General features: G+C 40.1%; 45 protein-coding genes (2 of these 45 running past the window's edge). 34 read left to right on the forward strand and 11 right to left on the reverse strand.

The window, feature by feature from the left end; translation table 11 throughout:
* Positions 1-623, reverse strand: partial view of a hypothetical protein gene (locus tag B4A24_RS02980; protein ID WP_293942508.1) — the start only. 634 nt of this gene lie to the left of the window's left edge; the window shows 623 of its 1,257 coding nt (coding positions 1-623); the start codon lies at positions 621-623; its stop codon lies off the left edge, out of view.
* Between the two features lie 383 nt (positions 624-1,006).
* On the opposite strand from B4A24_RS02980, the gene B4A24_RS02985 reads away from it, so the two are divergent.
* Both B4A24_RS02985 and B4A24_RS02990 read left to right on the forward strand, forming a co-directional pair.
* The gene (locus B4A24_RS02985) at positions 1,007-1,456 is read left to right on the forward strand and encodes a DoxX family protein (RefSeq protein WP_293942510.1); all 450 of its coding nucleotides are present in this window, start codon (positions 1,007-1,009) and stop codon (positions 1,454-1,456) included.
* 107 nt (positions 1,457-1,563) lie between these two features.
* On the forward strand, positions 1,564-2,274 hold the full coding sequence (locus B4A24_RS02990) for an HAD hydrolase-like protein (protein ID WP_293942512.1): 711 nt from the start codon (positions 1,564-1,566) through the stop codon (positions 2,272-2,274).
* 102 nt (positions 2,275-2,376) lie between these two features.
* Here the strand turns inward: B4A24_RS02990 and B4A24_RS02995 are convergent, their stop codons facing one another.
* The 3 genes from B4A24_RS02995 to B4A24_RS03005 all read right to left on the reverse strand — a co-directional run bounded on the left by B4A24_RS02995 (position 2,377) and on the right by B4A24_RS03005 (position 6,788).
* Positions 2,377-4,908, reverse strand: coding sequence for a TonB-dependent receptor domain-containing protein (locus tag B4A24_RS02995; protein ID WP_293942514.1), 2,532 nt, complete (start codon positions 4,906-4,908; stop codon positions 2,377-2,379).
* Between the two features lie 127 nt (positions 4,909-5,035).
* Complete coding sequence (locus B4A24_RS03000) at positions 5,036-5,758, reverse strand: LytR/AlgR family response regulator transcription factor (RefSeq protein WP_293942516.1); 723 nt, start codon at positions 5,756-5,758, stop codon at positions 5,036-5,038.
* Positions 5,748-6,788: a sensor histidine kinase gene (locus B4A24_RS03005; protein WP_172394720.1), complete on the reverse strand. Its 1,041-nt coding sequence runs from the start codon at positions 6,786-6,788 to the stop codon at positions 5,748-5,750. Before B4A24_RS03005 ends, B4A24_RS03000 begins: the two co-directional genes overlap by 11 nt.
* A 235-nt stretch (positions 6,789-7,023) precedes the next feature.
* On the opposite strand from B4A24_RS03005, the gene B4A24_RS03010 reads away from it, so the two are divergent.
* The 6 genes from B4A24_RS03010 (at position 7,024) to B4A24_RS03035 (ending at position 12,804) form a co-directional block, all read left to right on the forward strand.
* Positions 7,024-7,983: an aldo/keto reductase gene (locus B4A24_RS03010; protein ID WP_293942654.1), complete on the forward strand. Its 960-nt coding sequence runs from the start codon at positions 7,024-7,026 to the stop codon at positions 7,981-7,983.
* Positions 7,984-8,010: 27 nt separating this feature from the next.
* Positions 8,011-8,496 (forward strand): YdeI/OmpD-associated family protein, encoded by a 486-nt coding sequence (locus B4A24_RS03015; RefSeq protein ID WP_293942519.1) that lies wholly within the window; start codon positions 8,011-8,013, stop codon positions 8,494-8,496.
* Between the two features lie 37 nt (positions 8,497-8,533).
* Positions 8,534-8,947, forward strand: a complete 414-nt coding sequence (locus B4A24_RS03020) for a Gfo/Idh/MocA family protein (RefSeq protein WP_293942521.1) — start codon at positions 8,534-8,536, stop codon at positions 8,945-8,947.
* Positions 8,948-8,954: 7 nt separating this feature from the next.
* Entirely contained in the window at positions 8,955-9,518 is a 564-nt protein-coding gene (locus tag B4A24_RS03025) for a Gfo/Idh/MocA family protein (protein ID WP_293942523.1), read from the forward strand.
* Positions 9,519-9,685: 167 nt separating this feature from the next.
* A complete protein-coding gene (locus B4A24_RS03030) occupies positions 9,686-11,362 on the forward strand; it encodes an FAD-binding dehydrogenase (protein WP_293942525.1) in 1,677 nt (558 codons plus the stop codon).
* A 158-nt stretch (positions 11,363-11,520) separates the two neighbouring features.
* Positions 11,521-12,804: a Gfo/Idh/MocA family protein gene (locus B4A24_RS03035; protein ID WP_293942527.1), complete on the forward strand. Its 1,284-nt coding sequence runs from the start codon at positions 11,521-11,523 to the stop codon at positions 12,802-12,804.
* Between the two features lie 209 nt (positions 12,805-13,013).
* On the opposite strand, the gene B4A24_RS03040 is transcribed toward B4A24_RS03035, so the two are convergent.
* A complete protein-coding gene (locus B4A24_RS03040) occupies positions 13,014-13,487 on the reverse strand; it encodes a hypothetical protein (RefSeq protein ID WP_293942529.1) in 474 nt (157 codons plus the stop codon).
* A 208-nt stretch (positions 13,488-13,695) separates the two neighbouring features.
* Complete coding sequence (locus B4A24_RS03045) at positions 13,696-14,538, reverse strand: cold-shock protein (RefSeq protein WP_293942531.1); 843 nt, start codon at positions 14,536-14,538, stop codon at positions 13,696-13,698.
* A 627-nt stretch (positions 14,539-15,165) separates the two neighbouring features.
* On the opposite strand from B4A24_RS03045, the gene B4A24_RS03050 reads away from it, so the two are divergent.
* The 8 genes from B4A24_RS03050 to B4A24_RS03085 all read left to right on the forward strand — a co-directional run bounded on the left by B4A24_RS03050 (position 15,166) and on the right by B4A24_RS03085 (position 22,263).
* The gene (locus tag B4A24_RS03050) at positions 15,166-16,407 is read left to right on the forward strand and encodes a quaternary amine ABC transporter ATP-binding protein (RefSeq protein ID WP_293942533.1); all 1,242 of its coding nucleotides are present in this window, start codon (positions 15,166-15,168) and stop codon (positions 16,405-16,407) included.
* Positions 16,408-16,409: 2 nt separating this feature from the next.
* Complete coding sequence (locus B4A24_RS03055) at positions 16,410-17,234, forward strand: ABC transporter permease (protein WP_293942535.1); 825 nt, start codon at positions 16,410-16,412, stop codon at positions 17,232-17,234.
* Positions 17,235-17,238: 4 nt separating this feature from the next.
* Positions 17,239-18,075 (forward strand): glycine betaine ABC transporter substrate-binding protein, encoded by an 837-nt coding sequence (locus B4A24_RS03060; protein ID WP_293942537.1) that lies wholly within the window; start codon positions 17,239-17,241, stop codon positions 18,073-18,075.
* Positions 18,076-18,285: 210 nt separating this feature from the next.
* Complete coding sequence (locus B4A24_RS03065) at positions 18,286-19,011, forward strand: response regulator transcription factor (protein ID WP_293942539.1); 726 nt, start codon at positions 18,286-18,288, stop codon at positions 19,009-19,011.
* Between the two features lie 23 nt (positions 19,012-19,034).
* Positions 19,035-20,393, forward strand: a complete 1,359-nt coding sequence (locus B4A24_RS03070) for a HAMP domain-containing sensor histidine kinase (protein ID WP_293942541.1) — start codon at positions 19,035-19,037, stop codon at positions 20,391-20,393.
* 131 nt (positions 20,394-20,524) lie between these two features.
* Positions 20,525-21,043, forward strand: coding sequence for a hypothetical protein (locus B4A24_RS03075; protein ID WP_293942542.1), 519 nt, complete (start codon positions 20,525-20,527; stop codon positions 21,041-21,043).
* Positions 21,030-21,530 (forward strand): hypothetical protein, encoded by a 501-nt coding sequence (locus B4A24_RS03080; RefSeq protein WP_293942543.1) that lies wholly within the window; start codon positions 21,030-21,032, stop codon positions 21,528-21,530. The genes B4A24_RS03075 and B4A24_RS03080 overlap by 14 nt, the downstream gene beginning before the upstream one ends.
* A complete protein-coding gene (locus tag B4A24_RS03085) occupies positions 21,514-22,263 on the forward strand; it encodes a YoaK family protein (RefSeq protein ID WP_293942545.1) in 750 nt (249 codons plus the stop codon). The genes B4A24_RS03080 and B4A24_RS03085 overlap by 17 nt, the downstream gene beginning before the upstream one ends.
* Before the next feature lie 61 nt (positions 22,264-22,324).
* On the opposite strand, the gene B4A24_RS03090 is transcribed toward B4A24_RS03085, so the two are convergent.
* On the reverse strand, positions 22,325-24,847 hold the full coding sequence (locus B4A24_RS03090; RefSeq protein ID WP_293942547.1) for a hypothetical protein: 2,523 nt from the start codon (positions 24,845-24,847) through the stop codon (positions 22,325-22,327).
* A 360-nt stretch (positions 24,848-25,207) separates the two neighbouring features.
* Between B4A24_RS03090 and B4A24_RS03095 the strand changes: the two genes are divergently transcribed.
* The 5 genes from B4A24_RS03095 (at position 25,208) to B4A24_RS03115 (ending at position 35,362) form a co-directional block, all read left to right on the forward strand.
* On the forward strand, positions 25,208-26,662 hold the full coding sequence (locus tag B4A24_RS03095) for a glycoside hydrolase family 76 protein (RefSeq protein ID WP_293942549.1): 1,455 nt from the start codon (positions 25,208-25,210) through the stop codon (positions 26,660-26,662).
* 125 nt (positions 26,663-26,787) lie between these two features.
* On the forward strand, positions 26,788-29,967 hold the full coding sequence (locus tag B4A24_RS03100) for a SusC/RagA family TonB-linked outer membrane protein (protein ID WP_293942551.1): 3,180 nt from the start codon (positions 26,788-26,790) through the stop codon (positions 29,965-29,967).
* 19 nt (positions 29,968-29,986) lie between these two features.
* Complete coding sequence (locus B4A24_RS03105) at positions 29,987-32,047, forward strand: RagB/SusD family nutrient uptake outer membrane protein (protein WP_293942553.1); 2,061 nt, start codon at positions 29,987-29,989, stop codon at positions 32,045-32,047.
* Between the two features lie 152 nt (positions 32,048-32,199).
* Complete coding sequence (locus B4A24_RS03110; RefSeq protein WP_293942555.1) at positions 32,200-33,012, forward strand: DUF3823 domain-containing protein; 813 nt, start codon at positions 32,200-32,202, stop codon at positions 33,010-33,012.
* Positions 33,013-33,184: 172 nt separating this feature from the next.
* Positions 33,185-35,362 carry a hypothetical protein gene (locus B4A24_RS03115; RefSeq protein ID WP_293942557.1) on the forward strand — a complete coding sequence of 726 codons (2,178 nt, stop codon included), beginning with the start codon at positions 33,185-33,187 and terminating at the stop codon, positions 35,360-35,362.
* 269 nt (positions 35,363-35,631) lie between these two features.
* Here the strand turns inward: B4A24_RS03115 and B4A24_RS03120 are convergent, their stop codons facing one another.
* Both B4A24_RS03120 and B4A24_RS03125 read right to left on the reverse strand, forming a co-directional pair.
* Positions 35,632-36,411, reverse strand: a complete 780-nt coding sequence (locus tag B4A24_RS03120; RefSeq protein ID WP_293942559.1) for a response regulator transcription factor — start codon at positions 36,409-36,411, stop codon at positions 35,632-35,634.
* 2 nt (positions 36,412-36,413) lie between these two features.
* Positions 36,414-39,569: a ligand-binding sensor domain-containing protein gene (locus B4A24_RS03125; protein ID WP_293942561.1), complete on the reverse strand. Its 3,156-nt coding sequence runs from the start codon at positions 39,567-39,569 to the stop codon at positions 36,414-36,416.
* Between the two features lie 173 nt (positions 39,570-39,742).
* Between B4A24_RS03125 and B4A24_RS03130 the strand changes: the two genes are divergently transcribed.
* From B4A24_RS03130 to B4A24_RS03145, 4 genes are all read left to right on the forward strand, one after another.
* Entirely contained in the window at positions 39,743-40,906 is a 1,164-nt protein-coding gene (locus B4A24_RS03130) for an aldose epimerase family protein (RefSeq protein WP_293942563.1), read from the forward strand.
* Between the two features lie 159 nt (positions 40,907-41,065).
* Complete coding sequence (locus B4A24_RS03135) at positions 41,066-43,111, forward strand: beta-L-arabinofuranosidase domain-containing protein (protein WP_293942565.1); 2,046 nt, start codon at positions 41,066-41,068, stop codon at positions 43,109-43,111.
* 31 nt (positions 43,112-43,142) lie between these two features.
* Positions 43,143-44,987, forward strand: a complete 1,845-nt coding sequence (locus tag B4A24_RS03140) for a glycoside hydrolase family 2 protein (protein ID WP_293942566.1) — start codon at positions 43,143-43,145, stop codon at positions 44,985-44,987.
* A 21-nt stretch (positions 44,988-45,008) separates the two neighbouring features.
* Positions 45,009-46,103: a family 43 glycosylhydrolase gene (locus B4A24_RS03145; protein ID WP_293942568.1), complete on the forward strand. Its 1,095-nt coding sequence runs from the start codon at positions 45,009-45,011 to the stop codon at positions 46,101-46,103.
* Positions 46,104-46,174: 71 nt separating this feature from the next.
* Here B4A24_RS03145 and B4A24_RS03150 read toward each other — a convergent pair whose 3' ends face one another.
* The gene (locus tag B4A24_RS03150; RefSeq protein ID WP_293942570.1) at positions 46,175-47,122 is read right to left on the reverse strand and encodes an alpha/beta fold hydrolase; all 948 of its coding nucleotides are present in this window, start codon (positions 47,120-47,122) and stop codon (positions 46,175-46,177) included.
* 308 nt (positions 47,123-47,430) lie between these two features.
* Between B4A24_RS03150 and B4A24_RS03155 the strand changes: the two genes are divergently transcribed.
* The 8 genes from B4A24_RS03155 to B4A24_RS03190 all read left to right on the forward strand — a co-directional run bounded on the left by B4A24_RS03155 (position 47,431) and on the right by B4A24_RS03190 (position 54,771).
* Positions 47,431-48,942, forward strand: coding sequence for an ankyrin repeat domain-containing protein (locus B4A24_RS03155; RefSeq protein ID WP_293942572.1), 1,512 nt, complete (start codon positions 47,431-47,433; stop codon positions 48,940-48,942).
* 4 nt (positions 48,943-48,946) lie between these two features.
* The gene (locus tag B4A24_RS03160; RefSeq protein WP_293942574.1) at positions 48,947-49,432 is read left to right on the forward strand and encodes a DUF2271 domain-containing protein; all 486 of its coding nucleotides are present in this window, start codon (positions 48,947-48,949) and stop codon (positions 49,430-49,432) included.
* A 5-nt stretch (positions 49,433-49,437) separates the two neighbouring features.
* The gene (locus B4A24_RS03165) at positions 49,438-51,636 is read left to right on the forward strand and encodes a PepSY domain-containing protein (RefSeq protein ID WP_293942576.1); all 2,199 of its coding nucleotides are present in this window, start codon (positions 49,438-49,440) and stop codon (positions 51,634-51,636) included.
* Between the two features lie 41 nt (positions 51,637-51,677).
* Positions 51,678-52,667 (forward strand): FAD:protein FMN transferase, encoded by a 990-nt coding sequence (locus B4A24_RS03170; protein WP_293942577.1) that lies wholly within the window; start codon positions 51,678-51,680, stop codon positions 52,665-52,667.
* Positions 52,668-52,756: 89 nt separating this feature from the next.
* Positions 52,757-53,314: an RNA polymerase sigma factor gene (locus tag B4A24_RS03175; RefSeq protein WP_293942578.1), complete on the forward strand. Its 558-nt coding sequence runs from the start codon at positions 52,757-52,759 to the stop codon at positions 53,312-53,314.
* Between the two features lie 10 nt (positions 53,315-53,324).
* On the forward strand, positions 53,325-53,663 hold the full coding sequence (locus B4A24_RS03180; RefSeq protein WP_259182621.1) for a hypothetical protein: 339 nt from the start codon (positions 53,325-53,327) through the stop codon (positions 53,661-53,663).
* Positions 53,664-53,917: 254 nt separating this feature from the next.
* On the forward strand, positions 53,918-54,211 hold the full coding sequence (locus tag B4A24_RS03185; protein ID WP_293942579.1) for a hypothetical protein: 294 nt from the start codon (positions 53,918-53,920) through the stop codon (positions 54,209-54,211).
* Positions 54,212-54,318: 107 nt separating this feature from the next.
* Entirely contained in the window at positions 54,319-54,771 is a 453-nt protein-coding gene (locus tag B4A24_RS03190) for an Hsp20/alpha crystallin family protein (RefSeq protein ID WP_293942580.1), read from the forward strand.
* A 65-nt stretch (positions 54,772-54,836) separates the two neighbouring features.
* On the opposite strand, the gene B4A24_RS03195 is transcribed toward B4A24_RS03190, so the two are convergent.
* On the reverse strand, positions 54,837-55,418 hold the full coding sequence (locus B4A24_RS03195; RefSeq protein ID WP_293942581.1) for a DUF4126 domain-containing protein: 582 nt from the start codon (positions 55,416-55,418) through the stop codon (positions 54,837-54,839).
* A gap of 260 nt (positions 55,419-55,678) precedes the next feature.
* Here B4A24_RS03195 and katG point away from each other — a divergent pair, with 260 nt between their 5' ends.
* Positions 55,679-57,671 carry the 5' portion of a catalase/peroxidase HPI gene (katG, locus tag B4A24_RS03200; protein ID WP_293942582.1) on the forward strand. Its footprint extends 287 nt past the window's final position, so the window shows 1,993 of its 2,280 coding nt (coding positions 1-1,993); it begins with the start codon at positions 55,679-55,681; the stop codon falls past the right edge of the window.

Consider the following 57,671-nt stretch of genomic DNA (forward strand, 5'->3'; position numbering starts at 1 on the left):
TTGATGCTAGTGACAATAGTAACCAAAGCTCCCAATACAACCGTTTTTCTGAATAAAAGTAATCCTGACGATATTTCGGCTATGCCAATGAGGATATTGTAGCCTTTAGAGAAGCCAATAAATGTCCAGGCCAATCCCATTGGCGAATATTCGCCCAAAGGCTGCATGAGCTGTGTCAGCGATGGCGGTCGCATCTGCAAATGCATTACTTTGATTACACCATAGTTTATCAACATGAGTGCAATATAGTAACGTATCGCTGTGGTCAGCCAATAATATAAAGTTTCATAGTTTGGGCGCTTTGAATCCAATAGAGACCAGATAATTGCAACCGCTGAAGCTATGATCACCAGGAGGAGTAACGATATCCAGCCATAGGAAGTGTCTCCACTGCCATTAATAAAAATCGCATAATCGTATTGATACCGTAAAACGGTTTTCGCAAACCAGGGAGTGAGCCAATGCATAAAGTCGGTTAGCGGTCTGCTGATGTACCCGAAAATAGGAAAAGCACCATTATTGAATACAAATAGGAATGAAAAGATGAAAATAAATGAAAATCGGAAGATGAATTTCTTTGGCGGAGACCATATTTTGATACTGTTTTCGGTACTAAAAGTCATAATGAGAGTTTATAACAGGTAATTTAATATTTATTCGTTGAATTAAGTACTTAAATAATTAAATAGGTAATAAGATATGTTTTTCCTTGTTTCACGGAAGTTATTATCTTGTTTTGGAATATCAATAGCATGGATAAGATCAAAGATTATTCTATTTGAAAAAAATGAAACGTGAATTTACCTTACTTGAGGATTCGGCGAAGACCAGGTATGTCAATCTGATACAGGAACAGCCTGAGCTGATTAAAAATATTCCTTTAAAATACCTTGCATCATATATATAGGAATCAGGCCTCAGTCGCTGAGTAGGATAAGGAAGGAAATTTCTTGACAATTGTTCATTGATAGGGAAGAAGAGGGGCATTAACTTTGAAAAAAAGATTATGAAACCACTTTTTGGTTTATTCATTGTATTTGCTATTGGCAGCTTGGCTATATCACAATACAAAGGTCACATGGATTATGATCTGGCGAGAAAAATCGCACTCGCTGCGACATTATTGTTCACTTCTCTCGGACACATCATCTATACCAAAGGAATGATGCTGATGCTACCTGATTTTATTCCGTTAAAAAAAGAAATGATCTATTTGACTGGGGTATTGGAAATTTTAGCTGCTTTCGGTGTGTTTGTACCATCTTTAAGCCGTCTTACGGGTATACTTTTGATTGTCTTTTTTATCCTTATACTGCCGGCAAATATTCGTGCCTGTATAAGACATCTAAATTATGAGACTGCAACATACGACGGGAAAGGTATAGAATATTTGTGGTTTCGAATCCCATTTCAATTATTGCTAATCTGCTGGACTTACTATTTTGTATTGTATTAACTTAACGTGTTTTCTTTTTAACCTAAATATAGCAATAAGTTAACATTGAAAATGTTTAGTTTTATTTAACAATATTTTATTTTTGCTAAACATTTAATGGTGAATAGATGAAAGAAGCGATCAAGATGGTGGTGTTTGATATGGCAGGTACTACTATAAATGAGAATAATATAGTTTATAAGACACTTCAGCATGTGATTAATGACATCGGTGGTTATAAACTCACATTGGCAGAGATATTAGAGCATGGAGCTGGAAAAGAAAAATTTCAGGCCATTCAGACGGTATTAAAAAAATGTGTGAATGTGGAAGACGAGCAATTGGCAGAGAAAATATTTCAGTCATTTTTACAAGCACTTGAAAATGCTTATGAAATAGAGAGTATTTATCCGAATTCAAATGCGAATGAACTTTTCACAATCTTAAATGACATGAATATCCTCCGGGTATTAAATACAGGATATGACCGGAAAACAGCAGAATCTCTTTTAAAAAAACTTAATTGGGTCGTAGGACGGGATATTGACGCATTGGTCACCGCGTCTGATGTACCTAAAAACCGACCTTACCCGGATATGATTGATTTTGCGAGAACAAAATTTGCTATTACAGATCCGGCACTCGTTGTGAAAATAGGGGATTCAATCATTGATATACAGGAAGGTCAAAATGCGGGTTGTGCATTAAGCATTGGCATTACGACCGGGGCTCATCGTTCTGATCAGCTAAAATCAGCTAATCCGGATTATATTATCGATGATCTATTGGAAATTGTTCCGATTATTGAGGAATATCATACCCCAAGTCAGGTGGTTTAATGAAATGACGATCATCTATGATATAGAAATGCAAATGATATAAAACAGAAAGAGACCGATAGGACGGTCTCTTTCTGTTTTAATATAAGTTTAATCACTAATCTATTGCATTTGTATACCTTCCATCGAATTTTGGTTTTTATTTTTCTTGAACATATTCATGTCCATTTTACCAAAACGATAAGATAGATTCAACTTGACCAGCTGTGGATTGGACAGACGATAGTAGTTTTGGAAGAAACCATCACCCGAAGACACAATGGTATTGCCACGGGTTCTAAAAATATCGTTTACAGCCAACGTCACGGAAGCTGCCTGGTTTTTCAAGAAACTTTTCTTGATGGCAAAATCGATCCCATAAAAAGGCTTAATGTATCCCTGAGACGAGCTTTGTGCCTGATTCATCGGTGGACCAAAGGTTTGATTTTGTGTGACAGGCATATTTGTTTTTCCTTGGTATTCAAAAGCGAGCTGTAGGTTCCAGTTCTTTTTCAGATTGAATGTATTATTCAGTTTTCCAAAAACTGTCCACATACCTTCTGCTGGTGTATTATCATCTATTTCAATTTTTGAATTATAGAAATTGAGGTCTGCCGTCAGATCCCACCATTTTTTTAAGTTATTGGTGTAAGTAAACTCAGCTCCATAGTTCTTGCTTGAATTCGCATTGATATAGGTGTTGATAAAATCCATTTTATCAGTAATGGGATTGAGTTCTTGTGTCAGGTAACGGGTAATCAGGTTGGTGGTATATTTGTAATAAACCGAAGCCAAGAAAGTACCTTTACCATGCGTCCGGCTATAGGATAGTTCACCCGAGGTCGTAAACTCCGGAACGAGGTCGGGATTACCACGTGTAATATTTAAGCTGTCTGTATAGTCAACGAATGGAATTAACTGAAAGAAGTTAGGGCGATTGACACGACGGGTGACACTCATCTGTAGCTGATCTTTCTCTGTTAGTTTCTTGCTCAAGAATAGCGAAGGAAAGAGACTAACCGGATAGCTGTTGTGGAATTTTTGGTTTGTGTTGATTAGCTCACCGTCATAAGTGGAATTTTCTACACGTAAACCGACTTTATAAGATACCCAATCTTTGAGGTTGCCACCCAGCGAAGCATAAGCAGCATAGACCGTATTCTTATTGTCATAATTCGCAGATGCCGCAGTGATATCTTTAAATACATCTTCACCTAAGGCTTTGAGGGAATTCGTATTCAGGTTTTTGAGTTTGTTGATCTGTGCGCGAAGTCCAGTCTCCAATTTCATTCCATTTTTGAATGGTTTAACATAATCTGCCTGTACAGTCATAAATTTGTTGTCACCGGATCCGATATTTTTTTGAATCTGTGAGCCGATGATATTTTCTGTACTTTCTAAATAATTGGTGGTGTAAAGTCCATTGGATTTGTTTGTGCCGCCAAAATAATTGAAGTCTACCGTCAATTCTTCACCCTCGGTTTTGAATTTCTGAACAAGACCTGCCTGTAAACCTCTTGGTTTGAAACTACGTTCGGATTCGGAAATTCTATTGCTATTGCCTTGTGATTTCGTCGTTATCATTGTATTTTCATTGGGACGAAATTTACCTTCGACCAGGATGCCAGCAACAGATAGGGTCGTGCGTGGACTAAGGTCATAGTCTAATCCCAGTCTTCCAAAGGTGATCATTCCTTTCGTTTTCCCTTCGATATCCTGATTAACTTCAGAACTAATGTCATTAATTATGCTGTTCCGATAGCTATCACCTTCGGTATTTGTCCGCATACGCATATTCATTCCTGTGAGGGATATGTTGAATTTGTTTTGACGGAGATTAAGGCTTCCCATAAAATTGGTTCCGCCGAAACGATCGGCTCCAAGGGTAACCATACCATTGTAACCTGTTTTCTTGTTCTTCTTCAGAATAATATTTAGAATACCAGCCATACTTCCCGAGGCATCATATTTAGCAGAGGGATTGGTGATGATTTCGATCTTTTCGATTACGTCAGCAGGTATTTGGTCTGGTGTTAGTGTCGTTGGCTTTCCGTCTACAAAAATGGTGGGTGCGGCATTCCGGAGTTTGACATTCCCATCGATATCGACTTGTACAGAAGGCATATTGCGCATGACGTCAATTGCTGTACCACCAGTAGCTACAATATTCTTTTCTACATTATATACTTTTTTGTCGATGTCCATTTCAAGTAAGGCTTTACGTCCAGTGACTGTCACCTCATCTAGCTTTCGATTATCATTTTCCAATGTGATATGACCGAGGTCTTTATCCAAAATTTTGCTGTCGGATCCAAAGTCGACTGGGATATCTTTCGCGGTATAACCTACAGAGCTTATTTTTAATTTCCATTTGTCTCTAGTGGAGAGCGCGGTAAAGCTGAATTTTCCATTTTCGAGTGAACTTGTGCTTTTGAATAAGATTTCTCGTTCTTTGCCCGTGGTGGACTGCTCATTAATTACCCGTAGCAGATTGACAGAAGCTTGTGCTATTGGTTTGCCTTGAGGATCTACGAGTTGACCTGTGAGTTTTCCTTCGGCGATGGCGAAACTACTTGGACGGCCAGCCGGCGGTGTTTGCGCATGTGATGTGGCAACAGCGGTTGACATTAGGAGTACTGCTATGATTTTCTTCATTTTTTTTACTGTAATTATCGCTTAGCCCATATCAGGCCAATAGATATCAAGCAAATTTGGAAATCATTTTTGTACTATACAATCATCTGTAGACGGAAGGGTTGAATGTGTAGACGAATGTATGTTGTCAGATCATGTTATCTTTATTCGATGTTATTTTTGTATGGAGTTGTTCGATATTTTTGACATATTTTTTGCCCACCGGCAGAGCAACTTCACGCAATGTAAGTTTTGTAAGTGTGCAATGTTCGATTCTGGTCTTGTTGACAATAAAGGAATTGTGTATCCGTACAAAATCGTTTGCCGGTAGTAATTTTTCCATACCACGTAAATTGCTACGGGTTAGCAACGGAACTTGTCGGTCAACCAAATAGATTTTTACGTAATCTTTTAGACCTTCGATATAACTGATTTCGTTGAGAAAAATCTTGGTTTTTTTATATTCTACATGGACAACAATATGATCTTTCTCGTTGAAGTGTTTGGTTTGTCGCGCAACGATGTCCTCTACTTTACGGATTGCAGTGGTGAGGCGTTCTTTTGAGATAGGTTTTAAAAGATAATCTACTGCATTTAATTCGAATCCCTCAACAGCATATTGATGGTATGCTGTCGTAAATATAACTAAAGGCGGATCTTGAAGTTCACGGATAAATTGCGTTCCTAGCTGCCCAGGCATTTGAATGTCCAGAAAAATCAAGTCTACAGGATGTTTTTTTAGATAGTCAACGACTTCGATGGGAGAATTGAATTTTTGTAGAATTTCAATTTGCGTGAAATTCAGCAGGTCGTCTTCCAGCAAATTAAGTGCGAATGGTTCGTCGTCAATTAGTATACATTTAATCTTCATCTGTCATTAGTCTGAGGGTCACTTCAAAATATCCATCCGTTGTTCTTTGGATGGAAAGATCATGTCGATTGGGATAGAGTAACTGTAATCGTCGTTTTACATTTGTCAGCCCGATACCTTCATTTAATCGAGACTCTGTATATAGCAATATCTTATTCACCGATTTAAAAGCGATCCCACCGGGAATATCCACAAACTGAAACTGTATGTATGGTATGTTTTTACTATCGACTCCATATTTAAAGGCATTTTCTACAAAATGAATAAATAATAATGGTGGGATCATTCTATTCTTGACTGCACGATCGATTTTAAGGTCGACATGTCCTTCAATTGGGAGCCTTAATGTCTGTAAAGCGATGAAATTGCGCATGTGGTCGATTTCTTTAAAAAGTTCGACTTTCGGACCATCAACTTCATATAGAATATAACGCAGTATTTCGGATAGTTTGACTATTGTACCTTCGGAATCCGGAGATTGTTTACGAATCAGCCAACGAATATTGTTGAGCGTGTTGAATAAAAAATGTGGACTGATCTGAAGCTTTAAAATTGTCAATTCTGCAGTTGTCTTTTCAAGTGCGATCTGTTTATTAAGCTCTTTTTGTCGGGCCTGTTCGTCATAAAGGAAGATCATGGATGAGGTAATCATGCAGAGTGAATAGATAATTCCTGGTCCGATCACCAATCGCACAAAAAGTACATTTTCCTTTTTAAGGTGAGCTAATTCACCATCGGGATTAAAATACACGATAGCGTAATTGAGTAGCACATAAGCAAAAAAGCCGAACGCGATCAGTGCGATGAAAATCTTTCGACGGCCAAAGAAGTATCTAGGCGCGACGACGTAACAATGTAGATAAAAACTGCTCGCCAGAAATATGATATTGCCAAGATGCGATAATGCCGAATAGATTTTGAAATCAGCGATTTTATCCGGTTGATAAAGATAGGTGATGAAGGGAAGGAAAAGAAGAATGATCCATATCACAATATGTAAATAGAATTTTTTAAAGAATCTACTGATCATGGGGACGTTCTTAATGTTACTGCTCTTTTTGGACTCTCCTCAAAAATATAAAAATATTTGTGATACACGCATGTTATCTGTTGTATAGAAGACATAAGTTTTGGTTCAAATCGTTGCGTATCGAAATATTTTCTGAATAATGACGGTTGCAACCGCATAGACTCTTCAAAATAGTTTTGTATTTTGCATTAATAAACTTGATTACGTGACATTCAATCCGAACCGATATCATACAATGCCTTACAGGCGATGTGGAAAAAGCGGCATCCAGCTTCCGGTTATTTCCCTTGGGCTATGGCAAAATTTTGGTGATATTGATCAGAAGGAAGTGTTTAGGCAGGCCCTATATACAGCTTTTGACAATGGCATTACACATTTTGACCTAGCGAATAATTATGGTCCACCGCCCGGTAGTGCGGAGGGAAATTTGGGGGCAATATTGGCTACAGATTTTGTTGCACACCGGGATGAACTTTTGTTGTCTACAAAAGCCGGGTACACCATGTGGGATGGGCCCTATGGCGATTGGGGAAGCCGTAAATATTTGATGGCAAGCCTGCATCAGAGCCTAAAGCGTTTAAAATTGGACTATATCGATATTTTTTATCATCATAGACCGGATCCCCATACACCATTAGAAGAAACGATGGCTGCGCTAAGTGATATCGTACGACAGGGGAAGGCACTTTATGTAGGCCTATCCAATTATCCTGCAGATCTGGCGAAGAAGGCTGTTGCTATATTGAACGATCTTAGATGCCCTTGTTTGATTCATCAACCAAAGTACTCCATGTTGGTGCGCACCCCAGAAGATGCCCTGTTGGATGTGTTGGATGAAGCGGGAGTCGGCATTATCGCTTTTTCACCTTTGGCACAGGGCTTACTGACTAATAAATACCTACAAGGTAGTATTCCAACAGATTCCCGGGCTTCGAAAGAACATTTTTTAAAGAGTGCTGCAATTACACCCGAGCTTATTACAAAATTGTCTGATTTGAATGAACTTGCATTGCAGCGTGGACAATCGCTGGCACAAATGGCGATTGCATGGTTATTGAAGGATGAACGCCTGACTTCGGTCTTGGTCGGGGCAAGAAATAGTACACAATTGACTGATTCGTTAAAGGCGCTTGAAAATTTGAGTTTTGGTAAAGAAGAACTCAATCGGATAGCGGATATTCTTTCCTTATGTTAATGTCGATACACAATAAATGCAATGCCTATGTCTGTCTTTAAAGCCACATTGGAGATTATAGGAATCAATCCCTTTGTTTTTGTACCTGAAGATATTTTGCATAATCTCTTTAAGGAAGCCGGAATCAACAAGGGATATATCCCTATTAGAGGCAAGGTAAATGGTAAAGATTACAAACAGACCTTGTTGCGCTATAAAGGTGAGTGGAGGTTGTACATTAATACGGAGATGCTGACAAATTCACCCAAACGAATTGGTGAAACATTGGAATTATCTGTTGTTTTTGATCCAGCTGATCGAAGTTTAGTTCCGCACCCCCAACTTGAGCAGGCATTGGCAGAAAATGAAGAGGCAAAAGCTGTCTTTGAACGTTTGGCGCCATCCAAAAGAAAAGAGATTATTCGTTATATTTCTTTTTTAAAGACGGATGAAAGTCGACGTAAAAATATCGAAAAGGCAGTGGTTTTTTTGCTTGGTAAAAATCGGTTTATTGGCCGCGAAAAACCTGAATAAAAAGCGAGAATGGAAGGTTAGATCAAAAAAATAAGAAATGGAAAACGCGAAGATAAGATGGGGAATCATAGGTTGTGGTGATGTTACAGAGAAAAAGAGCGGTCCTGCATTTAACAAGGTTGAAGGTAGTAAATTGTTAGCTGTAATGAGGAGAGATGCCATTAAAGCTGCAGATTATGCTGAGAGACATCACGTACCGAATTGGTATTCAACGGTGGAGGAGCTGTTGGATAATCCGGCATTGAATGCCATCTACATTGCAACGCCGCCATCTTCACATTTTGAATATGCTTTGAAAGCACTTGAAGCGGGGAAAGATGTCTATGTGGAGAAGCCGGTTACATTGAACGCGCATGAAGCGAGGTTGCTTTTGGACGCAGTGACAAGGAAAAATGGTAAGCTAGTTTGTTGCGCATTATCGAAGGCAACTACCTCTATTTCTAAAAGTTAGAGAATTATTGAAAGCGGGACAAATCGGAGCTATTCGGACAGTTCAGCTCCGGCTATGGCAGAGTCGGTCGCCAGAATTGGTGACTAAGGGGGCTGCAGAGTGGCGTACAGATCCAACAATATCGGGTGGTGGATATTTTTTCGATCTTGCACCACATCAATTGGATCTGATGCTGTATTTTTTTGGTAAACCCATTTCTTACGAGGGATTTAGTCAGATCCAAGATCCAGTAAGTACTGTTGCTGATCATACAACTGGAACGATATTGTTTGAAAATCACGTAATCTTTAATGGAAGCTGGTGTTTTAATGTCAGGTCAGAAGATAATATAGATCGTTGTGAGATTATTGGTAGTCAGGGAAAGATTACCTTTTCGATATTTGGTAATTCTGTAACAGTTGAATATGGTCGCCAGAAAAAAGAATATGTATTTGAGCATCCCGAGCATATACAATTTCCGATGATAGCTAGTACTGTGGCATTTTTTCAAGGGAACGGCCCAAATCCTGCTTCCATGGAGGAGGCTTCGACACTAATGGAAATCATTGACTGTTTTGCTATGGTAAAATAAATAAAGGACCGTCATACGAGCGATTTTTCAATTTCTGAAATTTTAAATTTTCGACCTGGGAATATTAATGAGCAATTGTTTATGATAAGCCAGCAAATTTATAAGAGGCTCGTGATCAATGAAAAAGCGATCGGATAATTTTGCAAGTAAATGAAAACTAAAGAGGTATGCAAACAACAGTGCGATTTAGGCCTGATGCCATTATTATAGGTGCTGGTTTGGCAGGATTAACTGCAGCAATGGAAATTACCAGAGTAGGAAAGAAGGTGCTTCTACTAGATCAGGAAACAGAAAAAAATATTGGGGGACAGGCATTTTGGTCTTTTGGGGGGCTATTTCTTATCAATTCACCACAACAGCGGCGTATGGGAATAAAAGATTCCCTAGAGCTCGCACGGCAAGACTGGCTGGGTACAGCGGGATTTGACCGGACTGAAGACTACTGGCCTCGTCAATGGGCAGAAGCCTACCTGAAATTTGCTGCTGGGCCGAAATATAAGTATATAACTCAGCTAGGTATTAAATTCATGTTTATGGTTGGTTGGGCCGAGCGTGGAGATGGCAGTGCTTCGGGTCACGGAAATTCAGTTCCTAGATTTCACGTAAGTTGGGGAACGGGAACAGGAGTCGTCAAACCATTTATCGAAAAAGCTTATACTGCCCAAAAAAACGGATTATTGCAATTTAAATTTAGGCATCGGGTTACGAAGCTGATTACTGAAAACGGTGCTGTGAAAGGGGTATTCGGTGAAATTTTAGAAGATGATAATAAAGAAAGAGGTGCCGCTACGAATAGAAACGTAATCGATATGTTTGAATACCATGCTCCTCATGTTATCATTGCATCGGGAGGAATTGGCGCTAATCACGAATTGGTACGAAAAAATTGGCCAGAACGATTGGGTAAAGCACCATCTACTATGATCTCGGGAGTTCCGGCATATGTCGATGGAAAAATGATTGGTATAGCCGAAGAAGTGGGAGCGCATATGATCAATAAGGATCGAATGTGGCATTATACAGAAGGTATCCATAATTGGGATCCAATTTGGCCCAATCACGGTATTCGAATTCTGTCGGGGCCATCTTCACTTTGGTTTGATGCAAGAGGTAATAGGCTTCCTGCTCCATTCTTACCTGGATTTGATACCTTGGGGACGCTAAAGCATATACAAGACAGCGGGTACTCTTATTCCTGGCTCATTTTGACACAAAAAATCATCAAAAAAGAATTTGCTCTTTCCGGCTCTGAACAAAATCCAGATATCACTAATAAGGATTATAAGCTGTTTGTCAAACGAATTTTCGGTAAAAAAGCCCCCGGGCCAGTTGAAGCATTTAAAGAGAAAGGAATAGATTTTATTGTTTCGGATACATTATCAGACTTAGTGCATCAAATGAACCTGTTGTCTGGAGAGCCTCTGCTAACGTATGAATCTATTGAATCACAGGTCGTAGCAAGAGATCGCGAGCTGGATAATAAATTTTCAAAGGATACGCAGATCAATTACATCCGTAGTACACGGAAATATATTGGAGATAGGCTTGGGCGGGTTTCATCTCCACATAAAATTTTGGATTCAAAGAATGGACCACTGATTGCTGTACGTTTACATGTACTAACACGTAAGACATTGGGAGGTCTTAAGACGAATCTTGACGCACAAGTCTTGACAATAAACGGTGATCCTATCGAAGGATTGTATGCTGTTGGCGAGGTAGCGGGTTTTGGTGGTGGTGGCATGCATGGATATAGAGCATTGGAAGGGACATTTTTGGGTGGTTGCATTTTTTCGGGTATGAAAGCAGGAGTGCACATTGCTGGAAAACCTGCGTCTACTTGATAATAAATTGCAAATCATTCCAGTGGAAGGAGTGATTCCTCTATTTTTTTTCCTGATACTCAAGATAAAATGTTATATTAGTTATTTTTAGAGAAGCTGTGAATTAATCGGCTTACTAAAAATATTTTAGAAATAATCAAAATAAACCAAACTAAGCAATGAAAAGAAAAGATTTTATCCGTAATACGGGAATACTGACGGCCGCAACGCTATTTGCCAATACAAACGCTTTCGGTTTTCAAACACAAACTGTACGTGTTGGATTGATCGGAGTAAATGGAATGGGGTGGTCCAACCTAAATGCAATATTGAAGGTGCCTGGTGTCCAATGCACAGCACTTTGTGATGTAGATGAAAACGTACTTAACAAGCGGGTTGAGGAATTAAAAAAACGAAATATTACGGTCAAAACTTACATAGAATATAAAGAACTGCTCAAAGCAAATGACGTAGATGTTGTGATTGTGGCCACACCCGACCATTGGCATTGTTTACATATGGTAGACGCTGTTGCAGCAGGAAAGGATGTATATGTTGAAAAGCCTATTGGAAATTCCATTCGGGAATGCGAACTGATGGTTGCAGCAGCAAAAAAGTATAAGCGTGTTGTGCAGGTCGGGCAATGGCAGCGCAGCCAACAGCATTTTAGAGATGCAATGGCGTTTGTTCATGGCGGAAAACTAGGCAAAATCCGTTTGGTTAAAGCTTGGGCTTATCAAGGCTGGATGAAAAGTATTCCTGTGCTGGCTGATGCTCCGGTGCCGGCAGGTGTACACTATGATAAGTGGCTGGGGCCTGCTCCAAAGCGAGCTTTCAACGCTAATCGTTTTCATTTCAATTTTAGGTGGTACTGGGATTACGCTGGTGGCTTAATGACAGATTGGGGAGTACATATGTTGGATTACGCTTTGATCGGAATGAAGGTTGCTGATCCGGTATCAATTATGGCCGCCGGAGGAAAATTTGCTTATCCGGATGATGCAGCTGAAACACCGGATAGCTTAACGACAGTGTACGAGTTTGATGGATTCAATGTTCAATGGGAGCAAGCAACGGGAATAGATCTTGGCCCTTATCAAAAAACACATGGTGTCGCTTTTATTGGCAATAACGGGACACTGGTCGTCAATCGTGAAGGCTGGGAGGTTATTCCTGAAAAGGGCCGTATGGAAGCTGTTGCTTTTCAGCCCTCAAAAGATAATGGGCTAGATAAACATATGGTCAACTTTATAGAAGCTGTTCGGAATAAATCCAGTGAAGTACTTCATGCACCAATAGAAGCAGGAGCACATATTGCCATTTTCGCTCAGATGGGAAATATAGCTTATCGAAGCAAGAAGAAATTATTTTGGGATAAAAATAAACGCACTTTTAATGATAAAGATGCAGACCGTTATTTGGCTAAAAGTTATCAGAATGGATATAGTATGCCTATGATATAATGGCGTATTTCGATAGACCAAAAGTTTCTATCGATGAGCATTAAAACGATTGTATTAGGTTTAGCAATCGATACGCTAGCACGCACCGTACCCTTGCGCAGCGAATGGAAGAGATGGGGATGGTGCCGCTGGCAAAAACTGTGTTTCGCGAAATAAAGGGCAATTATTCGTGAAGGAAAATATGTGCCATTTATTCAGGTAGATAAGAATTATGCGCGGTATTTATTTATCAAAAATCTGACAAGGCCAGTCATGGCCTTGAAGGCAAGCAATCCTAAACCAGTACCTAGAATAATTCCCAGTGCGATGCCAATTAGAATAGCCATGTTGTTGCTATGCCATTGATAGACTGTATTAAGGAAAATACAAAATATAACAGAAACAATACTACTGCCCACAATCGCTGAGGAAAGAAATAAGGCCTTAAAACCTTTGGTTATGGATCGCTGTTGTAATCCGACGATAACTGAGGTTGAGATAATACCTGCACTAATGAGCAGAATGATTGTTACGATAAAGAGCATACCAAGAAGAATACTTATCACTGTAAGTGCGAGAAATACGAATGATCCCATCAGGAGCAAGACTGCCAGAAAATCATCATCGTTCCGGAAAGTGTCTATTAGATAGAAATGACCGGATAGGTGTCGAAATGCTAATGTATATAACAATTCTTGCAACATATTGGCTTAGTTAATCTTTTGGTTTTATTATTTTAATAATTACTTTGGTGCAACCCAGTCACTTTTTTATCTTAATATAAGAAAGGTTGTTATTTTATTCTGTTTAATTCTGCGGTAGATCTTTACAGCGTTTTTCTGTCATCAAATTTGCTCGTAAATAGGTGTACTAGTGCCGATTGATAAGGAAATTTCCTGCCGCAGGTTTGTCTTATTGCATGATCAGATTGATTTTCTCAATAGCATCTTCGTTTTCAAGGAAATCAATATAGGGGATCAAGGGTTCGATATCTTGCTTATCCATTGTTTCTAAATCGTCAAATAATGCCTCTACGAAATCATTACAGAAAGCTTTACCAAAGCTATAGGTTCTGATCCGTGTTAAATCATCATAATTTATCTCTGTTGCATTTAGGTTAAGTACCTCTTCTGGTATCTCATAGTCGCCGTCGGCCGGATAGCCAATGAATCTGAACATTCTTTCTTTCCATACCTGAAAAAGAATCTGATGAGAAACATGGTTGCCAAAATATTTAAAAATCTGAGAAAGAAGTTCAGAGGCGGTTTCTTTTTCGAAAATACCTGAAATGCTTTTGTCAATTAATTCAGCATACGCCAAGAAAATAGTACTGTTGAAACGGGCGTCAAAATGGGAAGTCAACATGGCGACCGCGTTGTCTTTACCTTGAGTTCGTAGTAATTGTCTTGCTGCTAAGGAGGTGAGATTGTGCTTCTGCTCATGGCCGTGGTTATCGGGGATAAGTACGATATGATCCTTTTCAAAGAGAGCGATAACGAATTTCCAGTCTTCTGGCCTTTTGAGGATTTTACAATTGTGGGCTAAGAAACCATTCCGCTTGGGATCGGGCTTCTTGTCTCCGACTATTACCTCAGCAGGCTGGATAATATGCTCTGGAGGAATTTTAAACCTGCGTATATGCACAAAGAGTTCTTCTCCGGAAGGTAACGCAAGGGTACCAAATCCTTTGTTATTGTCGAACCATTTGACAGCGCCGATAAACATGGCTGGTGTTGAGTTTTGTTTCAATGCCATAAAGGTAATGAATTAAAATATTTATTATGCATTGAAAATTAAATATTTGCGATTGATCTTTGAATAAAGTGTTTTTTTGAGTGATTTTAAGATGCAAACTGAATATTTGGGTGCTGAGGGTAAACTTTTCACTTCAGCTTTGAACAGCTAGTCAAATGCTGTAAGTAATGAATTTCTAAGTTATAGCTACTATGGATTGTAGTTCTCATTTTTTTTAGTGTGTTATTGTAATAAATTGATAATTAAGGATTTGTATTTGAAAAAAGTCATTTAATTTATTTTTTGTAACTTTGTACCGTCAAAAGACAGAATGGCGTGAGTTTATTCCGCTATGATTGGACGCCTTTTTGAGCGCAGTCTATGTTGTTCGTTGTACTTGTTGAAGTATATTTTGGAGTTGTGTATGACATAACTCATCTTTAAAAGATTTTTTCTTTTTCATCGTTGCTCTTATCGAACCGAGAGTAAAGCGTGTTAGTTAATAAGTAGATTGAATTGGAGTTTAAAATTTCGATCAAACGAATTCAACTGTAGGAATATTTTATATAAATGAAAACTACGTAGGTCTACAACCTTAGTGGCTTGCTCATGCTATTTTGTTTTATTTATGTTTAAAAAAATTAAAGAATGGATAAAACCAGAAAGGTAAAAGTAAAAGTTGAAGATTTGACCATTGTTTTTGGTAAACAAAAAAAGCAGGCTTTAAGATTATTGGACGAGGGTTTCTCGAAGAAAGAAATATTGGAGAAGACCGAATGTACGATAGGGATTAATAAAGCAAATTTTGAAATTTATGAAGGTGAGTTTTTTGTGATAATGGGACTTTCTGGCAGCGGAAAATCTACCTTACTCCGTTGCCTGAATAGATTGAATGAGCCGACATCAGGAAAGGTGTTTGTCAACAATGAAGATATTACCGGAAAAAACAATAAAGAGCTTTTGGAGGTGCGTAGGACAGAAATGAGTATGGTCTTTCAAAAATTTGGTTTACTTCCGCACCATACCGTTCTGAGCAATGCTGCGTTTGGGCTGGAAATCAGAGGCGAAAATAAAGAATCCCGTGAGGCGAAAGCACAAAAGGCGCTCGATATCGTTGGATTGAATGGCTTCGAACAACAATTGCCTGCCCAGCTCTCCGGAGGGATGCAGCAACGGGTCGGGTTGGCCCGTGCGTTGGCCAATGATCCAGAAGTGTTACTTATGGATGAAGCTTTCTCGGCACTGGATCCGCTAATCAAAACAGAAATGCAAGATCAGCTGCTTGAGTTGCAGGATACCCTACAGAAAACAATTGTATTTATTACGCATGATCTTGATGAAGCCATTAAACTGGGCGATCGTATTGTGATTATGAAAGATGGAGTGATTGAACAGATCGGTACTGCTGAGGATATCCTAACTAACCCCGCAAGTGACTATGTAAAAGCTTTTGTCGAAAAAGTGGATCGGAAAGCAATTATTACCGCAGGCTCTTTGATGTTTGAAAAACCAACTGTGGTGAGGTTCAAAAAAGATGGTCCCGAGGGGGCCCTTCGCAAAATGCGCGCAACAGGCATCGATATTCTGCCTGTAGTAGATGTACACGATCATTTTTTTGGTTTTGTACATATCAATGAAGTGATTCTGTCAGCCAAACGCAAAGAACCTACGGTTGAGGCAATCATCCACACCAACGTTTCCACGGTGTCAAAAGAGGTGACCGTTGAGGAAATGTTACCCTTGATTTCGGAAGTGAGATCACCCATTGCCGTAGTTAATGAGCATAACCGCCTGTTGGGTATCGTCACCCAAACCTCGTTAATTATTGAGGCGACCAAGTACAATGAGGAGGAGATTATCGAATTAAAAGAACAAGCAAATAATCAATAGATATGAATAAAGTAATCGACATAGGACAATATATAGCAATAGGGGTGAACTGGTTAACGGAACATCTAAAACCATTTTTTGACCTGATAAAAAATATCGGAAACACCTCTATTCTTGGTCTTGAATGGATATTGATCGCGACACCATATTTCGTAATGATCGCACTTTTTACAGCATTAGCCTGGTGGAAATCTGGGAAAGGAGTTGCGTTGACTACATTTCTGGGTTTGACGCTGATTTATCTCATGGGCTTCTGGACCGAGACAATGGAAACTTTGGCCTTGGTTCTGGTTGCTACGGTGACCGCTTTACTTATTTCGGTGCCCCTTGGGATATGGGCTGCGAAAAATAAATTGGCAGCAAAGGTTATCCGCCCTTTATTGGATTTAATGCAGACCATGCCAGCTTTTGTTTATTTAATTCCGGCTGTACTGTTTTTTAGTATCGGAAAAGTGCCGGGAGCGTTTGCTACCATAATTTTTGCAATGCCTCCGGCAGTCCGTCTGACAACATTGGGTATTGATGCGGTACCCAAGGATATTGTGGAGGCCGCCCGTTCATTTGGAGCCACGAATAGACAGATTTTATTTAAGGTAGAATTGCCTCTGGCGACAAAAACAATTCTTGCAGGGATCAATCAGACAATATTATTATCGCTGTCCATGGTTGTGATTGCAGGAATGATTGCCGCTGGAGGCTTGGGCGAACGGGTCCTAGAGGGTATCAATAACCTGGATATTGGCCTTGGGTTTGAAAGTGGTCTGTCCGTTGTGATTTTAGCAATCATTCTGGACCGGATAACGCAGGGATTTGTAAATAAGAAATAAGCCAATGATGAAAATTAAAATAATAGGACTCTGTATGCTAGCCTTTCTGTTTTCGGCTTGCGATAGTGGTAGGAACAAGAATATCATTCATATTGGAATGGTCGATGGCTGGGCCGAGGGTGTTGCAATGACCTATGTTGCCAAAGCGGTCATGGAGGAGAAAGGATATCATGTAGTGATACAGCGCGCTACCCCAGATATGATACTTGCGTCAATGAATAATGGTGACACAGATCTATATATGGATGTCTGGTTGCCTTTGACACATGGAGCGAAGGTAGCTAAGTTTCCGAATCTGCAAGAGATAGGTACTAGCTATGCATCTGCCCGAAACGGCCTTGTCGTACCCGATTATGTTCCAATTGATGATATAGAACAATTGAACGAACATCAGATGAAGTTCGATAATCAAATTATTGGTATCGAAAAAGGTGCTGGAATTACAAGGGCTATCGACCAGGTTATTAAAGACTATAAGCTGAACTATAAACATATAAATTCATCTACAGTTGCGATGATTACTGAACTTCAAAATGCGATAAAGGAACATCGTTGGATTGTTGTTGCGGGGTGGAAACCTCATTGGATGTTTGGCAAAATGAAGCTGAAATTTTTGAACGATCCTAAAAAAACATTGGGGAGTATGGAGGAAATTAAAATATATGCTCGTAAAGGCTTTAGCAAAGATCAACCAGAATTGGCGAGCCTTTTTTCACGGATCTATTTTGATGATACAATGATGGCCGACCTCCTGGCACAAATGGAAGAAACAAGGAATAAAGCTGCTACTGCAAGGAAGTGGCTGACGGAGCATCGTTCTGAGATAAAAATCCCGAATTAATATGTGACACTGTCATGCCCCTATTTGCTATCGGGGTTTGCGATTCAAAGAAACTAAGACAAAACCAGCCTCGGCCAAACAGCTCTCTGGCCGGTAATTGTATTCTTTTGTGATTCATTTTACCCCGCAGCATGCAAGGGATTTGTGTCTGTAATAACAAAACAGTATTTTTATGGTTTGGAGGATGAGCGATAATAGGACAGATACATTATGATGAATATTGAGGAGCAAAAAATTATTCTCGTTGAAGATGAGCAGGATGTTGCAGATTTAATCATACAAGGATTAGGCGAAGAAGGTTATAAGGTCATTCATCTGAGCCGCTCAGAAGGACTTGAGCAATTACTGGCCAAACAGGATGTTTCTCTCGTGCTTTTGGATATACTTTTGCCTGGTACCAATGGACTTGATATCTGCAAACAGATTCGTCAATGGGGCTATACCGATCTGCCGGTTATGATGCTAACGGCACTCGGAACACCTGAAAACGTTGTTCTTGGCCTCGATAATGGTGCTGATGACTATCTTTCTAAACCATTTAAATTAATCGAACTCAAAGCGAGAATTCGTTCGTTGATTCGTAGACAGCAATCTATTCTTCAAGCGACACAACGCGAAGCACAAGCTCCAAAAGACACATTCAATTATGGGTTTCTAACGATTGATGATTACAAAAAAGTTGCCTATTGTGACGGTCAGGAACTTAGCCTGACGAGTACGGAGTATCGCTTACTTTTACTATTTATACAGAGTCCCAAGAAAGTCTTCGAGCGCAGCGAGCTGCTGGATAAAATATGGGGAATTAATTTTGACATAGGATCCAATGTCGTTGACGTATATGTTAATTACCTGCGAAAGAAGATTGAGCGGGTAACAAGCAAAAAAGCTATCCATACTGTTATTGGAATGGGCTATGTGTTAAAAGTTGAAGACTAAGTAGGAAAACTGAATAGGTTAAAATGAATAATTATAATAGGAAACTCATTTATCTAATAGCGATATTAGTCATATATGTTAGCTGTTTCGTAGGCTTTATTTTTTATTCCATTACTAATTTTGCTTTTACAGATTTCTATAAACGCCTGGATCTGCGGAGAAATATTGCGGCAGAAAAATTCCTCAATGGTAAATCTGTATCACAAACGGATCAGTGGAGTTTGGATTTTATAGAAAATCTAAATAATCAACATGAATTTTTTGTTGAATTTGATAAGAATGGGGAGATTTTGAGAAGTCAGGGCTTTCATTCGGAGTTGTGGGAGAAAATTAATAAGGCCGGAACATCAAATTTCAAAGCCGGACATCAATTCTATTCGACAAAGTACTTTTCAAAAAATAATAAAAATTATATTATCGGTGCATCGGCTGAAAATTACTTTTATACACATCACTTGGCCTACCTGCGTAATTTGCTCATTATTAGTTTGATTTTGGGTATCCTCTTTATCTCGCTGGTTTCAGTGTTCATGAAACGTTCATTTTTGAAGCCTATCCTTACAATGATGAAAGAAGTCCAGCAGATTGGCTCTGAGAATCTTGATAAACGGCTTGATGAAGAGAAATATAAGGGTGAGCTTCATGATCTGGCATTTACATTCAACAACATGTTGACGCGTTTGGAAACTTCATTTGAAACCCAGAAAAACTTTATCAGTAATGCTTCACACGAGTTAAATACGCCGCTGACCTCAATTATCGGACAAGCTGATTTGGCGCTCTCGAAAGAAAGAACCATTGAGGAATATCAACGTACGTTATGTAAAATTATTGAATCAGCTGAACATTTAGAAAAAAAGACCAAAGCACTTTTGTTGTTAGCCCGTACAGGTTTTGTAAGTAACTCAACAACGTTCAATCCTGTTCGTATAGACCAGATTGTTATGGATGCCGAGTTGACGGTTAAAGCCATCAACGACAAATTTAAAATTACGACCGATTTTAGTCTGTTACCTGATGATAGTATGCGGCTTAAAGTCAATGGAAATGCGGTTTTGCTCCAACTGGCATTATCCAACATCATTAGCAATGCCTGTAAGTATTCTTCTAACAGAACAGCTTATATTGCTTTGGGGGCGTTGGATAATAAGGTGTTTATTCTGATAAAAGATAAGGGAATCGGGATTCCTTCAAAAGAATTAGAATATATTTATGATCCCTATTTTAGGGCTTCCAATACGAGTGGAATCGATGGATATGGTATCGGTCTTCCATTGGCAAGAAATATAATAAAGCTACACGGTGGAACATTGAAGGTTAATTCTGTAGTTGGAGAAGGTACAACCGTAGAGATTGAATTGCCAACATACATTCGGTTTTAATCTCATTTTAATTTGTGCTGTATTTTTAATCTCATTTTAATAAGTCTGTTAAAATTCTAATGAAAAGCTAATTCTAGCTTCATGCCATTGCCATGCACGCCAATTAACTTTGTTAAAAAAAATAATTGGGTATGGCAAAAACAACGCGTGTATTGATTCCAAGTGATTTTACAATTGATTCACTTTTTTTTGTAATCCATAGCATCGAGCAGTCTCAGGCCGAACAGCTGGATATTATTTTGGTTTACGGAAATAAGAGCAGCACTTCAATCAGTGAGTTATTAGGAATCACACTAGAGGACCGGCTCAATGATCTTCAATCTGAAGACTTTTTAAAGGCCTGTCAGATGATTTGCCATCGATATGAAAACCGCAAACTTAATATCTACGCAGATATTATCGGTACAGACAATCCCAATTATTTACATCATTATCTGACTGGAGCGCGAATTGACGAGGTCAAGATTCCTACAGATTATCAATTTGAAAAAAGAACAAGACATTTCTTTGATGTTGGACAGGCATTGCTGCATTTGAACAAGACTAAGCATAAGCACGTGAACATTGTCGAAAAACCGGCAACGAACAAAACGGGAAGAAGTGTCTTAGCGGATTTATTTTTTAATAAAAAATGGGATGTTAACTACTAAAAGAAAAATACTGGCAAGATTCAACTTTGTCTTTTTGGCATTGTTGCTTTTCGGGGCGTCGTCAATGGTTATGCTTTATGAAAATCCCGAGAGGCTTTTGGAAGGAGAGTGGGAAGAGCAGGGTTGGTACTTTGAAAAGGTGGAAAAATCACCAACATTCAAAAAACAAGCGATTATCCATGAGGAGATTAAAGATGCTGCCATCGCACATCTGCCACCACTACAGGACGGCCTATGGCATTTTGAAAGGATGGGTGAGAAGAATTTTGTTGCCCATCACAAGGATAAACAATATAACTGGTTTCTAAAAGGAAGGGGACATATCCTTGAGCTGCGTAAAAATAATGAGCTTGTGGAAAGCTTTATTATTCAGAAACTGAATAAAAACCAGCTCGTCTTACATCTCAACCTGGATATGCAAACTAAAGGAATAGCACGTATCGTGCTGAAAAAAGGAGGAAAGGAAAAATATGCTAAGGAAATATAGCAATCACCGGACGATTCAAGACAATATTAAGCTGGGTGGACTAACGGCATTTTCGGCTGGGATGGTAAATGTCGCCTCTGTTATTGTATTTTTTTCCTTTACATCTAATGTAACAGGATATTATGCCGTTTTTGCACAGGAAATAGCGAAAGGAAACTGGTATCAAGGTGCTGTCGTGTTGTTTTGGATATTATTATTTTTAATTGGAAGCATGCTTTCAAATTTGATTATCATCCATGGTAAAGGTAAATTCAGCGCTTACCTAACGCATTCTATACCGTTGGTACTCGAGATATTAAGTATATTGTTCGTAGGAATATATCTTGAAATCTTCTATGAAGACTCTTTAAAGGAAACCGAGATACTAGTAGGTGCCTTACTATTTGCAATGGGTTTGCAAAATGGGCTAACGGCGAGCATATCGAATTCCGTCGTGAAAACAACCCATTTAACCGGACTGACGACTGATTTGGCGATATTGATATCCATGTTCACAAAAGAATCGAATAGAAGCAACAAAGATTTAGTGAATAAATTTCACTTGTTACTGACCATTGTTTCAGCCTACGTAGCGGGAGGCCTGCTCAGTGGAATTTCTTTTAATTACTTGTCCTATAAAACATTTTATGTCGTTTGTTTCGTTTTGTTGATCATAGGCTTGTATGATCATTATAAACTATATCTGCTCAAAAAGCAATTTGTAAAACGTCATCAGGAGGTATTAGTCTCTTAATTTTTTGATACCAAAAAATGTTAGTAAAGCCAGTCATGCAATAAGGTATGACTGGCTTTATTTATATGATTTTATCAAGGTGATAGGGGAAGTCCTCATTCATCGACTGTCTGTAGGCAAGACAAAATTGCTGAAATTTAATATGCGCTTCATGCTTTTGGTTCAAAGCATACATTGCTTTTATTTCAGAAAACAATGCCTGTTCGTTTAGGGGATCCAATAAGAATATTGTATGAGCTAGCTCAATGCTTTTTTTATGCTGGTGCCCGAGGTCCGCCTGCTGAAGCTCTGCTAGTAAAATGGGCAGTAAATTTTGTTCAACTCCCGCTTTTAATGTGTCAAATAAGGGCTGATCCAATCCATGTAAAAATTTCCCTCTTTGAATAATCTGGATTAATCTACCTTCGTAAATATTGGGGAACTTTGCCATTAATCGAATATATTCGACATAATCGCAATAAAAATCGTCTGTTTGTTCGATTATGAAGCGGCCATGTTTATATACAAGTTCTATTCCGGTAAATTCATTCAGAACTTTTCTTAAATGGTTAATCGTAACGCCCCTTGAGTTTTTTACCTTATCTTCTGATTTATCAGGCCACATAATTTGACTGAAATATTGTGAACTAATACCAGCGCTATGAGATAAGATGATACAAAATGCCTGTTTTAACTTTGTACTGAATAAATAGGAGATATCTCGCTTATTGCGGTCAAATGCACGGAACTCGCCAAATAAAAAAATTGCGTTTGGTCTGGGAATCTCATCTTTTTGTATCGGTTGAAAGGCTACTGTTGCTGATACTGGAGTGCTTGTAACGGCTATTTCTTTAGTCAAACTTAAATTTGTTATTTTTCCTCTCCTTTGACTTTGTCTCCAAATAAAATAAGTGCCAACGCCACATGTACCAAATAATAAGAACAACAAGAATATTTTGCGGCTTGAGCCAGATGATGGAAAGCTATTTAATTCTGTAAAGGTTATTGGTGTCATATTTAAAGAATATACCTTCAATGTAGATTGTATATCATCTTTTGATTCTTGAACCAATGTTAAGAGTCTACCTAATTGCTGATCATAGTAAAGCTGGGCATGCGTACTTATTTTGTCTGAATAGATTGGAACAGAGTCCCCCAAAACTTCAAAATTTCCATTTTGGACAGAAAAACGGTATAATTGAATATTCGATTTAGTTAGATATTCTGGATAACATAGGGCATAAAAATGGTTACTGTCAGGAAAGATCACACCGCGGGCTGGTACAATATGCTTGTCTTTCCAAACTAAGTCCCATTTTTTTGTGATTTTTTTGCTGTCCAAATCTATCTGATAGAAATCGTAAAGATATTTTCTTCCAACAATGTGTTCCCCCGATTCGTTTCCCATACCCCCGAATATATAAGCAGCCCGATTATTAGCTGCTTGTCCGGCCGAAAGGAAATAACGTGGAAAAATTTTGTCACCAGCCCATCCATCAACGGTTTGCCATTTACTGGAATCTAAATCATATCTGTTAAATTGACCATTATAGGCCATGTTTCCGTATCCTCCAAAAATATAAAACTGCCGTTGTCGTTCATCGTAGAAAGATCCATGATGGTTTAGTTCCTTTTTCATCAGATCATAACTCTCAACCTTCCATTCAAAATTTTCCAGATTGAGGCTAGCTACCGTAGGGCCCTGGTAAGGCTTGGTATAGAAAAGCTCATAGACATACAATGTATTTGTCGTAGTATCAATGAAATTGTTTCCTAAAACCAGTTTGACAGGGCAGGGCTTCCGAAAAGCCAGTTTCTTTGTCTGATTGTTTTTTACATTGTATATGGTAATAGAATCCTGATTAAAATAATAAATCTCTTTGGTTCGCTGATTGTAACCAGAACCAGCCTGTGATGGCGAACTGCTCGCAAAAATATTTTTCCATCTGTAAGAATCCACAATCAACCATGTTGGGTTGGACACACGTCCATAAGCGTTTCCGTCTTCATCGTGGACAATATGACCTGTATTTTCCTTTAGCGGAAAGAAATATTCATTAGTTGTATTTCCAATATGTACATTTTTGATGGACATCATTGGCACATCGATCAAATAGTCACTTTTTCCAAAAATAACCTGGGGGCTATATCGCTTGGGCAGTTTCACCTTTGGAGACTCAAAAGCCTGATCCTGGATTTTGAGCTTAAATAGTTGCTCTTCAAGATCAAAGGTCAATTGGATATTGATCCATTCCTCTTTGAATAGTCGCTGTTGGCTTATTTTCGCTATGATCAGACTACTTTTCCCTTCTTCGTTCAGACGGAAGATGCAACTGCCTGCCTCTTCGTCGTAGAACAGATTGTAAATTGTGTTATTATCTTTATTCTTGATACGGAAAATATTACCTAATGAGTTTGACGAATAAATAGATAGTTGGAATGCTAGTGTAAACTGTTTTTCAAAAGAAAGATCCTTTTTGTCAAATAGTTCATAGGAAGTTCGTTTATCGATAGGTTCATGTCCGGCTCTAAACTTGAGCCCCTGAGATCGGGAAAGTAGCGGAATTAAAAGTAAAAAAACAATATATAATATACAGCGTCGCATAGCGCAATCAAAAAACTTAAACCAATAGTCGTCGACAATGAGCTGTTCAAATATTACAATTTGTCCCCAGTCGGCGCTTTATGACATAGTAAGGGTTAGGATACCCCTTATCAATATCTAACAGGATTAAAAGTATGCAAAAAAATGCGCTCAATAAAATAAAAGCTATGTTACAATCACTATAGGCATTCGTATCTCAATATTATTATAAAAAGAAATAGCTGCTAGGGTTATCGTTTTATTTTTAGGTTTTAACCCAATTTTAACCCAAAAATTAATCATCGGACTTTACCTTGCGTTAGAATTCCTGCAGATATTTCCAGTAGGAACTCAAACTAATTATAAATCGAAATCTTACTTATGAAAGTCTTTAAAAAGCTGCAATTTATTTTTGTTGCTTCCGTATCAATGGTGATGGTCACGCACGTTCATGCTGAACACCCAGTTTCTTTTTCTATGCATACGAAAGACCGTCAGGCGCTTCAAGAGCAAAACTTAACACGTGCGATAGAACTTGTTGATCGCTCAATGGAGGTTTATTTCTCCACAGACAGGCAAGCCATGCACCGATTCTATAATCCAGATACAAAGGTGCGCCTGGAAGAAAAAGCAAGCATATGGATGTATTCAGCTTCAATAGAAGCAGTCAACGCGATCTTAAGTGGCCTCAGATTGCAGAAAGAAAAGGGGAATCACAGCCTATTTGACAAAAATTATAAGCGTTATGTTGATCTATTGGCTCAGCTCCATGACAATGCAGCTTATTATTTAGGATCCTTTAACCTTATTTCCTTTACTCAGGCGCAGGATTGGACCGTGTACGCAGTAGATCGTGCCCGGGAAAAAGGCGCAGCCAAGGCGACAGGGGTGTTAAATGTTTATGACGATCAAATGTGGATGATACGCGAGCTGATAGAAGCCTACCATCTGACTGGAAAGGAAACGTATTTGAAGGAAGCAGAATATCTAACTGCTTACGTTCTGGATGGATGGGACTGCACGCTCAATGATCAAGGGAATGAAAATGGTGGAATTCCCTGGGGGCCAGGTTATGTGACCAAACACGCTTGTAGTAATGCGCCAATGGTTAGTCCTTTGGTTTGGCTACATGAAATCTATAAGAAAAAGAAAGATCAGATAATATACAAGTATATTGATGCAAAAGACAAACAATCACGTCGTTCAAAAAGCTTGCGGAAAAGTGATTTTTATTTGGATTTTGCTAAAAGGATTTATGCATGGCAAAAGGATCATTTACTAAATAATAAAGGTGTCTATGATGATATGATGGGCGACTGTTATCCAGATTGTAGCATTGCCTATGAAATCGTTGATGGTGTAAAATACCGCAAAAATACCCAATTAAGGAAAGCTGTTGGAACCTCCTTTTCCTATAACAGTGGTACAATGATTTCTGGAGCTGCCGATCTGTACCGGGCGACCAGAACTAAGATCTATTTGGAAGATGGAGAAAAATTAACCAATGCCAGTTTTCAGTACTTTACCAAGCTAGGATCGCAGGTTCCAGCGCACTATACCTATCCTTCGGACGGATTTAACAACTGGTTTAATGGCGTATTACTTCGGGGATTCCTTCAAATTTCTCCGGTTTTTGAAAAAGCAGGGATTTACATGGACTCCTTTCAGCAGAATTTGGACTATGGGTATGCCCATTTTTTGCGCTCCGGTTTATTACCACCGGACCTTCTTGGAGGATGGCATGCGGACAAAGACAAAAATAACCTGGAAGGGATGTTCATGTTTGCTTATGCGGCACAGTATGCGATGCTGTCTCAATATGAGGCCGGCAAATAGTGAAATATACAAAAAAGATCAGCATAACAATGAAGATTGTAAAAATGAATACCAATAAAACCGAGCTCGCGGGCTCATGAAATAGATCAGATAGCATAATCAATATTTAAAACCAATTTATTAAGATGAAAAAGGATATAGGGAAATCAAAGCGGCGACTCAGCACACTGCTCGTACTGCTGGCGCTGGGTATTCCGTCTATTGGATGGGCGCAACAGAAAAATGTCACAGGGAAAGTTCTTGATCGTGACAATAAACCTATTGCAGGGGTAACGATCTCGGTTCAAAATGCCGGTACGCGCATCGAAACAACGACTAATGCTGACGGTAGTTATACAATCGTTGTTCCGGAAGGGAAGAAGCTTTTATTTAAATCGCTTGGCTTTACTGCAAAGGAGGAACTCACAGACGGAAAATCCACGATTAATGTTGTGTTGGAAAATGATGATACACAGTTGGAAACGGTTGTTGTTGTCGGTTATGGTACGCAGCGGAAGCAATCGCTTACTGGCGCTATCGCGTCGGTAAAGGGGACGGAAATGAGGCAGACGAAAAATGAAAATCCGCAGAATATGCTGACTGGTCGTGTGGCCGGCGTACGTGTGTGGCAGAGAAGCGCAGAGCCGGGTGCCTACAGTGCCAATTTCGATATTCGTGGGCTTGGTGCCCCACTGGTCGTGATCGACGGGGTCCCTCGTACGAGCGAAGACTTTCAACGCCTGAATCCAAGTGATATTGAAGATGTTTCGGTATTAAAGGATGCATCGGCAGCAATTTATGGGGTGCGTTCGGCAAATGGTGTTGTATTGGTTACAACCAAAAAAGGAAAGGAAGGGAAGACCACAGTGAATTATAATGGATCTTATACCTTCCAAAGGCCTTCGGGTCTGCCTGTATTGGCCGATGCGATCAGTGCAATGACGATCTATAATGAGAAGTCCATGAACAGCATCGATAATCCAAAACTTATATACACCGAACAACAAATTGAGGCGTATAGGAATGGGACGAATCGCCCCGCTGATTGGACATCGTTAATTTTTTCTAAATATGCACCGCAGACGCAGCACGATATTAGCTTTTCTGGCGGTAGTAATAAAGTTCAGTATTATATTGGCGGGGGCTATTCCTATCAGCAAGGATTCTTTAAATCAGGTGATCTGAATTATAATAAATACAACCTACGTTCGAATATTTCGGCAGAATTGGCCAAGGGATTGAAATTAGATTTGAATATCAGCGGTATGGCCGATCAGCAAAATAATCCCTTTAACAGTTCTGTTGATATTATCCGGAATTATTGGCGTCAAGGTGTATTGTTTCCCGCGTATGCGGATCCCGAAAATACCTTGTTAAATTATGAGGGACTGGATTTGCAACAAAATACGGTCGCGATGATGGATGCGGATATTTCCGGGTATCGCAAACTCAAAAAGAAGACCTTTCAATCCTCCGCTGCGCTGAATTATGATCTGAGTAATTTATCTCCCGCTCTTCAAGGGTTTTCCGCAAAAGCATTGATTGGTTATGATTACCGTGCGGATAATAATGCTTTTTTCAGAAAAGAATATTATCAATACGCATTTAATGCAACCTCCAATACCTATGAACAAAGACTCTATACGCCAAGTGGTCCAAGTCAGATGAAAAGGGAATTTTTTGACAAACAGCAGTTATTGGGACAATTTATGGTGAATTATGATCGAACTTTTGGTAGTCAACATAAAGTTTCAGGGGTTATAGGTTGGGAATCACAAAAAAATGACGGCGATAATTTCTATGCTTTAAAAAATCTAGCATTTGGTTCGGATAGACTATCAGCTGGTGTGGAGGACGGTCAGATGAGTTCGATGTATCCTGGGATTGCAGATTACTATAACGAAGCGAAATCCGCTTTATTTGGGCGGGTGAATTATGATTTTGCAGGCCGATACATCGCTGAATTCCAGTTTCGGTACGATGGATCGTCGCGTTTCGCAAAAGGGCATCAATGGGGATTTTTTCCATCAGCTTCAGTAGGCTGGCGTATCTCTGAAGAACCGTTTTTCAAGTCTAATGATGCACTTTCTTTTGTCAATCAATTAAAATTGAGAGCAAGTTATGGCGCATTGGGTGATGATCAGTTCAAAGACTGGGATTTTGGTTGGCTTCCGGGTTATATCTATCCCGCAACCAGTGGTAATGCCGAAAATGGCTATAACAATCAGTATGCACCAGGTTATATTTTTGGTGGGAAATACGTCACTGGAGTTACGCGTAAACCTATTGCAAACGAGTTGATAACATGGTATACCGCAAAGACATTTAATGCCGGTATAGACTTTGAAGGCTGGAATGGTTTGTTTGGTTTTACTTTAGATTATTTCGAACGGACACGGACAGGGATATTTAAGCGTCCTGAAAGCGAATTTCCTACAGTAATCGGCGCTGTTCCGCCTTTGCAAAATGCGGATAGTGATCGTCATATGGGACTAGAACTGGAATTGAAACATCGCAATAGAATCAATGATTTCTCCTATAATATTCGTGCGATCGCCACGGTGACAAGGAATAAATATTTGGTTTCCGTTGAAAATGGTCCTTATAGCAATTCCTATGATCGCTGGCGCAATGATAACCTGAACAATAGATATCAAGGGATAGAGTTTGGTTACGAGTCTGCCGGTAGATACCAAAATTGGGCAGATATCTGGAGTTACCCGATTTATAAGGAACGTGATGTATTGCCCGGAGATTATAAATACCTGGATTGGAATGGCGACGGTGAAATCAATGGTCAAGATGAGCATCCTTTTGCTTTTAATCAGACACCTTGGGTTAACTATAGTATGAACCTTGAGACTTCCTACAAAAATTTTGATATGAACTTATTATTGCAAGGGTCTGCTCTCGGTTCCATGCAGTATAAAGAACCTCTCTACGCAATCTGGGGATCAAATGGCGGCGGAACGCTGGAACAATATCTTGATCGCTGGCATCCCGTAGATCCTTCCGCTGATCCCTATGATCCGACAACAGATTGGGTGAAAGGATATTATGCCTTTACGGGAAGATATCCAAAGGAAAACTCTGAATTCAATCGCGTCAGTACAGCTTACCTGAGATTGAAGAGTGTGGAACTAGGATATACTTTCTCAAATCTAAAGCCTTCGTCGACGATGCGGTTACGCGTGTACGCGAATGCTTATAATTTATTTACAATAACAGGCGTACGATTTGTGGATCCAGAACATCCGGATGATGACTTAGGTCGGATGTATCCATTGAATAAGACCTACTCATTAGGCTTATCGCTTACTTTTTAGCACGCAAAAAAATATTCCAATGAAAAAACTACTCATTATATTATCATTAGCTGGCTCAATCGGATTTACAGGTTGTGCCGATCTCGATATTACGCCCAAAAATGTGGTTACAGATCAAGATCTGTTGAACAGTCCCGCTGGCATGGATATTTACATGGCCAGGATGTATAGCCTAATGCCTTTTGAAGATTTCAAATATATGGCCCAATGGGGAATAGAATTCAATGGCTGGTTGGCTGCCATCGGCATTGAAGGAACTGGGGAAGCTGTGACCAGGGATGGCATTAGTACTTCCTTTACGGGTGAAAGGACAGCCTATTGGGAAAGAGCATTCGAATTACTTCGGGATGCAAACCATTTGATCGAGAATTTACCCAATTACAAAGACAAGTTTTCTGAAGATCTTTACAACCATTATTTAGGTGAAGGATATTATGTTCGGGCAACGGTATTTTACGCGATGGCCCGGCGGTTTGGAGGGATTCCATTAGTGACGAAGGTTTTGCAGTATCCAAACACTTCGGAAAACTTAGAAGTCCCCCGTGCATCGGAAGAAGATACCTGGAACCAGATCCTGAAGGATTATGATGAAGCAATCAAATTAATGCTTCCAAAAGGTCCTAAAACTGGTTATTCTAATAAATTTGTCGCCCTTTCTTTTAAATCCGAAGCCATGCTCTATGCGGGAAGTGTGGCCAAATACAATGAAACTGTTTCCGGTCGTTTGACAGGACTCGGAAGGAAAACTGGTGTACGGGTTATCGGTTTTGACGCCAGTAGAGCAAAAACAGCTTCACAAAAGTACTTTGCAGAAGCCTATGCTGCTGCCCGACAAGTAATAACGGCGGGAGGCTATTCTCTGTATAAAAAGAAATGGGCAGCGAACGATAAAGATGCGCAATATCAAAATATGGTGGATATGTTTAGTGACCTCAGTAGCCCGGAAAATATCTACGTCAAAGAATATGTTTATCCGACGTTGACACATAGTTTTGATGCATTTAGTTCGCCTTTCACCTTTCGGTCACCACTTTCTGCCGGCACCTGTCCTACGGTGGATTTTATGGAGTTGTTTGATGGATTTGACAAGTACCCTGACGGAACAGTCAAAGTGACTACCGGACAAAGCAACAAGGAGGGTGAGTATAAACTGTACGACAAACCAATGGACTTCTTTAAAAACGCGGAACCCCGCTTGCGTGCTTATGTTATTTTTCCTGACGATATCTTCAATGAAAGAAAAATGGATATACGGGCAGGGGTTTATACCGGTCAGACTCCTATAAAACCGTTGTTCTCAGATTATTCTTATGCTACAGCAGATACGCGTTATCAACAGCTGGGGGCATATACAGGTTCACCAAAGACCTTGTATCTGAGTCCGAGAGATGGCAATGGGCAGCAAACAGTGGATTATAACGGGCAAAAAATGAATGCTGCAGGAAATGAAGGGCCATTCTTTGATAATGGAGAAGCTACACTAACAGGGTTCTACGTGCGCAAATGGCTCAATACAAATCCAGCAAAAGAAGTTGGAGAAGGAAAATCTGATCAGCCCTTTATTTTGATGCGTTATGCGGAAGTTTTGTTAAATGCCGCTGAAGCAGCTGTTGAATTAAAAATACTGGGTGCGAATTCTGCTGATGGAAGCGACCTGTTACAGACAGCGACTAGCGCTGTCAATGAGATTCGCTCGCGAGCGGGAGCAGATCTATTGACAGGTACGATCACCGGTGATAATACAGGAAGGGACATTGTTCGAAGAGAACGTCGTAAAGAACTTGCATTTGAACATAAGGCGAAATGGGACTTACGTCGCTGGCGGGTACTGCATTTTGAAGGTCGGGATGGTTTCTGGGGCACACAAAAGGATAAAAATCTATACAGCAATAACGAGAACTTTAGGTTTAGAGGATTGTATCCATTTTTTTCCACGGCAACAGGTAAATACTTCTTTGATGCACGATTCCAATGGGTAAGTACCAAAACGTTTCGGTACACACCCGTAGACTATTATTTTGAAATTCCCGGTGGAGAAGTGGCGAAAAGTCCAGTGATCGACCAGCAACCCAACCGATAGATAAGTATACTGTGCTGCGAACGTAATTGAGCTGGGCAGTTTTAATTGGAGGAGTGAATTTCTACTATTAAAGTATAATGAATTACTGGTGGAATGGAGGACCCGAGCATAGCGAAGGCAATTATTCCAAATCATCACTAAACGTATAACAGATGAAAAATAGCATTTTTGGCGCGATAGGTATAGTATGTATGCTGAGTTCGTGTAGCCTCTTTGAGGCAGATAATTATGAAGCCCCTTCTGTGGGATTAAAAGGAGTTGTCGTTGATGCACAGACAGGTGAGCCGGTATTGACCGATCAGGGGAGTGAAGGTATCCGTGTCCGATTGACAGAGCTTAGTTGGGGAGATAATGTGGAGCACAACCCTGACTTTTATTGCATGCCAGATGGAACTTTTCAGAATACCAAATTATTCAAAGGTAATTATCATATCACGGTAGACGGGCCTTTTATCCCATTGGTGCGTACAGATGTCGATGGTAAAGTATTGTCAGACGATAGTAAAACGATGGAGCTGAATGGTTCGCATGAAATAAAAATGGAGGTGCACCCTTTTCTTAAAGTGGAATGGGTTGGCGACCCCATTGTCGAAAACGGCAAGATAAAAGCTAAGGTAAAGGTCACCCGTGCGGTAAGCGAACAGTTTTTTCGCGAAAAAATAGAACCGATGGGAAATTATAACGGAGACTTTTTGAATGTTACCGATATACAGTTTTTTGTTAGCTATTCCTCCACTGTAGGATATAGGGCACGGGATGAACGTTGGTCCAGCAAAATCGAGTACGGTGGTGACAGCTTTAATACAAAATTGGGACAGGTTATTGAGCTCGAATCTATCGGTGAAATCCCAAAAGGCCGTACGGTCTTCGTACGTGCAGCATCGCGAATTAATTACGATACTCCCCGCGGAACGGGTACCCGTAGGTGGAATTACAATGATGCCAAAAGAGTAGATATCCCATAAGGGAATCCGCCACCGGCTGAAACCAGTCTGTTTAAAATATCAATGTTGCAGTTGGATTTTGAATAAGACTGGTTTCAGCTGGTTGACCAAATAAACTGGTTAATCATATTGGATAGTATGAAAAATGTAGGAGTAAACCATGAGTAATAGCAACGGAAATAGACAATAGATTATGATAAAAACGAATATACTCGCTTTATTGATGCTGACGACGCTTACTGCGGTCGCTCAAAAAAAAGATCCCGTAAAGACGACATTTCAGAGTTCCAGAGAATGGCGCCCGACAATAGATAACCGAGCGGACGCGGTAATGATCTATGGAACAGGAGGGAATCCATCCGACAAGTCTCGAAAGATTCCATTTGAAGAGCGCGTGAAATCCTGGCGTGATAAGGGATATATTACCCATTTTATGACCGGGATTGCCTGGGGCGAGTATCAGGATTACTTTACAGGAAAATGGGATGGAAAGATGCATTTGGATGAGGGACAGGTTGACGTAAAAGGGGATACCATCTGGCATGGTCATATGGTTCCCTATATTGTTCCTACTGAAAATTATTTAAAATACATCAAAGAGATGCATGTCAAGCGGGTAATTGATGCCGGGATTGACGCCATATTTATGGAGGAACCCGAATTCTGGGCACGTGCGGGTTATAGTGAATCATTTAAGAAAGAATGGAAAAAATACTATGGTTTTGATTGGCGACCACAGCATGAATCGCCTGAGAACACTTACTTATCCAATAAATTAAAGTACGCTTTATACCTCAATGCACTGAATGAGGTCTTTACGTACGCGAAGTCTTATGGAAAAAGCAAAGGGATGGACGTAAAATGTTATGTGCCCACGCATTCCTTGATCAACTATTCACAATGGATGATCGTGAGTCCTGAAGCGAGTTTGGCTTCGCTTCCTTGTGTGGATGGGTATATCGCGCAGGTATGGACAGGAACTTCGCGTGAACCTAATTATTTTAATGGTGTAGCGAAAGAACGTGTTTTCGAAACTGCATTCTTGGAGTATGGTGCAATGGAATCTATGACAGCTCCCACTGGACGAAAGATGTTTTTTCTGACGGATCCGATCGAAGATTGGCCCCGGGACTGGGCGGACTATAAGAAAAATTATCAGGCCACTTTCACCGCACAACTTTTGTATCCCAATATTGCTGACTATGAGGTGATGCCCTGGCCTGAACGTATTTATGAGGGACTGTATAAGACAAGCCCCAATAGTGATCAAAAGGAAAAAATACCACGGCATTATTCAACGCAGATGCAGGTGATGATCAATAGCCTGAATAGTATGCCAAAAACGGCCAGCAAAGTTTCTGGATCGACAGGAATAAGTGTCCTACTGGCAAATTCGTTGATGTTTCAACGTTTTCCGACGCATGCCGGATATGACGATCCACAACTAGCGAACTTTTACGGTCTCGCTCTTCCTTTCCTAAAACGTGGGGTTCCTGTTAAAACAGTTCATTTGGAGAATCTAGCGGTTAAGAATGCCTTAGCGGAGACAAAAATACTCCTAATGTCCTATTCCAATATGAAGCCCCTGGCAGCTGAGGCACATCAATACCTTGCCGATTGGGTAAAGAATGGTGGCATCCTAATTTATTGTGGTACAGATCTCGATCCCTTTCAATCGGTACAGGAATGGTGGAACACGAACGGCAAAAATTACCAACGGCCATCGGATCATCTATTTGAGAAAATGGGGCTGAAGGACGGTATGACAAAGGAGGGGAAATATACGTATGGGAAAGGTACTTTTTATGTGTTAAGATCGGATCCCAAAGAATTTGTGGTCAAACCGGATAACAGTCAGAAACTGCTGGACGTGACGAAAAATCTTTATGAAAACAACGGCAAATCTGAAAAGCTACAATTTAAAAATTATTTTACGTTGACGCGCGGTAATTACGATCTGATCGCCGTATTGGATGAGAGTGTGAGTAATCAGCCATATCATGTTAAAGGAAATCTAATTGATCTTTATGATCCGACTTTGCCCATTGTTACTTCTAAAAATATCCAACCGAATGAGCAATGTTTGTTTGTGAATTTAGATCATATAAAAAACAAACAACAACCGCAAGTGTTAGCTTCCGCAAGCCGTATCTACAACGAAACATCGGCTAATCATCACTATTCATTTACGGCAAAAAGCCCGATTAATACAACAAATATTTCGCGGATATTATTACCTAATAGACCAAAGAGCGTGCTAGTGGATAAAAAAGAGGTCTTTTCGGAGGAAAATTGGGATACCAGAACAAAAACCTATTTGTTGGGATTTGAAAATAGCCCTGATGGTGTGAACGTAGATGTTAAATGGTAGTAGGGCAGAACACTTGATCTTCAAATGAAGGATCGGATAGCAATCCTGTTTTTGTAAACTTGAGCGGAATATGTGCCAGTTGCCATATCCGAATAATAAAAGAACCAAATTCTTAGCGAATTTGGTTCTTTTTATTGATAATCGAATTATGATAAATAACTCAATTTAATTCGGGCCAAATTTTTTTGATTTTACCTAATAAGACGCTGACAATGATTTGCTTTAAATTTTCGAGGTCAAACTTAATCTATCTCAAATGGAGCTCGTTGCTAGAACAACGTCTTATTCGATTGTGAGTCCTGGAATTCCGTAGGGCTGAGTCCAAATTGTTTTTGAAAATTTCGCGAAAAATGTGTTGCTGAACTGTAGCCCAATAAATTTGAAATTTCATAGACCTTGTACTGTCGTAAACTAAGCAATTCAGCAGCTTTTCGAAGTCGGGTCAGGTTGATGAGCTCATTCGGTGAGAGGCTTGACACCAGATTTATTTTTCGATACAGTGTGGGCCTACTCATACAGAGTATGTCTGCCATCCGGTCCACATTAAATTGAGGGTCATCCAAATGTTCCATAATGATTTCTTCAATTTTGAGCAGAAAGTCCTGATCGCTTTGATTCTGACCGATTTGCTGTATTTGGGACATCGGATTTTTGATGAAAAATTCCTTGACTTTAGTCCTGTTTTTTAACAGACTAACAATTTGAGCTTTTAAAAATGCGGGCGAAAAAGGTTTTTCAATATATGCATCAGCACCATATTCCAAACCTTGGATCTTCGACTCTATGCTATTTTTTGCAGTCAATAAGATGATGGGAATATGTGCATAAGCGATATCTTCTTTAATTTTTTGACAAAGTTCATAGCCATCCATTTCGGGCATCATCACGTCACTAATGATGAGGTCAAAATACTCCGATGCCAGTAAATTCAGCGCCTCATTTCCATTGGTGCTGGTGGTGATATGGTAATCTTCATTAAGGTCATCCGCAATAAATTCAAGTAATTCAGCATGATCATCTACTACTAATAAATTGGCTTTTGCATTCATAATCATTGGTTTGAACTGTGGTTTAGTGGTAAAGTCAGACGGAATATATTCCACCGTGAATTTTCAATATCATATACTAGGCTGCCCTGATGTTTTAGTGCCAAGGATCTTGTCAATGCTAAACCTAAACCACTTCCAGGAACGTTCTTATTTTGTTTTAATCGATTGAATGGTTCAAAAATTCTTTCCCTTTCTTCTGAAGGAATTAAAGCACCGTCGTTTTTCACGGTCAATATAGCAATATTTTTCTGTTTATCCTCCGCTAAATTCACTTCAATATCCTGTGATGAGTATTTTAAGGCATTATTGAACAAGTTATAACAGATTTTATCAAAAGCATCTATATCAATGTACCCCATGATATCAGGAGCGATAGTCACTGTCATGTTCCTCCTCATGGCTTGAACGGTGACACTGAAATCATTGCTTATTTTTTGTGCTGCCTGACTAATGTTTTCCAGCTCAAAGTGTAATTTAAAACCTTCCGTTTCGACCTGTCGAAAATCCAGCAACTGATTACTGAGCGCAATCAATTTTTCGGTATTGTTCTGCATGGTCGTCAATAGTTTATCCGTTATTGGATTGTGTTCGACCTTGTCCATGAGCTTTTCCAGCGGCGCTTTAATTAATGTCAGTGGTGTGCGTATTTCATGGACTACATCTGTGTAAAAATTGATTTTTGAGCGGTAGAGCTCTTGTTCACGAAGATTTTGCACGGTCAATAAATGTTGACGATTACGTTGTTTTATCTTTTCATTAAAGTGATAAATAATAAATGTAATGAGTGCAATAAGAATTATTGCATAAACGATATAAGCAGGTATGCTTGCCCAAATAGGAGGAAGAATTACAATTTTAAGACTTGCAGCGGTAGGGATGGTATTTCCATTGGGGTCTTCCGCTTTAACTGTAAAAACATAAGTTCCCGGTGCAAGCTTCGTGAAATAAGCCCGTTGATTACTGGTAATATCTACCCAATTATTATCAAGACCTTCCATTTTGTAACTGTAATGGATAGAATGGGGGGCTTGATAATGGAGTGCAGCAAAATCAAGGCTAAATGATGATTCATCGTGTTTCAATTGAATCTTATCCGTAAAGAGGATGGATCTGGAAAGTATACTGCTGTCTGTGTACTGATTAATCGCTTTGTTATTGATATAGAGGTTTGTGATATAGATCGGAATTCGCGTATTATAATTGACCTGATTGAGTCTTTTTGGATCAAAACGGATTAAACCATTGATCGTGCCAAAGTAAAAATTCCCCTGACCATCTTCAAATGAGGAATTGTAATTGAACTGAACGGAAGGTAGTCCAGATTCTAGGTTAAAAACTCGTTTTTTTCCATTCAATAGATGATAACGCACCAATCCTTTAGATGTACTCACCCAAAGATTATTTTGCTGATCCTCAAGAAAGGCCAGGATCACATTGCTGGGCATACCTTCATGTATACCAATTTTTTCAAAACCATTACCTGTAGCCTGTTTTTTTGCCATACCACCTTCCGTTGCAACCCAAATCTGTTTCTGCGAATCTTCAAATAAACTATTAATTCGATTGTTTGGTAGCGAAGTTAGATCATCCTTTTTATGCGTATAATGTTTAAAGGCTCTAGTGGTAGGATTATAGCAAAATAAGCCATCTCTCCAGGTGCCTAACCAGATATTCCCCTGTTTGTCCTCAAGCACAGTCGTATAAAACATATATTCAGGAACGTTTCGAACTATGTGAAAAGATTTATTGGCGAAATCAAAGCGATATAAACCACGAGTGGAGGCAGCTAAAATGTCCCCTTTCTTTGTTTTATACAGATAAAAGAGGAAATTACTTTGTAGATCGGAGTTGGAATAACTATTTCGGTCGATATGGTAAATAACCTTTTCCTGTTTAGGGTCAAAGATATCCAGCCCGTTAACAAAAGTGCCAACCAATAATTTATTGTCAAAGGGAAGAATTCCATGAATATTGTTGTTTGCCAGATTTCCCTGTTTTTCGGAGAAATTTTTGATTTTTCCGGAAATTGGATCTAGCTTGGACAAACCACCATTTTCGGTTCCAATCCAGATCTTGCCTGTCTCATCCTTGGTAATGATACGTACGGCTGATCCTTTTAAGTTACCGGGTTTATCTTGTGGTAAAAATTTTTCGATAATGCTGTTGTTCTTATGATAGTAGTTGACGCCACCAAAATAAGTGCCTATCCAAATTCCCTGATCCTTGTCTTGTAGAATGTTATAAGCGGCATTGTCAGAAATACCCCATGGATTTTCCTGTTCTTTTTGAATATTGATAAAGCTTTGATCGGCAATTTGATAAATAAAGAGCCCTGATTCGGTCGCAAACCAATACTCGGTATCATTTGGTTGCAGGATATCTCGGACATAGAGAAATTGCTTTAACCGATCTGGGCCTAACATGGATTTTAAGGTAGCTGCCTTTAAATCGTAAACATACACACCAGATTTGGAGGTGCCAATCAATAATTCCCCTTTACGGTTCTCCGTTATTTTTTCGATACTGAACCAATCTTTCGCACCATATTTTAGTTGAAAGTCCAGTAGGAGGACTGGTTTGTCAGTGTTATTGATTTGGAAAATTTTTCCTTCTGGAGTACCAAAGAAAATAGTTCCATTTTTTGTACAACTGACTGCCGTGATATAAAGATCTGATCTGGTGATTTGTTTGATTTCCTTGTTGACCAGATGATAGTAATAAAGTAGGCCATTCGATATAAACCAGATTCTTTTCTTCTGATCTGTAATGATAACAGGTACATCCGAATTTTCGAACTGTTTACTTAATAATCTAAACTGTTCATCGATGGGGTTGTAACAGTAAATTCCTTGATCAGTGCCAATCCAGATCCTTTTTTTGAAATCTTCTTTCAGGGAGATAATATTATTACCTCCCAAGCTATTTTTCTCGGAAGCTGAGGCGTCAAAATGTTTGAAGCTATTTCCGTCGAATCGGTTGAGACCATCTTTAGTGCCGAACCAGAGAAATCCGTAGCTATCTTGCATACTACAGATCACCGCATTGTTTGAAAGCCCCTCATTTATTTGATAATGGTTAAAATAATAGGGTTGTGCGTGGATAAGCAAAGGAGACAGCAGCAAGAAAAATAAAAAATGTAGCGGCTTAAGGTTGATCATGATCATTTGGTTATTGATACAAAATAGCTTAAAATTGAAACAATTTAACCCCAAAAAAATAAAAAAAAGTAGGATTTTAGTATTTGTATTGTAACCGATAAAATTATAAAAAATATAGCTAACAAAGTAAGTTATCATCCAATAAAGATTATAAACCATTTAAATCATAACAAATGAAAGGAAAATTGATGTTGCTGAGTATTTCTGGAATATTTACCTATTGTTGTCTGTCCTGTCAGCAAACAAATCATTCAAAAAGTACTCAAAACGACACGGTAGCAGCCTTAATGGACACTTCATCATTTAGTACTACAATTGATGCTAAAAAAATCTATTTATATAAATTGACGAATAAAAATGGTGTACAGGCCTATTTTACCAATTTTGGAGCACGTTTGGTTGGTTTGTGGGTGCCTGATAATACTGGTAAATTACGTGATGTCGTATTGGGATTTTCGAAGGCTAGTGATTATAATAACCCCAAAGAACCTTTTTTTGGAACGATCGTGGGACCTTTCGGCAATCGTATTGCAAAAGGAAAATTCAAGCTAGATGACAAGAACTATAAACTGGCGGTCAATAATGGACCGAATACATTGCATGGTGGATTTAAAGGAGTACATTTTGCGCATTGGACGCTGAAGAAGTCTGACCCGTCATCGGTTACTTTTGCATATACATTGCCTGATGGACAGGAAGGATTTCCGGGCAACATTCAGATGGAAGTTACTTATACGCTCAATGACAATAATGAATTGATGATCGCTTACCGTGCTGAAACCGATAAGAAAACAGTGGTCAATCTAACAAACCATGCTTATTTTAATTTAAACGGCGAAGGAAGTGGTACAATTCTAGACCACAAACTTCAATTGTTTGCCAATCAATATACGCCAGTAGACAGCACCTTGATACCTACAGGACAATTGGCTGAAGTAAAAGGAACACCATTCGATTTTACCTCAGCCAAGACAATTGGAAAAGATATCAATGCCAGTGACAGTCAGCTCACTTACGGAAAAGGATATGACCATAATTTTGTGTTGACCAAGGAAAAAGAAGGAGAATGGTATAAAGCGGCGTGTGTTGTGGGCGATAAATCAGGTATTGTAATGGATATTTTGACCACCGAGCCGGGGATTCAATTCTATAGCGGCAACTTTATGAATGAGCAAGTGCAGTTAAAGAATGGCAAAAAAGATTCGTTCCGAACAGCTTTCTGCCTGGAGCCACAACATTTTCCCGACGCGCCGAATCAACCTAGTTTCCCAACGACAGTTGTAAGTCCTGGGGAGATTTATCAAACGAAATCCCTGTATCGTTTTTCGGTAAAATAATACATATTAATAATGATTGGTTTTGGAAGTGCATCTTTTTGAAGGTGTACTTCCTTTTTTTGATACAAATAGGCAGTGTTTTGAGAAAAATCAATCGTCCAACTTATTGATTAAAATTTTAATTTTGGATAATCAGTTATAAAACTAATCAAGCCAATAATGATAAAAAAAATAGGCCTATTATCTTATTTCATTGGAATTTGTTTTCTGTGTTCGGCGCAAAGCAATGCTGTAACCACTGTTGATCAATTGCCGATTGAAGGTAAAAATCTAAACTATGTTAACAATCGTTTGCCATTAAAACAGAATGTCTTGCTGAAATTGCCCGTAGGTAGTATTGTTCCGCAAGGTTGGTTGGGGAAATATTTGGATTTACAGAAAAATGGTCTTACGGGGCATCTGGGTGAAATTAGTGCATGGTTATCAAAGAAAAATAATGCATGGTTGAGCTCCAATGGGAAAGGTGATTACGGTTGGGAGGAAGTTCCTTATTGGCTGAAAGGTTATGCAAATCTGGGGTATATTCTGAAAGATCCTAAAATAATAGCCGAATCAAAAATATGGTTGGAAGCAGCAATCAAGAGCCAACGGCCTGATGGCTACTTTGGTCCCCTGATCTTGCGCAACAATAAACCTGACCTATGGGGTAATATGATTATGTTATGGTGCTTACAATCCTATTATGAATATAGCGCTGATCAACGTGTTTTAACCCTTATGACCAACTACTTTAAATGGCAGTCAAATTTACCAGATAGCTTTTTTCTAAAAGACTATTGGGAGAATAGCCGCGGTGGGGACAATTTACTATCTGTCTATTGGCTCTATAATAGAACCGAAGGTAATGAATGGTTGATGGATCTGGCAGATAAAATTCATCGAAATACCGCCAATTGGCGTCAGAAAGGTGATCTTCCGAATTGGCACAATGTCAATGTTGCACAGTGTTTTAGGGAGCCGGCAACCTATTATCTCAAGAGTCAGTCGACTGATGATCTGAAGGCAACCTATGACAATTTTAATTTCGTTAGACAGGTATTTGGTCAGGTTCCGGGCGGAATGTTTGGCGCCGACGAAAATGCCCGTCCAGGATATACTGACCCTAGACAAGGTGTCGAAACTTGTGGCATGGTCGAACAGATGGCCTCAAATGAAATTCTTCTTGGAATTACAGGGGATCCATTTTGGGCAGATCACGCTGAAGAGGTTGCTTTTAATACCTATCCCGCAGCTGTAACAGCTGATTTCAAGGCGCTCCGTTATATCACTAGCCCAAATATGAGCATTAGCGATAGTCATAATCATGCTCCAGGTATCGATAATAACGGTCCGTTTTTGATGATGAATCCCTTTAGTTCACGTTGTTGTCAACACAATCATAGCCAAGGATGGCCGTATTATGCCGAGCATCTGTATATGGCGACAAATGACAATGGTGTTGCAGCAGTATTGTATGCCGCGTCCAATGCGGATATCAAGGTCGGCGATAATCAAAATATTCAGATTAAACAAGCCTCCAATTATCCATTCGAAGAATCTATTCGCTTTACAATAGGAACGAATGGAAAGGCAGCTGATTTCCCGTTCTATTTGCGGGTTCCTGCCTGGGCAAAACAGGCACAGGTAAAAATTAATGGAAAGATACAAAACGTTAAATCGGGGGCGAAATATATTCGGATTGAAAGAAAATGGAACAATGGAGATCAGGTCGAACTTCTGCTGCCAATGTCTATCGAATTGAATACATGGACGGCAAATAAAAATGCAGTTAGCATCCAACGGGGGCCATTGACTTATGCCTTGAAGATTAAGGAGAATTACGTGAAAAAGGATAGTAAAGCTTCGGCTATTGGTGATTCAAAATGGCAGGAAACCGCTGACCCAACCAAATGGCCTTCGTATGAGATCCTCCCGGCAAGTGATTGGAATTATGGCCTTGTCCAAAATGAATTGCTTGCTCCAGATCAATTGAAAGTTGTCAAACGGGCGTGGCCAAAAGATGCCTTTCCATTTGAAGCGGATGCGGTACCTATTTCCATTTTGGTAAAAGCGAAACGAATTGATGGCTGGAAAATAGATGAAAATGGATTGACCGGTGTATTGCCATTGAGCCCAGTGGAAAGTCAGGCAGCAGTTCAACAAGTCGAATTGATTCCAATGGGGGCTGCCCGTTTGCGTATCGCAGCATTTCCGACAGTAAAGTAATTAAAGATATAAATGATATAACGATTTTTTTATGATGAAGAAAACCTTATTTTTTGCCAGTCTGATGATGGCTGCACAATTGAATTTTGCGCAGGAATGGAAGCCGGTAGGCGATCACATATTGACCTCGTGGGGTGAAAAAGTGACTGCACAGAAACCACATCCAGAATATCCGAGACCACAACTGGTGCGGACAAATAACTGGCAAAATTTAAACGGCTTATGGAAATATGCCATTACTCCAGTAAACGCAAATGAAATTCCCCAACAGTGGGACGGAAATATCCTGGTACCTTTTGCGGTAGAATCTGCACTTTCAGGGGTTGGTAAGGAAGTTGGTAAAGATAAAGCATTATGGTATACCAACACGATTACCTTGGACAAGTCGGTCAACAAAAATAATGTCTTGCTCCATTTTGGTGCTGTAGACTGGCAATGTGATGTATACGTAAATAATCAGTTGGTGGGTAGGCATGAAGGTGGTTTTGATCCTTTTTCGATGGATGTGACCCGTTTTTTCAAAAAGGGAGCCAAACAGGAAATCGCCATACGTGTATGGGATCCTACGGACGATGGTCCACAGCCTAGGGGCAAACAGGTCAAACGTCCGAATGGTATTTGGTATACACCAGTTACCGGTATATGGCAAACAGTATGGCTGGAAAGTGTACCACAATCCTATATCGTGACAACAAAGCAGACGCCGCGGTTGGATGAAGGAGTACTAGCCTTCCAAGCGACAGTAGCAGGTAGCCAGGCCGGTGATGAAATTAAAGTGCGGGCACTAAACGGAACTCAGGTTATTAAAGAACAGGTGGGCCAACCAAATACTGCTTTCGAGCTTGCTGTGCCGAATTTGGAAGCCTGGTCACCCAATAATCCGAAGCTTTATGATTTAGAAATTCAGTTGGTCCGCAAAGGGAAGGTCATTGACCAAGCAAGAAGCTATTTCGCCATGCGTAAAATTTCAATGGGAAAAGACGAAAACGGAATACAGCGGCTCCTATTGAATAACAAGTTTACCTTTCAATACGGACCACTTGATCAAGGTTGGTGGCCCGATGGTTTGCATACAGCGCCTACGGATGAAGCCCTAAAGTTTGATGTGATTAAGACAAAAGAAATGGGGTTTAATATGATCCGTAAGCATATTAAAGTTGAGCCAGCACGTTGGTATCGTTACTGTGACAGTATCGGTATGCTTGTCTGGCAAGATATGCCAAGCGGTGATTTGGGCGGAAATCATTGGGATATGCAACCCGGAAAAATATCCGGTGGAAATCGGGATAAAGTACGTTCACAGGAGTCTGAGGGCTACTATAGAAAAGAGTGGAAGACCATCATGGAAGTTTTGCATAATTATCCCAGCATTGTGATTTGGGTACCTTTTAATGAAGCTTGGGGACAATTTAAAACCAAAGAAATTACAGAATGGACGATGGCCAATGACCCATCCCGTTTGGTAAATAGCGCCAGTGGTGGTAATTTTATGGAGACAGGCCATATATTGGATATACATAATTATCCTGATGCGGCAATGCCCGATCCAAAATTATTTGGTGCAAAACAGGTATTGGCATTGGGTGAATTTGGTGGCTTAGGACTTCCAATAGATGGTCATTCTTGGCAACAAAAGGACAACTGGGGGTACCAAAGCTTTAAAAATAAAGCAGAACTTCTTGAACGCTACAAACAATTGATCCGTGATTTGACAAGACTAATTCCTATGGGATTGTCGGCAGGGGTTTATACACAGACCACCGACGTAGAGGTGGAAACAAATGGTTTGATGACGTATGATCGTAAAGTCGTTAAAATGCCTGAAGCAGAATTAAATGCTGCCCATCAGGCGTTGTATCATGCGCCAACTAAGTAATTTTATCCTAAATCGACAAACATGCTGCAATCAATGTTGTTGAGGTGTTTTACTGTCGTAGTTTTGATACTGAGCCTGTTGAACTTGTGTGGGAGTTCTTCAGGCTCAGTTCAACAAGCTACCCAGATTGGTCAGTCATCGGCACAAAACAAGACCTATATAAACCCTGTCTTTGAACCGATACTTGCGGATCCTACCGTGGTCCGGAATCCCCAGAATAAATTATTTTATGCGTATGGAACAGCTGACAACTGGGGGGATGGTAAGGGGCAGCGTTTAGTTTCTATTTTACAGTCAAAAGACCTGGTGCATTGGACCTGGATCGGGACGGCATTTTCCACCAAACCGGACTGGAAGCCGCAAGGTGGGATCTGGGCGCCGGATGTGGTTTTATTGAATGGAAGATACCTGATGTACTATGCTTATTCAACTTGGGGCGACCCCAATCCCGGTATTGGGGTGGCGATCGCGGACAAGCCGGAAGGTCCATTTGTGGATAGGGGCAAGCTGTTCGATAGCAAGGCGATCAATGTGCCTAACTCGATAGACCCCTATTTTTTTAGGGAGAAGGAGCATAATTACCTCTTTTGGGGAAGTTTTAGTGATGCCGTTACGCAAGGTACCTATGGCGTACCTTTGAATGCTGATGGAACCCAAATACCAGATTTGGATAAAAAATTTAAAGTTGCCGCAGGTGACTTTGAAGCTGTTGTGATTCATAAAAGGAAAGACTACTATTATTTTATTGGCTCAAAGGGCTCTTGCTGTGAAGGTGAAAAAAGTAGCTACCATGTACTCGTTGGCCGATCAAAAAATTTGAAGGGCCCTTATTTGGATCAGGAAGGACGCGATTTAACCCAAAGAGGAAGCGGAACTTTATTGTTGAGAGGAAACGAGAGATTTGTTGGGACAGGACATACCTCCCGGGTTATAAGCGATGAACAGGGCAATGACTGGTTGCTTTATCATGCTATGGATCCCAAACAACCGCGCGTTTCTACTGGCGGTAATCGCCGCATGCTCTTATTGGATAGAGTAATCTGGAAGGAGGAGTGGCCTACGATTGAAGGAGCAACGAGTAGTGCTACTGAAAAAGTGGCTCCAATATTTAAGTAATAGCTGAATAGCTGCCAATTGTAATCTGCCCTGTGCAATCGGGGCAGTTATACAGATGGGATTGTTGGCGATTAACTTAAATGCTGATCAAGCCACAGATCGATAAATTGGAAGGCATCTTCCCTGCAATCTTCATGGATTATTTCGTGACGCATTCCTGCGTAGAGTTTTACGGTGATATCTGTCTTTCCCTGCAGGCGCAATTGCGTGACTGTCTGCTTTAGTCCGTTCCCGAAGTCCCCAATAGGATCATCCTGTCCGCTAATAAATAATAAGGGTAAGTTATTCGGGATGCATTTGTTGCGCGCATTATCTGTCGCCCGTAGCGATAAACTCAATACCGTATAAAAGCCATTGTTTGTAAATAAACCACCACATAATGGATCTTCGATAAAAGCAATACGATTCGCTTTGTTGACACTTAGCCAATTGCTGTTATTCTGGTTGAGTTCATCCTTAAACCGTGCATTATTGCGTTTATCGAACAGACTATTGATCAATCGACTACGTTTTTTTGGTGCAAAAGAATTGAGCACCGCCAATAGCATACGAAAAGCTATGGATCCCTTTTGTCGCGCGCCGGTTCCCATGATTATGGCCCCTTTAAAGCGATCGCCAGCTTGTTGTAAGACACAACGGGTGACAAAAGATCCCATGGAATGCCCTAATATAAAATGGGGGTAATCTGGATAGGACTGTTGTATCATTTCACTCATCCTTATTGCGTCCGAGACGAGCTGCTCCGCCGGATCAGATTGTTGAAAATAACCTAATCCATCAGTATTTGCTGCCGTTTTTCCATGGCCCAATTGATCATAGGTAAGTACAGCGAAACCCCGGTCGGACAAATGTTCTGCAAGTAGCTGATACCGGCCGCTGTGTTCCTGCATACCATGGACAATCAATATTGTCGCTATTACCGGTTGGTCTACAGGTTTATATATGCTGTAGAAGAGATTGTGGGTTGCTTTACCCGCAAAAGAATTTATCGAAAAACGACTGGATGATACCGTATTCATTGCTTTTGTTCTTTTGTTGTCAAAGTAAACTAAGATTATTTTGTTGGATTTGCAAGTTGACCTTGCTCAGCCTGAAAAAAAACTTTAGTGGGATCATATTGAATAAATTTAGTTCGTATTAATTTTTTAGTATCGGAATATTTTTTAGATTTGCAATAATTTAGAATTAATTTAAATAAGCAATTGATTCTTTTGTTTAAATACATTGTATTCAACTGAAGGTAGCATGAGTTCAGGCGATATTCATACATCGTGATAGGAATAGCGATTGCTCAAGATACTTCATTACCAATAAAAAATACGTTCTAATGAAAAAGACACTTTTAGCAGCTTTACTTTTTGCGGCATCTTATGCCCAAGCACAGACAAATTCATTAATGAATGGGGAGTTTTGGAAAAGTAAACCTACTCTGGCTACGGTTAAGGGAGAAATTACAAAAGGGAATAGCCCTTCACAACCTAATGCGGCTTCTTTTGATCCTGTAACGATGGCAATCCTCAATGGAGCACCGACAGATGTTGTTAAATTCATGATCGAACAGGAAGGAAACAGTGTCTCAAAGAAAACACACCATAGTCGGAGCTACTTGCATTGGGCTGCTTCGAGTGGCAATGCTGAATTGGTGGATTATTTAATTGCAAAAGGTTCCGATGTCAACTATCAGGATAGTCATGGCTATCCGATTATAGCGTATGCTGCGTCGACAGGAAATACCAATACCGCTGTTTACGATGCTTTATTTAAAGCAGGAATAAACCCAAAACAGAAATACGAGGGTGGCGCCACGTTAATGATGCTTGCAGCTTCAGCTGACAGAGATCTTACGCTGACCGATTATTTTATCAAGAAGGGGCTTTCCATCCAGGATAAAGATGAATATGGACGTACTGTAACTGATTACGCGGCTAAGTTGGGCAATATGGAATTAGTGGATAAGTTGATTGCCCGTGGTATAAAACCAACAAACAATGCCTTGTTTTTTGCTACACAAGGATCCAGGCAGGTATCGAATGGATTGGAGACGTATACCTATTTGGTTGAAAAGTTGAAGTTGGATCCCAAAGCCGTAAATAAAGATGGTGCAACCTTGTTACATGCGCTGGTACGTCGTCCGGATATGGCAGTGATCAATTACGTTCTGGATAAGGGAGTTGATGTCGCGAAGGCGGATAACGAAGGTAATACCGCCCTTATGATTGCTGCCAATGGCAAAGACGCGAAATTAGTAGCGTTACTGCTTTCAAAAGCAAAGAATGTGAATGCGGTGAATGAGAAAGGGGAATCTGCATTGACTAAAGCTATCGGTAGTGGCTCTGCTGAGATTGCAGCGCTCTTGATAAAAAACGGTGCCGATGCCAAATTATTGGACAAAGATGGTAACAACTTGGCTGTTTACTGGTTCAATTCTTTTAAAGAAGCCCAGCAGGGAGGTCGCCCGCCACAAGGCGCTCAGTCCAATAACTCACCGGTAGATGATTTTAAAGAAAAATTAGGTGTACTTAAAGCTGGAGGGCTGGATGTTGTCGCACCACAGAAAAACGGTAGCACACTCTATCATCTTGCTGTCGCTAAAGAAAGCACAAACCTCATTCAGAAAGCAAGTGAGTTGGGGGTAGATATCGATGCACAGGATAAAGAGGGCACCACTGCGCTGCATAAAGCCGCTTTGATCGCCAAAGACGATTCTTTATTGAAAACACTGGTTGCTTTGGGAGCAAAAAAAGAATTGAAAACTGAATTTGATGAGACCGCATATGATTTGGCAAAAGAAAATGACTTTTTGTCAAAAGGAAATGTGCAGTTGGACTTTTTAAAATAATAAGATGAATACTATAGTTAAGAGCGCGCTAATCACACTTTTGTTTTCAGTAATTTCTGTAAGTACATTTGCCCAGACGGGTAAGTATAAATGTATGATCCAAATGAACGCTTACACGGGAGAGGGGGCTTATGTTGTTATTTCTCTGATGAATCCGAAAGGAGCATACGAAAAAACACTTGCCGTACTTGGACCGGACAAGCAATGGTATAACACCCTAAAAGAATGGTATAAATTTCAGACCAAAACCAAAGAAAAACTCAGTGCTGTAACTGGGGCTTCTATTAGTGGCGGCGACCGTGCCATGCGTACACTGGAAATTGATGAGTCCAAATTCAATAAAGGGTATAAACTTCGCTTTGAATCTGCGGTAGAAGAACAGAAATATCATACTGCAGATGTCGAAATCCCATTGACAAAAGAGGCTATTACTGAAAAAGTGAGTGGCAAAGGATACATTAAGTTGATCAAATTAAACAAAGTACAATAAGAAAAATGCTGGTATCTGTCTGGAGGTATGCACATTTAGCCTTAGCGCTTGTTTCTTCTGTCTTTTTACTTTTATTATCGGTCACTGGGGTAATTTTGGCAATTGATGCCGTCAATGAAAAAATACCTTCTTATCGCATAGAAAATATAGATTCTTTCGATCTTTCGCAGACCATAGCTGGTCTGCGAAAGGTTTATCCGGAGATAATTGAAATTTCGGTCGATCACAATCAATTTGTGAGCATTGACGCTATAGATGCTGATGGAAATACCGTAAAGGGGTATATTGATCCTCAAACTGGTAAATATCTCGGCGCACAAAAGAACAAAACGCAGTTTGTTCAATGGATTACCGCCCTACATCGTTCCTTATTCTTAAAGGTGACGGGACGTATTATTATCGGCGTAGCTTCTTTTCTACTATTTTTAATTACAATCTCAGGTTTGGTTTTGATTATCAAACGTCAACAGGGCGTTCGACATTTCTTTGCCAAGATCAATCGGGATTTCTTCGCACAGTATTTTCATGTCGTCTCTGGACGGTTGTTTTTGATACCCATTTTAATTTTGGCTTTGACGGGGACTTATTTATTTATGGTCCGGATTGAACTGTTAAAGAAGACAAACCAAACGGTTGAATATCCAGTGAAGGAAAATGAGACCGAGGAGCTGGCGATAGCAGATTTTTCGATCTTTAAAAAAACGAAACTTAACGATGTCGTGAAGGTGGAGTTTCCTTTTATGGAAGGAGATCCTGACGAATATTATGTTCTCAAGCTGAAAGATCGGGAGTTGACAATAAATCAATTGAACGGTGCCGTACATAAAGAAGTCAAGTATCCGTTTACTGCACTGACCGAACAACTTTCGCTCGATCTTCACACCGGTAAAACCAATATGATATGGGCCATCATTTTGGGCCTTGCATCATTGAATATTGTGTTTTTTATTTATACAGGTTTTGTCATTACCTTTAAACGTACGCGTACAAAGATTAAGAATAAGTATAAGGCTTCCGAAGCCGAAATAATTATTCTGTTTGGTACAGAAAATGGAAGTACCTTGTTTTTTGCCAATCAGATTCACAAACAGCTTTTGGCAGACGGTAAAAAATCACTTTTGCTTGGAATGAACCAATATCAGTGCTTTCCGAAAGCAAAACATTTTTTACTGTTTACGTCCACTTATGGTCTAGGCACAGCACCTTCCAATGCGGCTCAGTTTGAGAAAAAATTATTGGCCCATCCGCAGCAGCAGTCGATTAATTTCTCTGTCCTGGGTTTTGGATCAAAAGCATACCCTGATTTTTGTGCTTATGCATGTACAATAGACAGACTACTTAGTCAGCAAAAATGGGCCTCCCGACTGATAGACTTGCATACAGTCAACGACAAAAATGTTGATGAACTGATTTCATGGGTACATCATTGGAGTGGACAAACCAATATCGCCTTAGCTGCTGCTCCGGCAATATATAGTTCAAAAGCGGTTGGATTAAAGAAATTTAAAGTGATTGCCCGATCGATTGTTTCGGAGAGCAACAGTACCTTCACGCTTGTATTAAAACCTCTTGGAAAAATGAAAGTGCAGTCCGGTGATTTGTTGGCCATCTATCCGGCACAGGATCAACGGGGACGCTTCTATTCCATCGGATGTAAGGACGGAATGATTCAATTGGTCGTCAAGCTATTTCCTGAAGGCTTTGGTTCGGGTTTTCTATATCAGCTAAAACCTGATCAGGTTCTGGAAGCACGTGTCATGGCCAATCCAAGTTTTCATTTTCCGAAGGTGGCACCAGCTGTGGCCTTGATTGCAAACGGAACCGGTATTGCACCGTTTTTGGGTATGATTGCAGAAAATCAGCATAAAATACCTGTCAAACTCTATGCAGGATTCCGCACAAACAATGAGATGACAGCGCAATATCTGCAATTTACCGACGAACAAAAAAAGCAGGGACATCTGAACGATGTACAGCTGGCTTTTTCGCGGGAACAGCACGGACAGTACGTGATGGATCTGATCCGTCAGGATGGTGCCTACTTTGTCGAATTGCTCGAACAGAAGGGCTGTATCCTATTATGCGGTTCACTCCGCATGCAACAGGATGTCGAAGCAACATTAAATGAGATGCTGCTGGCAAGTACAGGCAAACCGATCAGCAGCTATAAAGAAAATGGTCAGATCCTGACAGATTGTTATTAAACACTACAATCTTATGCTATCATTTATTTTGACAATGTGTAATGAATTATTCTAAGCAATATCTACTGATTTCAATATTTTCGTTGATAGCCACCGTTAACGGTTTTTCACAGGTATTGCTCAAAAAACAGGTGACCCTTATGGGGTCTGTTTTTGAGATCACATTAGTTGATCAGGATAGCTCAGCTGCCCAAAAGCATATTATCGAAATCATTGCAGAGATTGAACGTATAGAAAATCTGATTTCAGAGTGGCGTCCCTATACGCAAATCTCGGAGGTAAACCGTAATGCCGGGATCAAAGCTGTCAAAGTCGACCGGGAAGTATTTGATCTGACCAAAAGAGCAATTCAATACGCCCGGAATTCACAGGGAGCCTTTGATATTAGCATTGTCGCTTTAGACAAAATATGGAAGTTTGATGGAAGTATGGATACAATGCCTTCCGGGGATGCGATCAGAAACTCGGTTACTAAAGTTGGCTATAAACATATTGTTTTGGATAGTACTGCCTCAACTATTTTCTTGGAACTTCCGGGTATGAAGATTGGCTTTGGCTCGATCGGGAAGGGCTATGCTGCCGATCGGGGAAGGGAGATCATGAAAAACCGCGGTATACCTGCAGGAATTGTCAATGCTTCCGGTGACCTATCAACCTGGGGTAGCCAACCAAATGGTGGGCCCTGGAAAATAGGGGTGAACAACCCCTTCAGGGCACATGAAATGATAGAGGTCCTTCGTTTGAATGAAATGGCTGTCGCTACCTCGGGGAGCTATGAAAAATATGCCGAAATCGAAGGGAAACGTTATTCCCATATTATTAATCCTGTCACCGGATACCCAGCTACGGGACTGACTTCGGTAACAATCTATGGCCCGTCGGCAGAAATAGCCAATGCACTGAGTACGTCCATTATGGTACTCGGTGAAAAAGAGGGGAAGAAATTAATCTATAATTTTCCAAATTATCGTTTTATATTTATTACAGACAAAGGGAAAGTTGTTCGGGATAAGCGGAAGCAATTCCCTTAAACAACAAATAATATGTCAATGAAAATAATTTAGAGTAAAAGCGTTGTTGGTTCGTCTATGTAACTATGGACATTGCATACCAAAATCATATGGCAGAAAAAAACTCCAGATCATTTACAGACATTGTCAAGACTTATGGGAGTCAGTTGCTACGTTTTGTAAAAGGAAAGGTCAAAAAAACGGAAGATGCCGAAGATATCTTGCAGGAGGTCTGGTATCAATTCAGCCGTTTGACCAATATGGACGAACTGGAAAATGCTGGGGCATGGTTGTATGCTGTCACCCGAAACAAGATTACCGATAGCTACCGAAAAAAGAAAGATGAGTCGCTTGACGATTTAATGGCGGATGGAGAGGAAGTGGACACTGCTTTCCCGATACGTCAGTTTTTGCTGGCTGATGATTCGAATAACCCGGAGCTCAAATTATTCAAGGATATTTTTTGGGATGAATTGATGAAGGCGCTGGATGAATTGCCTGAAAAACAACGTCGGGTTTTTATGCTCAATGAAATTGAAGATAAAACGTTGCAGGAGATCGCCGATATGGAAAATGAAAATCTAAAAACGATAATAAGCAGAAAGGGGTATGCGGTGAAACATCTTCGTTTACGTTTGCGGAACTTATATGAAGAATTAAAATTTTAAAAATATAGCTATGAATAGAAGAATGAGAAGACAGGGAAAAGGCAAATTTGCTTTTGTGTTTGTTGCCATTATTATTGGAGTTTTCTTGCTGGTAGCCTTATTACAATATTTGTGGAATACATTGATGTGTGATATTTTCAATTTGAAGGCTATTACCTATTGGCAGGCGTTTGGACTTTTTGTGCTATCACGGATTCTATTTGGGCGTGGATTTGGTAAACCGGGGCGAGGCGGATTCCGTAAAAATTTCCCCCCTGATATGGGCCGTCATGAAGATCTTTCAGAAGAGGAAAGGGAGCGTCTAAGGGAGGAATGGAAGCGTCGTTTCAGTGGAAGGTGTGGATTCTGAAAAAAAAATAAAATTTTTTAAAGTAAAAGCCTAGTACAGGCGTCTTCTTCTATAAAGGCGCCTTTTTTTATGCCAAAAGCTGAAGAAACACTTTCAGGTAATGACAGAACGCGATGATCTGTTACTAGGGATATAAGACAATTATACTGGGTTGAAAAATTGACGACAGGAGAAGTATATAGGATAACGAATAGAATTACCAAGAAGTGGGTCGACGGATTTTGGGTTTAATGAACAAATAAATTAAAGAAAAAATGAAAAATAAAGTTCGATTTATATTGCCCCGTTTAATCGCATTGACGGTAGTAGCGGGGTTAGCAACCTTAATAATAGGAGCGATCTTTAAGCTACTGTTGGTTGCATCCATCTTATTTGGAATAGGAAGCTTGGCAATGGCCAAAATACGCCAGAGAGAAATGCGTTCACCTAAAATGGACAAGGCACCGATCTACCCCGGCATGTCCAGTGCGTCGAGAAAGAATGGTCCAATTGTTCCTTTGCACAAACAACAACGGGTTAAGAATGCGACAATCGTCCCGGTGTATTAATATCAGGACCTGGTAGAAAACCAAACAACACAAATAGAGACAGTAGTGAAGTCCTTTGGGCTGCTCATTACTCAATACACAATATTCATTACTAAAAAAATAAAGACATGTTTAAAAGAGATCATTATTCCAGAGGATATTCAAATCAAAATAGATTTTGTGGTCAGCATTTCAAAGACCGTTTTGAAAAATTTCAGCAACATTTTTTTGAAGGCGAAGCAGGACCACGCGGAGAGGGACAGCAATTTGTTCCTGTAAATATTTCTGAAAATTCTGAGTTCTACGAAGTGCAGGTGTTTGCTGCCGGCCGAAAGAAAGAGCAGTTTCAGGTCAGTATAAATGAAGGGATCTTAACGATTTCCTGTACAGAAAATACCAACGATACGGTAGCTTATATCTATAAGGAACATTTGGGCACTGCGTTTGAGCGCGAATTCCAATTAAGTGAACAGGTGCTTACAGATAATGTACATGCCAGTTTTGAAGATGGCGTACTAACAGTCATTCTTCCCAAGGATCTTGACAAGGTGAAAAGACCGCAAGAAGTCATTATTGACTAAATAATCGGCAAGTAGTGCCTAAACAGCAATTCCGAAAGAGGTCGATGCAGGTGCATTGACCTCTTTCATGTTTTTTTGAGTTTTTTTTGCAGTTGTTTTTTTCCAAATTTTCCGAAGAAATAAAATAGTGCTAGAACGACCAAAACAGCCATAAAAGGAACGAATATGGCTAGAATGGTCAAAATGGTTGAACCAATGGTTTCCATGGTCGAAATAATGAAATTTCCAAGACCTGCCGTACCTATTGAGGAAGCCGCCCTGGTACCAGCTAGGACCGTACTTATCGTTGCAGCAGTCCCCCCGCCGGCGATAATAGCTGTAGACCATCGGAAAAACGGAGAAATATCTGTAAACTGTATTGCAAAAAGTAAAGTCCCCGCGACAGCTGCCAAAGGAATGGAAATTGTATCCAAAATATTGTCAATAACAGGTATGTAGTAAGCAGCAATTTCAATAATCATTGCCATGCTTGTCGCTATAAGCACCAAATTAGAACCTGCCCAAGCCCATTCGTTGCCTACTTGGAACAGTTCCAGCCGACAGCCCAAGCTCAACAAAAATAGCGGCATAAAAATCCGGAAGCCAGTTGCAGCAGCCAAACTAATACCGATAAATGCGCTGACCAGGTATGTGGATAATTCTCCCATGACAAATGGATGTTTAGTTCTATCTATTAGTAGAATAAAAGAAGGACGTTTTTTGTTTTAAAATTGTCATGGACTTAAAAAAAGAATTTAAATGGTGTATATCTGATATATTATAATTTCGGTGTGGTATTATAGATTATGACTATATCGTATCGAATCATTCAATGAGCGGGGGCGTCTGTATTTGTTTACTTTTATGAAAGTAAAAGTCAAACAATTTGAACATTTAAAATATTATATAAAATAAACTTTCTTTTTATATGGACAACAACGAAAAAGACATTAGCAAATGCCCATTTCACAATGGAACTATGCGTAACTCAGTTGCGGGAGGAGGAACACAAAATCAAGATTGGTGGCCGGATAGGCTTCGTGTGGACCTTTTGAGGCAGCATGCGGCAAAATCGAATCCTATGGATGAAGGTTTTGACTATGCTGAAGCTTTCAAACAATTGGATCTGCAAGCTGTTAAAAAGGATTTACATGTTTTGATGACCGATTCACAGGATTGGTGGCCAGCAGATTTTGGACATTATGGTCCTTTGTTTATCCGGATGGCCTGGCATAGCGCCGGTACCTATCGCGTGAGTGACGGTCGTGGTGGTGCAGGTTCGGGGCAGCAGCGTTTTGCTCCATTAAATAGTTGGCCGGACAATGTTAGCTTGGATAAAGCCCGTAGACTGTTGTGGCCGATCAAACAAAAATATGGCAAGAATATTTCATGGGCCGATTTATTGATCTTGACGGGTAATGTGGCCTTGGAATCAATGGGGTTTAAAACTTTTGGCTTTTCGGGGGGACGTGTGGATGCTTTTGAACCGGAACTGGATGTATACTGGGGATCGGAAAAAACGTGGTTAGGTGGTGATGTACGTTATACGCATGGTTCTGAAGGCGTGGTTGAATCTCATGGTGTCCTATCTGCGGATGATGATGCCGACGGTAAGCAACATTCGCGTGACCTTGAAAAACCTCTGGCAGCTGTGCAGATGGGCTTAATCTATGTGAACCCGGAAGGACCAGATGGAAATCCAGATCCTATTGCAGCAGCAAAGGATATCCGGGATACCTTTGGGCGTATGGCGATGGATGATGCGGAAACTGTTGCGCTAATTGCCGGAGGACACACTTTTGGAAAGACACACGGTGCCGGGCCAGCGGATAACGTTGGTAAGGAACCCGAAGCTGCTGGGATTGAGCAACAAGGACTTGGATGGAAAAGTAACTATGGTACTGGAGTAGGTACAGATGCGATTACCAGCGGTCTCGAAGTTATATGGACGCAGAAACCGACAGAATGGACAAATCTCTTTTTTAAAAATCTCTTTGAAAATGAATGGGAACTTACGAAAAGTCCTGCAGGTGCCCATCAATGGGTAGCAAAAGGAGTGGAAGCAACTGTTCCCGATCCCTTTGATCCGAATAAAAAGCGTAGACCAACTATGTTGACAACGGATTTGTCTTTGCGTTTTGATCCTGTTTACGAAAAGATTTCCCGTAAATTCTACGAAGACCAGGATGCGTTCGCCGATGCTTTTTCGCGTGCATGGTTTAAACTAACGCACCGCGATCTAGGGCCACGTGAACGTTACTTGGGTTCGGAAGTGCCGAGTGAAGAATTGTTGTGGCAAGACCCTATTCCTGCTGTGGATCATGTTTTGGTCGATGCACACGATATCGAAGACTTAAAGGCCACTATTTTAGCCTCGGATCTCAGCGTAGCGGAGCTCGTGACTACAGCATGGGCTTCGGCTTCTACTTTCCGGGGTTCGGATATGCGCGGTGGCGCAAATGGGGCTCGAATTCGATTGGCGCCACAACGATACTGGCAGGTTAATAATCCCACGAAATTGCAAAAAGTACTGACAGTGTTTGAACAGATCCAACAGGATTTTAATGGCAAACAACAAGGAGGTAAAAAAATATCATTGGCCGATCTAATTGTCCTTGGCGGAGCAGCAGCAATCGAGCAAGCAGCACGTGCGGGGGGCTTTGCCTTTAAGGTTCCATTTCATCCGGGGCGTATGGATGCTACTCAAGAACAGACTGATGTAGAATCAATGGGGTACCTTGAACCTATTGCAGATGGATTTAGAAATTATCGAAAAGGGTCTTACACCGTCTCGACAGAATCATTATTGATTGATAAGGCGCAACTTTTGACTTTATCTGTTCCGGAATTGACCGTCTTAATTGGGGGAATGCGCGTGCTTCAGGCTAATTTTGATGGTTCTCAGACGGGTGTTATGACCG

It is taken from the genome of Sphingobacterium sp. UBA7249 (assembly GCF_002472835.1).
Lineage (GTDB): Bacteria > Bacteroidota > Bacteroidia > Sphingobacteriales > Sphingobacteriaceae > Sphingobacterium > Sphingobacterium prati.

Coding starts and splice junctions, on each gene's coding strand:
- B4A24_RS03155 (WP_293942572.1), top strand. CDS start 47,431: ATGAAAAAGACACTTTTAGCAGCTTTACTTTTTGCGGCATCTTATGCC.
- B4A24_RS03110 (WP_293942555.1), top strand. CDS start 32,200: ATGAAAAATAGCATTTTTGGCGCGATAGGTATAGTATGTATGCTGAGT.
- B4A24_RS03055 (WP_293942535.1), top strand. CDS start 16,410: ATGAATAAAGTAATCGACATAGGACAATATATAGCAATAGGGGTGAAC.
- B4A24_RS03185 (WP_293942579.1), top strand. CDS start 53,918: ATGAAAAATAAAGTTCGATTTATATTGCCCCGTTTAATCGCATTGACG.
- B4A24_RS03105 (WP_293942553.1), top strand. CDS start 29,987: ATGAAAAAACTACTCATTATATTATCATTAGCTGGCTCAATCGGATTT.
- B4A24_RS03125 (WP_293942561.1), bottom strand. CDS start 39,569: ATGATCAACCTTAAGCCGCTACATTTTTTATTTTTCTTGCTGCTGTCT.
- B4A24_RS03065 (WP_293942539.1), top strand. CDS start 18,286: ATGATGAATATTGAGGAGCAAAAAATTATTCTCGTTGAAGATGAGCAG.
- B4A24_RS03140 (WP_293942566.1), top strand. CDS start 43,143: ATGATGAAGAAAACCTTATTTTTTGCCAGTCTGATGATGGCTGCACAA.
- B4A24_RS03135 (WP_293942565.1), top strand. CDS start 41,066: ATGATAAAAAAAATAGGCCTATTATCTTATTTCATTGGAATTTGTTTT.
- B4A24_RS03040 (WP_293942529.1), bottom strand. CDS start 13,487: ATGTTGCAAGAATTGTTATATACATTAGCATTTCGACACCTATCCGGT.
- B4A24_RS03050 (WP_293942533.1), top strand. CDS start 15,166: ATGGATAAAACCAGAAAGGTAAAAGTAAAAGTTGAAGATTTGACCATT.
- B4A24_RS03035 (WP_293942527.1), top strand. CDS start 11,521: ATGAAAAGAAAAGATTTTATCCGTAATACGGGAATACTGACGGCCGCA.
- B4A24_RS03100 (WP_293942551.1), top strand. CDS start 26,788: ATGAAAAAGGATATAGGGAAATCAAAGCGGCGACTCAGCACACTGCTC.
- B4A24_RS03180 (WP_259182621.1), top strand. CDS start 53,325: ATGAATAGAAGAATGAGAAGACAGGGAAAAGGCAAATTTGCTTTTGTG.
- B4A24_RS03085 (WP_293942545.1), top strand. CDS start 21,514: ATGCTAAGGAAATATAGCAATCACCGGACGATTCAAGACAATATTAAG.
- B4A24_RS03015 (WP_293942519.1), top strand. CDS start 8,011: ATGTCTGTCTTTAAAGCCACATTGGAGATTATAGGAATCAATCCCTTT.
- B4A24_RS03060 (WP_293942537.1), top strand. CDS start 17,239: ATGATGAAAATTAAAATAATAGGACTCTGTATGCTAGCCTTTCTGTTT.
- B4A24_RS03005 (WP_172394720.1), bottom strand. CDS start 6,788: ATGATCAGTAGATTCTTTAAAAAATTCTATTTACATATTGTGATATGG.
- B4A24_RS03175 (WP_293942578.1), top strand. CDS start 52,757: ATGGCAGAAAAAAACTCCAGATCATTTACAGACATTGTCAAGACTTAT.
- B4A24_RS03165 (WP_293942576.1), top strand. CDS start 49,438: ATGCTGGTATCTGTCTGGAGGTATGCACATTTAGCCTTAGCGCTTGTT.
- B4A24_RS03145 (WP_293942568.1), top strand. CDS start 45,009: ATGCTGCAATCAATGTTGTTGAGGTGTTTTACTGTCGTAGTTTTGATA.
- B4A24_RS02985 (WP_293942510.1), top strand. CDS start 1,007: ATGAAACCACTTTTTGGTTTATTCATTGTATTTGCTATTGGCAGCTTG.
- B4A24_RS03010 (WP_293942654.1), top strand. CDS start 7,024: ATGCCTTACAGGCGATGTGGAAAAAGCGGCATCCAGCTTCCGGTTATT.
- B4A24_RS03000 (WP_293942516.1), bottom strand. CDS start 5,758: ATGAAGATTAAATGTATACTAATTGACGACGAACCATTCGCACTTAAT.
- B4A24_RS02990 (WP_293942512.1), top strand. CDS start 1,564: ATGAAAGAAGCGATCAAGATGGTGGTGTTTGATATGGCAGGTACTACT.
- B4A24_RS03130 (WP_293942563.1), top strand. CDS start 39,743: ATGAAAGGAAAATTGATGTTGCTGAGTATTTCTGGAATATTTACCTAT.
- B4A24_RS03080 (WP_293942543.1), top strand. CDS start 21,030: ATGTTAACTACTAAAAGAAAAATACTGGCAAGATTCAACTTTGTCTTT.
- B4A24_RS03030 (WP_293942525.1), top strand. CDS start 9,686: ATGCAAACAACAGTGCGATTTAGGCCTGATGCCATTATTATAGGTGCT.
- B4A24_RS03120 (WP_293942559.1), bottom strand. CDS start 36,411: ATGAATGCAAAAGCCAATTTATTAGTAGTAGATGATCATGCTGAATTA.
- B4A24_RS03095 (WP_293942549.1), top strand. CDS start 25,208: ATGAAAGTCTTTAAAAAGCTGCAATTTATTTTTGTTGCTTCCGTATCA.
- B4A24_RS02995 (WP_293942514.1), bottom strand. CDS start 4,908: ATGAAGAAAATCATAGCAGTACTCCTAATGTCAACCGCTGTTGCCACA.
- B4A24_RS03020 (WP_293942521.1), top strand. CDS start 8,534: ATGGAAAACGCGAAGATAAGATGGGGAATCATAGGTTGTGGTGATGTT.
- B4A24_RS03090 (WP_293942547.1), bottom strand. CDS start 24,847: ATGCGACGCTGTATATTATATATTGTTTTTTTACTTTTAATTCCGCTA.
- B4A24_RS03160 (WP_293942574.1), top strand. CDS start 48,947: ATGAATACTATAGTTAAGAGCGCGCTAATCACACTTTTGTTTTCAGTA.
- B4A24_RS03195 (WP_293942581.1), bottom strand. CDS start 55,418: ATGGGAGAATTATCCACATACCTGGTCAGCGCATTTATCGGTATTAGT.
- B4A24_RS03045 (WP_293942531.1), bottom strand. CDS start 14,538: ATGGCATTGAAACAAAACTCAACACCAGCCATGTTTATCGGCGCTGTC.
- B4A24_RS03070 (WP_293942541.1), top strand. CDS start 19,035: ATGAATAATTATAATAGGAAACTCATTTATCTAATAGCGATATTAGTC.
- B4A24_RS03170 (WP_293942577.1), top strand. CDS start 51,678: ATGAATTATTCTAAGCAATATCTACTGATTTCAATATTTTCGTTGATA.
- B4A24_RS03075 (WP_293942542.1), top strand. CDS start 20,525: ATGGCAAAAACAACGCGTGTATTGATTCCAAGTGATTTTACAATTGAT.
- B4A24_RS03115 (WP_293942557.1), top strand. CDS start 33,185: ATGATAAAAACGAATATACTCGCTTTATTGATGCTGACGACGCTTACT.
- B4A24_RS03150 (WP_293942570.1), bottom strand. CDS start 47,122: ATGAATACGGTATCATCCAGTCGTTTTTCGATAAATTCTTTTGCGGGT.
- B4A24_RS03190 (WP_293942580.1), top strand. CDS start 54,319: ATGTTTAAAAGAGATCATTATTCCAGAGGATATTCAAATCAAAATAGA.